The 41282-nt window shown below is 57.8% G+C and carries 40 protein-coding genes and 1 pseudogene; 31 read left to right on the plus strand and 10 right to left on the minus strand.

From position 1 onward, the window contains the following. Positions 1 to 262 precede the first annotated feature (262 nt). The 4 genes from FJ145_22385 to FJ145_22400 all read left to right on the plus strand — a co-directional run bounded on the left by FJ145_22385 (position 263) and on the right by FJ145_22400 (position 4555). Positions 263 to 1378 (plus strand): extracellular solute-binding protein, encoded by a 1116-nt coding sequence (locus FJ145_22385; protein ID MBM4264158.1) that lies wholly within the window; start codon positions 263 to 265, stop codon positions 1376 to 1378. A 9-nt stretch (positions 1379 to 1387) separates the two neighbouring features. Continuing rightward, positions 1388 to 2455, plus strand: a complete 1068-nt coding sequence (locus FJ145_22390) for an alpha-hydroxy-acid oxidizing protein (protein MBM4264159.1) — start codon at positions 1388 to 1390, stop codon at positions 2453 to 2455. 66 nt (positions 2456 to 2521) lie between these two features. After that, entirely contained in the window at positions 2522 to 3250 is a 729-nt protein-coding gene (locus FJ145_22395; GenBank protein ID MBM4264160.1) for a glutathione S-transferase, read from the plus strand. A gap of 126 nt (positions 3251 to 3376) precedes the next feature. Beyond that, positions 3377 to 4555, plus strand: coding sequence for an aromatic ring-hydroxylating dioxygenase subunit alpha (locus FJ145_22400; GenBank protein ID MBM4264161.1), 1179 nt, complete (start codon positions 3377 to 3379; stop codon positions 4553 to 4555). A 2-nt stretch (positions 4556 to 4557) separates the two neighbouring features. On the opposite strand, the gene FJ145_22405 is transcribed toward FJ145_22400, so the two are convergent. The 4 genes from FJ145_22405 to FJ145_22420 form a co-directional block, all read right to left on the minus strand. Continuing rightward, positions 4558 to 5343, minus strand: a complete 786-nt coding sequence (locus FJ145_22405) for a protein-L-isoaspartate(D-aspartate) O-methyltransferase (GenBank protein MBM4264162.1) — start codon at positions 5341 to 5343, stop codon at positions 4558 to 4560. A 264-nt stretch (positions 5344 to 5607) separates the two neighbouring features. Next, positions 5608 to 6483, minus strand: a complete 876-nt coding sequence (locus tag FJ145_22410) for a xanthine dehydrogenase family protein subunit M (protein ID MBM4264163.1) — start codon at positions 6481 to 6483, stop codon at positions 5608 to 5610. 130 nt (positions 6484 to 6613) lie between these two features. After that, positions 6614 to 8926: a xanthine dehydrogenase family protein molybdopterin-binding subunit gene (locus FJ145_22415; GenBank protein MBM4264164.1), complete on the minus strand. Its 2313-nt coding sequence runs from the start codon at positions 8924 to 8926 to the stop codon at positions 6614 to 6616. Positions 8927 to 8985: 59 nt separating this feature from the next. Next, complete coding sequence (locus tag FJ145_22420; GenBank protein MBM4264165.1) at positions 8986 to 9489, minus strand: (2Fe-2S)-binding protein; 504 nt, start codon at positions 9487 to 9489, stop codon at positions 8986 to 8988. 215 nt (positions 9490 to 9704) lie between these two features. On the opposite strand from FJ145_22420, the gene FJ145_22425 reads away from it, so the two are divergent. From FJ145_22425 to FJ145_22460, 8 genes are all read left to right on the plus strand, one after another. After that, a complete protein-coding gene (locus FJ145_22425) occupies positions 9705 to 10307 on the plus strand; it encodes a TetR/AcrR family transcriptional regulator (GenBank protein ID MBM4264166.1) in 603 nt (200 codons plus the stop codon). Between the two features lie 55 nt (positions 10308 to 10362). Further along, on the plus strand, positions 10363 to 11022 hold the full coding sequence (locus FJ145_22430) for a glutathione S-transferase family protein (protein ID MBM4264167.1): 660 nt from the start codon (positions 10363 to 10365) through the stop codon (positions 11020 to 11022). 52 nt (positions 11023 to 11074) lie between these two features. Next, entirely contained in the window at positions 11075 to 11494 is a 420-nt protein-coding gene (locus FJ145_22435) for a GFA family protein (GenBank protein MBM4264168.1), read from the plus strand. 15 nt (positions 11495 to 11509) lie between these two features. Further along, the gene (locus tag FJ145_22440; protein MBM4264169.1) at positions 11510 to 12529 is read left to right on the plus strand and encodes an ABC transporter substrate-binding protein; all 1020 of its coding nucleotides are present in this window, start codon (positions 11510 to 11512) and stop codon (positions 12527 to 12529) included. A gap of 361 nt (positions 12530 to 12890) precedes the next feature. Beyond that, complete coding sequence (locus FJ145_22445; protein MBM4264170.1) at positions 12891 to 13076, plus strand: hypothetical protein; 186 nt, start codon at positions 12891 to 12893, stop codon at positions 13074 to 13076. A gap of 146 nt (positions 13077 to 13222) precedes the next feature. Then, positions 13223 to 14029 (plus strand): methyltransferase, encoded by an 807-nt coding sequence (locus FJ145_22450; protein ID MBM4264171.1) that lies wholly within the window; start codon positions 13223 to 13225, stop codon positions 14027 to 14029. 708 nt (positions 14030 to 14737) lie between these two features. Further along, positions 14738 to 15196 (plus strand): hypothetical protein, encoded by a 459-nt coding sequence (locus FJ145_22455; protein MBM4264172.1) that lies wholly within the window; start codon positions 14738 to 14740, stop codon positions 15194 to 15196. 222 nt (positions 15197 to 15418) lie between these two features. Beyond that, entirely contained in the window at positions 15419 to 15967 is a 549-nt protein-coding gene (locus FJ145_22460) for a hypothetical protein (protein MBM4264173.1), read from the plus strand. A 301-nt stretch (positions 15968 to 16268) separates the two neighbouring features. On the opposite strand, the gene FJ145_22465 is transcribed toward FJ145_22460, so the two are convergent. The 5 genes from FJ145_22465 to FJ145_22485 form a co-directional block, all read right to left on the minus strand. Beyond that, positions 16269 to 17282: an amidohydrolase gene (locus tag FJ145_22465; protein MBM4264174.1), complete on the minus strand. Its 1014-nt coding sequence runs from the start codon at positions 17280 to 17282 to the stop codon at positions 16269 to 16271. Positions 17283 to 17371: 89 nt separating this feature from the next. Continuing rightward, the gene (locus FJ145_22470; protein ID MBM4264175.1) at positions 17372 to 19291 is read right to left on the minus strand and encodes a thiamine pyrophosphate-requiring protein; all 1920 of its coding nucleotides are present in this window, start codon (positions 19289 to 19291) and stop codon (positions 17372 to 17374) included. Then, positions 19105 to 19632: a hypothetical protein gene (locus FJ145_22475; protein MBM4264176.1), complete on the minus strand. Its 528-nt coding sequence runs from the start codon at positions 19630 to 19632 to the stop codon at positions 19105 to 19107. The genes FJ145_22470 and FJ145_22475 overlap by 187 nt, the downstream gene beginning before the upstream one ends. After that, on the minus strand, positions 19629 to 20654 hold the full coding sequence (locus FJ145_22480; protein MBM4264177.1) for a cupin domain-containing protein: 1026 nt from the start codon (positions 20652 to 20654) through the stop codon (positions 19629 to 19631). Before FJ145_22480 ends, FJ145_22475 begins: the two co-directional genes overlap by 4 nt. Further along, on the minus strand, positions 20651 to 20977 hold the full coding sequence (locus tag FJ145_22485; GenBank protein ID MBM4264178.1) for a hypothetical protein: 327 nt from the start codon (positions 20975 to 20977) through the stop codon (positions 20651 to 20653). Before FJ145_22485 ends, FJ145_22480 begins: the two co-directional genes overlap by 4 nt. 84 nt (positions 20978 to 21061) lie before the next feature. Here FJ145_22485 and FJ145_22490 point away from each other — a divergent pair, with 84 nt between their 5' ends. From FJ145_22490 to FJ145_22505, 4 genes and pseudogenes are all read left to right on the plus strand, one after another. Continuing rightward, the gene (locus FJ145_22490) at positions 21062 to 22048 is read left to right on the plus strand and encodes an ABC transporter substrate-binding protein (GenBank protein MBM4264179.1); all 987 of its coding nucleotides are present in this window, start codon (positions 21062 to 21064) and stop codon (positions 22046 to 22048) included. 11 nt (positions 22049 to 22059) lie between these two features. Further along, positions 22060 to 23100, plus strand: a complete 1041-nt coding sequence (locus FJ145_22495) for an LLM class flavin-dependent oxidoreductase (GenBank protein ID MBM4264180.1) — start codon at positions 22060 to 22062, stop codon at positions 23098 to 23100. Between the two features lie 210 nt (positions 23101 to 23310). Beyond that, positions 23311 to 24236: pseudogene (locus FJ145_22500) on the plus strand (DUF4394 domain-containing protein). Positions 24237 to 24502: 266 nt separating this feature from the next. Continuing rightward, positions 24503 to 25609, plus strand: a complete 1107-nt coding sequence (locus tag FJ145_22505) for a hypothetical protein (GenBank protein ID MBM4264181.1) — start codon at positions 24503 to 24505, stop codon at positions 25607 to 25609. A gap of 178 nt (positions 25610 to 25787) precedes the next feature. On the opposite strand, the gene FJ145_22510 is transcribed toward FJ145_22505, so the two are convergent. After that, positions 25788 to 27248 carry a 4-hydroxyphenylacetate 3-hydroxylase gene (locus FJ145_22510; GenBank protein MBM4264182.1) on the minus strand — a complete coding sequence of 487 codons (1461 nt, stop codon included), beginning with the start codon at positions 27246 to 27248 and terminating at the stop codon, positions 25788 to 25790. Positions 27249 to 27384: 136 nt separating this feature from the next. Here FJ145_22510 and FJ145_22515 point away from each other — a divergent pair, with 136 nt between their 5' ends. From FJ145_22515 to FJ145_22585, 15 genes are all read left to right on the plus strand, one after another. Beyond that, positions 27385 to 27918: a hypothetical protein gene (locus tag FJ145_22515; protein ID MBM4264183.1), complete on the plus strand. Its 534-nt coding sequence runs from the start codon at positions 27385 to 27387 to the stop codon at positions 27916 to 27918. 114 nt (positions 27919 to 28032) lie between these two features. After that, positions 28033 to 28944, plus strand: a complete 912-nt coding sequence (locus FJ145_22520; protein ID MBM4264184.1) for a hypothetical protein — start codon at positions 28033 to 28035, stop codon at positions 28942 to 28944. A 170-nt stretch (positions 28945 to 29114) separates the two neighbouring features. Next, positions 29115 to 30512 (plus strand): 3-isopropylmalate dehydratase large subunit, encoded by a 1398-nt coding sequence (leuC, locus tag FJ145_22525; protein MBM4264185.1) that lies wholly within the window; start codon positions 29115 to 29117, stop codon positions 30510 to 30512. A 38-nt stretch (positions 30513 to 30550) separates the two neighbouring features. After that, positions 30551 to 31165: a 3-isopropylmalate dehydratase small subunit gene (gene leuD, locus FJ145_22530; protein ID MBM4264186.1), complete on the plus strand. Its 615-nt coding sequence runs from the start codon at positions 30551 to 30553 to the stop codon at positions 31163 to 31165. A 34-nt stretch (positions 31166 to 31199) separates the two neighbouring features. Next, positions 31200 to 31898, plus strand: a complete 699-nt coding sequence (locus FJ145_22535) for a dienelactone hydrolase family protein (GenBank protein MBM4264187.1) — start codon at positions 31200 to 31202, stop codon at positions 31896 to 31898. A gap of 27 nt (positions 31899 to 31925) precedes the next feature. Beyond that, the gene (locus tag FJ145_22540) at positions 31926 to 32231 is read left to right on the plus strand and encodes a hypothetical protein (GenBank protein ID MBM4264188.1); all 306 of its coding nucleotides are present in this window, start codon (positions 31926 to 31928) and stop codon (positions 32229 to 32231) included. Between the two features lie 52 nt (positions 32232 to 32283). After that, positions 32284 to 32838, plus strand: coding sequence for a methyltransferase domain-containing protein (locus tag FJ145_22545; protein MBM4264189.1), 555 nt, complete (start codon positions 32284 to 32286; stop codon positions 32836 to 32838). 27 nt (positions 32839 to 32865) lie between these two features. Continuing rightward, entirely contained in the window at positions 32866 to 34014 is a 1149-nt protein-coding gene (locus tag FJ145_22550) for an ABC transporter substrate-binding protein (protein MBM4264190.1), read from the plus strand. A gap of 3 nt (positions 34015 to 34017) precedes the next feature. Beyond that, entirely contained in the window at positions 34018 to 34899 is an 882-nt protein-coding gene (locus FJ145_22555) for a branched-chain amino acid ABC transporter permease (GenBank protein MBM4264191.1), read from the plus strand. Between the two features lie 130 nt (positions 34900 to 35029). Continuing rightward, the gene (locus FJ145_22560) at positions 35030 to 35887 is read left to right on the plus strand and encodes a branched-chain amino acid ABC transporter permease (protein MBM4264192.1); all 858 of its coding nucleotides are present in this window, start codon (positions 35030 to 35032) and stop codon (positions 35885 to 35887) included. A 2-nt stretch (positions 35888 to 35889) separates the two neighbouring features. Continuing rightward, positions 35890 to 36672: an ABC transporter ATP-binding protein gene (locus tag FJ145_22565; protein ID MBM4264193.1), complete on the plus strand. Its 783-nt coding sequence runs from the start codon at positions 35890 to 35892 to the stop codon at positions 36670 to 36672. Then, positions 36669 to 37379: an ABC transporter ATP-binding protein gene (locus FJ145_22570; GenBank protein MBM4264194.1), complete on the plus strand. Its 711-nt coding sequence runs from the start codon at positions 36669 to 36671 to the stop codon at positions 37377 to 37379. The genes FJ145_22565 and FJ145_22570 overlap by 4 nt, the downstream gene beginning before the upstream one ends. A 203-nt stretch (positions 37380 to 37582) precedes the next feature. After that, positions 37583 to 37789 (plus strand): helix-turn-helix domain-containing protein, encoded by a 207-nt coding sequence (locus FJ145_22575; protein MBM4264195.1) that lies wholly within the window; start codon positions 37583 to 37585, stop codon positions 37787 to 37789. 12 nt (positions 37790 to 37801) lie between these two features. After that, positions 37802 to 38254 (plus strand): hypothetical protein, encoded by a 453-nt coding sequence (locus tag FJ145_22580; GenBank protein ID MBM4264196.1) that lies wholly within the window; start codon positions 37802 to 37804, stop codon positions 38252 to 38254. Between the two features lie 9 nt (positions 38255 to 38263). Further along, on the plus strand, positions 38264 to 41179 hold the full coding sequence (locus FJ145_22585) for a GAF domain-containing protein (protein ID MBM4264197.1): 2916 nt from the start codon (positions 38264 to 38266) through the stop codon (positions 41177 to 41179). Positions 41180 to 41282 lie beyond the last annotated feature (103 nt).

Consider the following 41282-nt stretch of genomic DNA (forward strand, 5'->3'; position numbering starts at 1 on the left):
GCCGAGCCGGCGGGAGGGCCGCCCAAGACCACGGTGATGGTTTTATCTTGATAAAAGGGTGTTTGAGCTTGGCTCGGGCTTGCGCTCCAGAGCGTGAACACTAACAGAACCAACAGAGTTTTCATGACCCCTCCGACGAAAGTCAGTTTTCATACTCCGGCGCGGCCAAAATGTCCAATGGCGGTTTGCACCATCCTCTTGAAAACTCTGAAGTTTCAGGTCCAATAGCGATCTGAAGCTGTCACTTGGAGAGGAGTGCTGCATGGTTCGTTGGTGGGCGAAATGTTTCTTGTGGATGATGCTTTTGAGCCTGGTGAGCGGGCGCGCCACGGTGTACGGCGCTGAAGCGCAAGAAGAATGGAAGCGCGTCATCGAGGCGGCCAAGAAGGAAGGCAAAGTGGTTGCCGGCGGGCCGCCCACGGCGGTGCTGCGCAAGCAGTTTAAAGACACCTTCGAATCGCGTTTCGGCATTGAGCTCGAGCTCCTTTCCGCGCCCGGTCCGCAGAATGCGCAGCGGGCGATTTCGGAATTTAAAGCCGGTGTGAAATTTTTTGATGTGCTGCATGGCGGCTCGGGCACGCTGCAGCCGCTCAAGAATGAAAACATGCTGGCGCCCTTCATGGAGCAGATTATTCTCTCGGAAGTGAAAGACGCCAAACAATGGTGGGGCGGCCATCTCTGGGAAGACAACGTTAAGAGCCATCGCTTTATTTATTCTTTCTCGGCCGATTTCTCCGTGCCGCCATTTTACAACTCGTCGCTGGTCTCGCCCGGCGACGTAAAATCCTACGACGATCTTTTGCAGCCCAAGTGGAAGGGCAAGATCGGCATGTTTGAGCCGCGCGTGCCGAGCGCTGGCCAGGGGCTGTGGGGGTATCTGATGCGAGCCAAGGGTAAGGAGTATTTGCAGAAACTGGCCGAGCAGAATCTCTACATTCATCGCGACGGCCAGCAGATCGCCGTCGCCCTGGCCAAGGGCAACGTGTGGATCGCCCTGGCGGTGGCGCAACGTTTCGTCGAACCCTTCATCAAGAATGGGTTGCCGATCAAAGTTTTGCCGGCAATGAAGGAAGGACTAGCGGGCAGCAACGGTTTCGGCACGGTGGCAATGATGGCCAATGTGCCGCACCCCAATGCCGCGAAAGTCTATCTCAACTGGCTCCTTAGCAAAGAAGGACAGGAGCTCTACGGCCGGGCGTTGACACAGGGCAGCCGACGTTTTGACGTCGATACCAAATGGCTGGCGCGTCACAACACGCCGGCGGCGAAGGATATCACGACGCCGGAAGAGTTCGAGAAGACCCGCTTCTACGGTGAGGATGTGATCGTCAACTGGCGCGAGCCCGCCGGCGAGTTTGCGCGAAAAATCTTAAAGTGAAGGAAGCTCATGGCAACTGCACCTCTGGTAAATGTCTTTGATTATGAAGCGGCGGCGAAAGAGCGGCTGCCGAAAGAGGAGTACGACTACATCGCCGGTGGCGCGACCGATGAGATCAGCGTCGATCGCAACCGGCGCGGCTACTCGAGCTGGGCGTTTCGCCCGCGCGTCTTGCGCGATGTCAGTAAGCTCGATCTTTCGACCACCGTGCAGGGCACAAAAGTCAAATTGCCGGTGTTGATCGCGCCCTGCGGCGGCCACAAGCGCGCTCACCCCGATGGTGAGCTGGCAACCTATCGCGCCGCCGCGGCGCGTGGCACGATTCTCGCGGTCAGCGCCAATTCCAATACCTCGTTCGAAGACATTGCGAAGGCCGCCAAAGGAAATCTCTGGGTGCAGCTCTATCCGTTTCGCGACAAGGCCATGACGGAAGAATGGTTGCAGCGCGCCGAAGACACAGGGTACAAGGGCATCATTGTCACTTTGGATTCGCAGTGGCCGCCCAAGCGTGAGCGCAACATCCGCAACAACTACCAGCGCACGCGCGGGGTCAACTATCCCAAAACCGGCAAAGACACGCCGCGACCGGCAGGTCGAGCCGGCGAGGGCTCAGATCCGGCGGCGACCTGGCGCGATCTCGAATGGATCAAAAACGCCACGCCTTTGCCGGTGGTGGCCAAAGGTGTGTTGACCGGTGAAGACGTCGAGTTGTGCGTCGACGTCGGTGCCGACGGTGTGATCGTGTCCAACCATGGCGGCCGACATCTCGACAACACGTTGGCGACGGTGGAAGTGTTGCAGGAAGCCGTGGAAGCGGGCCGGGGCCGACTTGAAGTTTATCTCGACGGCGGTATTCGGCGCGGCGCCGACGTGGTCAAGGCGATCGCGCTGGGAGCGCGCGCCGTGTTCATCGGTCGCCCGCTCTTTTGGGGTTTGGCGGTGGATGGTGAAAAAGGCGTGGTGCGCGTGCTCGATCTGCTCAAAGAGGAGATCGAAATCACCATGGCGAAGTGCGGCCGGCCGACGATTGCCAGCATCGATGGCTCGACGATCGTCAAAGTGCCGCCGCTACCCTAAACCGAGTCTATCTCGGATTTATCTCGCGCAGAGGCGCTGAGGACGCACAGGTTCGGAGGGTTTTTGATGAAATACGAACTTTATTACCAGCCTTCGATTCAAGGGCGCGGTGAGTTTGTTCGGCTTGCCTTAGAAGATGCCGGGGCGAATTACGTCGATGTGGCGCGCGACCCCAATTTCGGTCGGCCGGGGATCATGAAGATTCTTGAAGATCCGAAAGTAGAGCACCCGTCCTACGCGCCGCCGTTTCTCAAAGCGGGTAAGCTGATGATCGGGCAGACGGCCAATATCCTGCAATACTTGGGACCGCGCATAGGCCTCGCGCCGAAGAGCGAGGCGGCGCGGCTGTGGGTGCATCAGCTACAACTGACGATCACCGACTGGGTGGCCGAAGTCGGCTTGACCCATCATCCGATCGCCAATGCGCTCTATTACGAAGAGCAAAAGCCCGAGTGCGCGAAGCGGGCTTTCTATTTTCGCACGCAGCGAATTCCCAAATTTCTCGGCTACTACGAAAAGATTCTCAACCACAATTCCAAAGGCGCGGACTTCTTGCTCGGTATGAAAATTTGCTATGCCGATCTCTCGCTGTTTCAGATGGTCGAGGGCTTGCGCTATGCGTTCCCACGCACGATGGCGAGCGAGGAGCCGAAGCATCCACGCGTGGTCCATGTTCATGACAAAGTCAAAGCGCGGCCGCGGCTTGCCAAGTATCTAGCCTCGCCACGACGCTTGGCGTTTAACCAGAACGGGATCTTTCGCCATTATCCAGAGTTGGAAGAGTCGCAGGGTTGAAAAAAGTGGAAACGCGGAAAGTGGAAAACGGAAATCCGGAATCGCTTTGGCCTATAAGATCGCCTTCTTGAGATCCGCAACCTTTCCGTTTCCCGTGTTTCTGTTTTGTCATGATTCGGAGGACTTATGTTGAGTCACGAAGAAAATAAATTTCTATGCCAGGTCGGCCCCGGCACTCCCGGCGGCGAGTTGTTGCGCCGCTATTGGCATGTGGTCGCAGCGTCGGGCGAACTCACCGCGGCCAAGCCTAAGAAGCGCGTCAAGATTCTCGGTGAAGATTTGGTTTTGTACCGCGATCGCAGTGGCAACTATGGGCTGGTTGCCGAGAAGTGCTCGCATCGCGGCGTGTCGCTCTATTATGGCTTCGTTGAAGACGATGGTATTCGCTGCGCCTATCACGGCTGGAAATTCGATGCCTGTGGCAAGTGCCTCGATCAACCGTTTGAAAACCCCGAGGCCGACTTCAAGGGCAAGATTCAGCATCCCGCCTATCCGGTGATACGGCGCAGCGGCCTGTTGTTTGCCTACATGGGGCCGCCGGAAAAAAAGCCGCTGCCACCCAAGTGGGACTTGTTGATGCGCGACGACGCCAAAAAATCGGTCGACGTTTGCGAGACGCTGCGCTGCAATTGGCTGCAGGCGATGGAGAATTCCGTCGACCCGACGCATACCTATTTTCTCCATTCGCACACATTAAAAGTAAAAGGCGATCCCGACCACGTGCCGTTTCACTACCGCATGGTGAGCAAGGTCGATTTCGACTTGGTGGTGCAGCCCACCTGGGCCGGCATTCAGAAGCAGCGCATCTTCGAGGACAGAGACGCGCCGCCGGAGACGCCGCACCCGCTGGTGTTTCCCAACATATTATTTGTCCCCGTGCGCATCGGCTACGCCATGCACTTCCGCACGCCGATCGACGATCACAACACGCAAGTCTTTCAACTGCGTTTCAGCCCGAGCAAAGACGGCAAGCCGGTGGCGCAGCCGGATGATATTCCCATCGAATACGTCGGCACGACCAATGAAGCCGGCGAGTTCCATATGGATAATTTCACGAGCCAGGACCACATGGCGTGGGAAACCCAGGGGCCATTGGCCGATCGTTCGAAGGAGCACCTCGGCGAAGCCGATCGCGGCATCATCATGTTTCGCAAACTGCTGCGCGAACAGATCGAAGCCGTGCAGAAAGGGCAAACCCCTGTGGGCGTAAACTACGATGCTGCCAAAGACGAAACGATTCGCATGATTCCCGAAGGCAGCGCCTACGATGCTTTTTCGTTTAACGCTGCGCGGCAGCAGAGTTAACCCTAATCTTTGCGAGGACTCTTCTCCTCTGTCGGTTTGCCCGTCATCGGCACGAAGCGCACGGGAAGGGTGCGCAGCGTTTCCATTCCCGACACGGTGCGCCGCAGGATGCGCAGTTCTTGGGTGCCAGTGCCAACCGGGATCGCCATCAAGCCGCCAACTTTAAGTTGCTGCACCAAGGCCGGCGGTATCTCGTCCGGCGCAGCGGTCACCATGATGCGATCGAAGGGTGCCTGTTCCGGCCAGCCAAGATAGCCATTGCCGGTGCGCACATGAATATTTTTGTAATGTAGATCCGCTAGCGTCCGCCGCGCCCGCTCGGCCAAGGGCGCGACGATCTCGATGGTGTAAACGTCTTTTGCCAGCGGGCTGAGCACCGCCGCTTGATAGCCGGAACCGGTGCCGATCTCGAGCACGCGGTGAGCCGGTTCCAGCGCCAATTCTTGGGTCATGAACGCAACGATGTAGGGCTGCGAGATAGTCTGACCATGGCCGATCGGCAGCGGGAAGTCGCCATAGGCGAGCTGTCGTTGCGGCTCGGGCACGAAGAGATGGCGCGGCACGGTCAGCATCGCCTTGAGCACACGCGAGTCGCGGATGTCACGGCCGCGCAGCTGTTCATCCACCATCTGTCGCCGCTCTGCGGCCCGTTCGTCGGCACTGGGTTGGGCGTTGCTACTGCTGTAATGGACGCCAACCAACAAACATGCCGCGCACAGCGCTGCCACCGTCGAAGTGTGGCTGAGCCGCGAGAATATAGAGGGACTTTGACGCACGCTGAAAGACATCTGCTAGCCCGGATTATTCATCGCTGCGGCGCGATCGAAGTGAAACTCTTCCGGAGCGAAGGCAACAGATATCCGCTTCGACGCCGCCTTGTAGGGGGGCGACCGGCGGTCGCCCTGCTCTGCGAATCGCAGTGAAAAGGTCGAAGAGATGCCAAGCATCGGCGCATTAAACCGAACGATTTGCGCTGATGCCTGCGCTCCTCCAGAGTTCCACTTCGATCGACACAGTGTCATGGGTTTTCCCGGTCGCATGAATAATTCGGGCTAGCGCGACTTGGCGGCGCGCCGCGCGGCTTCTTGAACGGCGCGCGCTGCGTAGACCTTTGCTAAATGAGCGCGGTAGTCGGCGCTGGCGTGCAGGTCTTCGAGAGGTTCTAGAGCATCGGCGATTGTCGCTGCGGCACTGACGATCAGTTTGTCGGTGAGTTTTTTGCCACGCAACAGGTCGGCGACCGCGGCGGCGCGAAACGGTCTGTCGGCCAAGCCGGTCACGCCAATGCCGATGTCTTCGCAGCTACCTTTGCCATTCACTCGAACCCAGGCGGCGACGCCGACGATGGCGAAGCCGGAGGCCTGCTGGGGCATTTTCAAATAGACGCTGCCGGTGCGGCGCTGGGGCAAGGGAATGCGAATCTCGCTCAGAATTTCCGTCGGCGCGGTGGCGCTGGTCATTGGGCCGATGAAGAAATCATCGGCGTGGACGATGCGCTCGACATTGGCCTCGACCAAGTTGAACTCGGCGCCGAGCGCCAGCATGGCCGCCGGCCAATCGGCGGCAGGGTCGGCATGCACCAGGCTGCCGCCGATGGTGCCGCGGTTGCGCACCTGCACGTCGCCGATGGCGCGCGCGGTCTCGCAGAGCAGCGGGGAAGTCTTCTTGAGCAGTGCGGAGCTTTCGATTTGATAATGGGTTGTCAGAGCGCCGATGACGATCTTGTCCTTTTTTTGGCGGATTCCTCTCAGCTCGGCGATCTTGCCGATATCGATGAGCAGCGTCGGGTTGGCGAGCCGCAGTTTCATCAATGGCAGCAAGCTATGGCCGCCGGCGAGCAGTTTGGCGTCGTCGCCATGCTGCGCGAGGGCGCGCAGCGCCTCGTCGATCGTCCGCGGTGCGATGTGATCGAAAGCGGTCGGGATCATCGGGTCGTCTCACTCGGAGAGCAAACCTCGCGCAAAGCTCGCAAAGGACGCCAAGTTCGGAAAGAAATCGTTTCTTTGCGTCCTTTGCGCCTTTGCGCGAGGCAAATTCTTTGTCCGACCATTTGCGTTATCACTTGCGCACTCTCTTTTTCGCAGCCGTGCTCGCCTGGCAGGCACGCCAGATTTTCTGCGGCGTCAGCGGCATGTCGAGATGGCTGACGCCGAGGGGCGCCAGCGCGTCAATGACCGCGCTGACGACTGCGGGCGTCGAGCCGATGGTGCCGGCTTCGCCGATGCCTTTGATGCCGAGCGGGTTTACCGGCGTCGGTGTTTCGGTGTGCGCGAGCTGAAAGCGCGGCAGATCGGCGGCGCGCGGAACTGCGTAGTCCATCAGGCTGCCGGTGGTGAGTTGGCCGTTGTCGTCGTAGACCACGGCTTCATAGAGCGCCTGTCCGAGCCCTTGGGCAATGCCGCCTTGGACCTGTCCGTCGGCCAGCAGGGGATTGATCACTTTGCCGCAATCGTCCACCGCGAGATATTTTTTGATTTCGATTTGGCCGGTTTCGGGCTCGATCTCGACGACGCAAATGTGAGTGCCGAAGGGAAACGTAAAGTTAGACGGTTCGAAGGTCGAGTCGGCGGAAATTTCGCTGGCGAGATTGGCGGCCGCAGCTTGGCGCGCGATTTGTTGAATCGTCATGCCTTTGCGCGGCACGCCTTTGACGATGAATTTGTCATCGCTGAAGACCACATCCTCGGTTGCGGCTTCCAATAGTTGGGCGGCCAGTTCCTGCGCCTTCTTTTTAACTTCTTCGGCGGCGTGATAAATCGCGATGCCACCGACTGCCGTGGCGCGGCTGCCGAAAGTCCCCATGCCTTTTGCCACGGTGCCGGTGTCGCCGTGCAGCACTTCGACGTCGTCGAAGTCGACGCCCAATTGGTCGGCGACGATCTGGGCAAACGAAGTTTTCTGGCCCTGGCCGTGGGGCGACGCGCCGGAATAGACTTTGACTTTGCCGTCCGCTTTGACATCGACTTTGCCGTACTCCCAAAAGCCCGGGCCCATGGCGCAGATCTCGACGTAGGTGGAAACTCCGATACCAAGGTAGCGGCCTTTGCCGCGGGCGCGCTTTTGCTCCGCGCGCAGTTTGTCGTAACCGACAAGTTTCAACGCTTTGCTCAAGGCAAGCTCATAGTTGCCGCTGTCGTAGACAAGCCCTGTCGCGGTTTTGAAGGGAAACTCGGCGGGTTTGGGAAAGTTTCGCTGGCGCACTTTGACGGGATCGAGCTTTAACTCCCGGGCGACGCGATCCATCAAACGCTCGATGACATAAGTTGCTTCGGGCCGGCCGGCGCCGCGGTAGGCATCGGTTGACATTTTATTAGTGAATGCGGCTCTGACGGCAATGCCGATTGCCGGAATCTTGTAACAGCCCGAGAGCATCAAGCCGGTAAACGGCGGAATCGCCGGCGTGAACAATTGGTGATAGGCGCCAATGTCGGCAATGACGTTGTAACGCAGGGCGAGAACCCTTCCATCTTTCTTCACCGCGGCTTCCACTTCGCCCACTTGGCCTCGGCCGTGGATGGTTGCCTGGATATTTTCGCGCCGCTCTTCGATCCATTTGACCGGTCGTTTCAACTCTAGCGCGAGGAATGCCAGTAAAGGCTCTTCGGCGTAGACGTTGAGCTTGCTGCCGAAGCCGCCACCGACTTCCGGTGCAATGACGCGCACTCGGGTTTCTGGTAGTTTGAGCAGGTTGGCGAGATGGCCTTTCACAAGGTGAGGAATCTGGGTTGACGTCCAGACGCAAAGTCCTTGAGTGTCAGAATAGTTGGCCAACACACCGCGGGTCTCCATGGCGATCGGTGCCAAGCGTTGGTGCACAAGCCGTTGCTTGACGATCTTATCCGCTTGCTTGAACGCCCCGGCGACGTTGCCCCGTTCCTGCTGCCAACGAAAGGCCAAGTTGTCGGGCCACTGCGCGTGAATGACCGGGGAGGCCGCCGTCAAAGCTTTTTCCGGATCGGTAACCGCCGGCAATGGTTCATAGTCGACTTCGATGAGATCGACGCCATCGCGCGCCGTGTAGCGATCTTCAGCGACGACGGCTGCCACCGGTTCGCCGACATAGCAGGTTTTGTCGACTGCCAGCGCGCGATGATCGGGAATGCGCAGCGTCGGGTTGTCGGCGGTGGTGGGCAGCGTGCCGATGCGATTTTTCAGCTCCGCGCCAGTGTAGACAGCAACAACTCCGGCAAGCTGCCGCGCGGCACCGACAGCGATACGATTGATTTTGGCGTGCGCATGGGGACTGCGCAAAATCGCCGCGTGCAGGATGCCCGGCAACTTCACGTCGTCGACGTATTCGCCGACGCCGCGAATCAGGCTGGGATCTTCGCGGCGCTTAACCTTCGCGCCGACTAGTTTGCTAACAGGCATCTCGCTTCGCTTTCGCTACGCTCAAGTTTTGAGTTTAGGGTTTCGAGTCGCCTAACCCCTCACGCCTTACGCCTGACGCTCTTTGTCTTCGGCCTCATTTGTTTAGCCGCTTGCTGCACGGCATCGACGATATGCTGATACCCCGTGCAGCGGCACAGGTTGCCGTCGATGGCGTGGCGGATTTCCGTTTCGGTCGGTTTGGGGTTGCGCTGTAATAGTTGGTGAGCTGACAGAATCATGCCGGGCGTGCAGAAGCCGCATTGCAAACCGTGGCACTCCCAAAAGGCCTCTTGAATCGGATGCAGTTTCACGCCGCGCGCCAGACCTTCGATGGTCAGCACTTCGCCGCCGTCGGCCTGCACCGCGAGCACGGTGCAGGATTTCACGGCGTTGCCGTTGAGCATGACCGTGCAGGCGCCGCAGATGCTCGTGTCGCAGCCGATGTGGGTCCCCGTAAGCCCGGCAACGTCGCGCAGCAGATGGACCAGAAGCAGGCGCGGCTCTACTTCGTAGGATTTTTCGCTGCCGTTGATGGAGAGCGTTATTGGCTTTTTCGTTGCCATCGTCTATCGACGCTATAACGCAACGAACCACCGTGAAGCAAACCCAAATACAAAAAACTCCGAGGGTAGGGCGCGATTGATCGCGCCCGTTGTCCCGGCCGCGGCCGTGCGCAATGAATTGCGCTCCGGCTGCGAAATGCGTTCGGCCGTTGCCCAAAGCGCTTGACAACCGGTAGGCGTTTTCACTATGAATATACCAACTGGTTGGTTAACCTTTGAGACCGAAACTGATCAACCCGCCGACCCGGGAGAAGCTTTTGGAACAGGCCCAGGAGCTCATGCTGGAAAAAGGTTTCGTCGCCACGACGGTGGACGAGATCTGCCAAGCCTCCGGTGTGACCAAGGGAACTTTCTTCCACTATTTCAAGAGCAAAGAGGACTTGGCGAAGGCAGCCCTCGATCGATTCTTTTACCGCCAATTAGAGATGGTCGGGCGGGGCGCGCACCGCAGCGCCGATCCTTTAGAGCGGGTTTGTGCGCTGGTCGATTCGTTCATCGCCTACTCTAAACACCCAGCGACGCGCAAGGGATGCCTGCTCGGTAACTTTTCCCAGGAATTGTCCTCGACCCACCCGGAGCTGCGCCGCCAATGCGAGCAGCGGTTCGCGGAAGCCAGCGCCATCATGAAGCGGGAGCTTGATGCCGCGCGCGTTATGCATCTGCCGCGCGCTCGGCTGGATACCCTTGGGTTGGCCGAGCATTTTATTGCGGTCCTGCAGGGCTCGTTGATCTTGGCTAAAGCGAAGCAGGATGTTCACGTTATCGAGAAAAATCTGCTTCATTTTAAAGGCTATTTGCGCGCCGTGTTTGGCCGTTAGGGCGTTTTTCTTGGCCAATTATTAAACCAACTGGTTGGTTAATTTAGGAGGTTTTATGGCGATTGAACTCTATTGGGGCAGCGGCAGTCCGTTCGCGTGGCGCGTGATGCTGGCTTTGGAAGCGAAAAGATTGCCTTATGAGTCGAAGCTGCTGGAATTCTCCAAAGGCGATCACAAGTCGCCGGAGTTTTTGAAGTTGAACCCGCGCGGCAAAGTGCCGTGCCTGAAAGATGGCGACTTCGTGTTGTACGAATCGCTGGCGATGATGGCTTATCTCGACCGCAAGTACTCCGAGCCGCCCTTGTTCGGCAAATCGCCGGAAGAAACAGGTTTGATTTGGCGCGCGATTTCGGAGTGCGAGTATTTGACCAGCGCGGGCGACAAGGTGATCCGGCCGGTTTTCTTCGGTAAAGGCTTGGACAAGGTCGATGAGATAAAAGAAGCGGCGCAAAAGATTCGCGATGAGCTGAAGCGGCTCGACGAGCAGCTTGTGAGTGCGTCCTGGTTGGTCGGTGAAGACATGTCCGCAGCCGATATCGCGGTATTTCCGCTGGTGCAGCTCTGTCTGCGCGCGGCTGCGAAAGATGCGGCCAAGCCGTTTGACTTGAGAATTGCTCCTTTGGCTGAATATTTTCCCAGTGTCACCAAGTGGGTGCGGCAAATCGAGACGCTGCCCTACTACGAGCGCACCTACCCGCCGCACTGGCGGCAGTAACATTCTTTAAAGCATCGACCCCGGCGAAAATAAACTACGAGGAGGAAAAAACATGGCAACTAACTTCAAAGGAAGCTGTCTTTGCGGCGCAGTGCGCTATGAGTGCAATGCTGAACCGTTGTTTATGGGCAACTGCCATTGCCGCGATTGCCAGAAGGCAACCGGTGCGGCCTACGATCCTTGCATAGGCGTGCCCGCCGCAGCGTTGAAGGTCACAGGCGCTGTAAAGTATCACGACACCAAGGCGGATAGCGGCAACACGCTCAGCCGAGGCTTTTGCCCAGAGTGCGGCAGCCGTTTGTTCGCCAAGACCAGCGCCATGCCAGCCCTCGGCATGATTACGGCTGCCACCCTAGACGATCCCAGCCAGTACAAACCGAGCATGGATATATTTACCTCGAGCGCGCAGCCTTGGGATCATATGAATCCCGCACTGCCGAAATTTCCCAAGATGCCGCCGATGGGTGGGTAGTCGAGGTAGCGATTGATGTCTTGGTTGCCGTGGGTCGTCGGCGGGAGACCTGACATGATCGACTGGGCAAGAATTTGCGCCCGAATGCTTCTCATCGCGATCAGCGTGAGCCTGCTAGTCGCCGGCGCGCACGCCGCGGAGCGCACCAAAATCACTCTTGGCTATTCAACCACCGGACCCACGGCGGTGGGTTTGTGGATGGCTAAGGAGATCGGCGCGTTCGGCAAGTACGGCGTTGAGCCAAACTTGGTTTTCATCTCATCGAGCCCGGTGATGGTGCCGGCGCTGCTCGGCGGCGATGTGCAGTGCGCCATCGCCGGCGCCAACGCGGTCATCGCAGCCGCCGCCGGTGGCGCGCCGATCGTCTCGGTGGCCAGCCTGGCCAATCGACCGTACCTGCGCTTGTGGGCGCAGCCGGAATTTAGCCGCACCGATGAGCTGCGTGGCAAGACGCTCGGGGTGTCGCGCTTCGGCGCCACCACCGACAATCTGACGCGCATTCTTTTGCGCCGCTTAGGTTTGGAGAACGCGGTCAATATTCGCCAGCTAGGCGGCACCCTCGAAGTGGGGCTGGCTTTTCGCCACCGCCAGATCGACGGCGCAGTGCTAGCGACGCTGCGCACCGACGTGCCTTATCGCATTCTAGTCGAGCTGGCTGACTCTGGCATTCAATATTCGATGGGCCAACTGGTGGTTTCACGGGACTTTTTGCGCCGTTCGCCAGAGACCATGGAGAAAGTCCTGCGCGCCTATCTCGAAGGGGTGGTGGTCGTGCGCGATGGCGCGCAAAAAGAGCGCGTCGTCCGTACGATCGCCAGCGTGACGCGGCTCAAAGAGATGAAAGCAGTGGAAGAAATCTACAGCGATGCGGCAAAGTATCTCGACCGCATCCCGCGTGTGGAGCCAGAAGCGGTAGCCGCGACATTGGAACTAATGGGCAGGAAGGGCTTGCCGCTGGAAACCTTCGCGGACAACTCGATCCTCGATCGGCTGGTCAAAGAAGGCTTTGTCGATCAACTCTACAAGAAACGTTGAGTGCTGTTCCTAAAGCAAGAGAGGCCAGGCATTTTGCCTGGCCTCTCTGACTTGGTGGAACCTCGGGCTGTGTCTTTCTCTGTTGTTTATGCGTCCACGTTTTCGATGCTGTATCGGCGCTGTTGTGGTGAACTCTTCCTATTGCAACGGCGAGTCCAATCTCTCTTGGGCGGTCGGACCAGGATCTACCTTGCAGCATTGGGGCTTAGCGCTCGCGGATGCGTTCGAAATTCCTATTGAAGGGGAGGGCTTTCGAGGGACGGAGCAGGGCGCATAAGCCTGAATCCTTGACCCAACGCCGGCCTTGTCCTAGTTTAGCCCAATCCCAGAATCTCGGTCGGAGGATAGGAGGCCTGTCGCTATGTTCGCGCAGATCAAACACGCCGCCATTTACACGCCGAATCCAGCCAACACGATTCCGTTCTACGAGAAAATCCTCGGTATGAAGAAGATCACCACTGGCGCTGCTCAAAACGTTTGCGGGGTTGCCGGATATGGAGATGACCCGCAAGACTTACGAAATAGTGAAAGAGATTTGGCCGGATAACGGTATTCCGTCCGATAAAGGATTGGCGACGGCTCTGAGCATGGCCGATGTGCCGGCCCATGTTCCGGCTGATAAAATCGTCGATTGGTCGGTGGTAAGTGAGGCGGCAGCAGGGCAAAAAAGTCGTCCGTAAGGAGGCTTGAATCATGGACTCCGAAATGGCGGTCAATATCCCATATACCGCTGAAACTGGCGAGCCATTGGTCAACGAGACCTTTGGCCCAAATAATATTCGCCGGCGCAATTCAGGCACCCAAGAGTTGAAACCGATGATGCTCTGCAACGGCCGGCTCTTTGCCGAGCGCTTATCGCTTGAAGAGCAAGGATTTGTTTTCGTTGAGCACAGAACCAAAGTGACGGATTTTTTCGCGCCCGAACAGCTGCAGAAGATTTACTATCCTGAAATCGAAGAACTGATAAAGACCCAGTCCGGTGCTGCGCGCGTGGTGATTTTCGATCATACGCTGCGCTCGGGGAATGAAGCGGAGCGCGAGGAAAAATTGATCCGCGAGCCGGTGCTGTCGGCGCATAACGATTACACCGAGTGGTCGGGGCCGAACCGTGTGCGCGAAGTTCTGCCTGACGAAGCGGACAGGCTGCTGGCGCGCCGCTTTGCGATCATCCAAGTGTGGCGCGCCATCAATCAACCGATTCAGGCTAACCCGTTGGCGCTGGCCGATGCGAAAAGTATCGCGCCGAAAGATTTGGTAGTCGCGGAGCGGCGCTATCCGCACCGGGTGGGGCAGACCTATCGATTGAAGTATCGCCCCGAACATCGCTGGTATTATTTCCCGCAGATGCGGCGCGACGAGGCGGTGGTATTTAAAGTCTTTGATTCAGAAAAGGACGGCCGGGCGCGGTTTACGCCGCACACTTCCTTCGATGATCCGACCACGCCGCCCAACGCGCCGGCGCGACAGAGTATCGAGGTGCGAGCTTTTGCGTTTTTTTGATCTTGGCTGGGGACGACTCTATCGCCCGCTCGCTGCGCTCCATGCGTGTTTGCCGAAAAAGGACACACTCTAATCCAACCAATTGTTCCAATCTCGAAATCATAAGACTGCCTTCTGGAACTAGACTGTCTCGTCTTCCTCTTTGGAATCAACAAGCCCTTAAATACTGAAAATATATTCAGTAAAGGTTCGCTTCGGAAGGGAGCGAACCAAGAAAGCTTTCGAAGTCACGTCGAAGCTATGTCTGTGCAAGCAGCTGTGGTTGATCGCTCCCGAAACCGCGCCAGAACATAGGAGGAAACACCATGGAAACAATCAGCACGGTTCTCGCAGGCTATGGTCCTGGCGCTCGCTTACAACGCGAAGAGGCCCAAGAGCGTGCGACACCTATCGCTGTTCTAAGCAAGAAGTGACCAGGCCCAGGTCATGGGCCCAGCGCTTCAGGTCGCGCCGAAAGCACATCCATGCCATTACGAGCGACGCCGCCGGAGCCGACCAGGCAAAAACCGCAAATTTCACTAATCGCTCCGAGGATTGACACGCTCACCGGTTCAGCGCCATATCTCCGGCAAGAAAAATAGGTGGTTTAAATTTCCTATACATCTATACATATAAGCAAGCGAAAACCGTCCACGGCTACAACCGATAAGTCGGTGTTTTAATCGCTTGACGGACTTTTTTCAGACAAACAATTTAGAGGAAAAAACTATGAAACGAAAAATTACATTATCAATCGCGCTCGTTTTGAGCCTTGTTTTAGTATCGCTGATGAGTTCGGATTCGCCCGTCGGGGCGCAACCGCCGCAAAGATTTAGGGTTGCCACAGGTGTCATCACTCCCGCCGCGGGTCAGACACTCCGCGTTACGGTTGGTCGGGGATTTAGGGTTGACGACGTTAGCGTGCGCTTTATGTGGAGGCAATATATGGCGGCAGGTTGTAGCGGGATGCCTTCAATGTGCCGCCACACCGTTGCCTCGCAAGGCGCTACGCTACCGACAGCACTGGGCGATGACACTCTTTCGTTCGATATGCCGGGAAACGGAAACGGAGTCAATGTAGTAGTCGAGGGCAACAGTCGAAACGTCCAGATCAATGCCATGATTTTCAACAACGCTACGGGGGAAATTACGGCACTGTTGAGCGCCGGTGAAGTGGACACGTGGTGATGTTAATGGCGATGGCGTTTATACCAAAAAGACCAACCATGCTGGCGGACGCGAAAGAACTGCGCGGACATTCGAGATACGGCTTTCGCGCGATAATGTCAAAGCCGCTTGGAGAAATCTCGATTTGACACCCGGAAAGGTTGAAAAACTTTAGCTCGACCCGATAAACCATTTTCAAAAAAAATCGTGTAAAATACCTGAGAAGTTTTTCCGGTAAATTTTATGCGCGATATTCCCGTTGGCAATGGCTCTCTGCTGGTAACATTTAACGAAAAATATCAAATCCGCGACGTCTTCTTTCCGCACGTCGGGCAGGAGAATCATACGGAAGGTTTTCCGTTTCGGTTCGGCGTGTTCGCGGACGGCGAATTTTCGTGGATTTTTGAGGGCGATTGGCAAATTTCGCTTAAATACTTGCCTGAAACACTTGTTACAGATGCCAAATTAACTAATGAAAATTTAGGTTTGGAGATTGTTTCAAACGACACGGTGGCGAGCCACGAAAATATTTTTCTGCGGCGTGTTCGTGTGTCGAATCTGCTCGATAAGACGCGGGATGTTCGGATTTTTCTGCACCACGATTTTCGGATTTCGGAAAACAAAATCGGCGACACGGCGTTTTATGAACCGGAAGCACTCGCGCTTGTCCATTACAAAAAAAACCGCTATTTTTTGATAAATTCGCGCCGCATTTTGACGCATTTTCTACGGGACGCAAGGCTTTCCGCGACCAGGAAGGCACTTGGCGCGACGCGGAAGACGGCGCGTTGAACGGCGGCGCGATAACCGAAGGCTCGGTAGATTCGACCGTTCAGATAAATTTAAACATCGAACCGCAAGGCGTGAAAGAATTTTATTATTGGATTTGCGCGGGCAAATCTTTACAGGAAGTTTCCGAGCTAAACACGCATATCAAAAAGCAAACGCCCGAACGGTTTCTCAAATCCGAGGATTGACACGCTCACCGGTTCAGCGCTATATCTCCGCCAAGAAAAATAGGTGGTTTAAATTTCCTATACATCCTATACATTTTGGACGCCCTTACTCCTTACTGCTCACCCCTCACGAATTCTCAGAGGTTGTACAGCGCTTTAGGATTGTCATAGAGAATCTTGTCGATATGCGTCGCCGGGACATTGCCTTGGCGCCGGATGTTTTTTAGCGCCTCGATTTCGGCGGAGGTATCGTTGTGGCCGTAGTCCGAACCGATGACGATGTTGTCTTCGCCGGCGTATTGCAAAACATAACTGAGATCGTCGTCGGTTTGGCAGGCGACGTAAAGGTGGTTCTCGCGCATGATGTCGCTCGGAGATTTCAGGCCATGCTGTTTGTAGCGGCGTGCCAACTCGTGAATCACGTAGGGCACCCATTGGGCTTTGACTTCGATGAAACCGAATCTCAAGTTGGGAAACATGGCGGGAATACCCTTGTAGACCAGCGTGTGAAAGGCGATTAGCACCGGTAATTTAAACAGCGAAAAGCCGCTCTCGCGCTCGAAATGATTCATCCATTGGAAGTCTCCGGTGGAGGCGTGGATGCAGATCGCAATATTGCGCTCGGCGGCGAGCTGGTAGAGCGGAAAGAAATAGGCGTCGCTGAGCAAGCGATCTTCGACCAAGCCGCGGATAAACAAACCGACCGCGCCGTTGTCTGCGGCGAAGCGAGTCTCGGCCAGTGTGTCTTCCATGTTGAGCACCGGCAGCGTCGCCACCCAGCGCAAGCGCTTTTGGCTCTTGCTGCACAGCTCAGCAATCCAGCGATTGTAGCTGCGGCACAAGGCGACTTCGATTTCCGGTCGATTGGTCAGCGGGGTTAAGAAGACCGTCGGGTAAAGCACCTGGACATCGACGCCCAACTGGTCCATGTGGCGCAGGCGCGCTTCGACCTCGCGCATCTCGCTGGAGGCGGCCGGCAGTTCCGTGCTGACGGGACCGCGTTCAAAGGGCCGGCGATCGATTAACCAAAATTGTTTGCGGCCATCCTGGCTGGCGACCATGACCGGACGAAACTTGTTTTCCGATTCTCGCAAGTAGTCCCAGGTGTGTTCCGATTCAATAACGTGAGCGTCGGCGTCGATGATGGCCATGACCGAATTCCTTGTAATTAGAAACCCGAGCGCTGGGCATGAGTGGGGGTGCTCCCCTCACTCCTCAGCCCCTGTCCTCACGGGATTTTCTAGTGCGTGCCGCAAATCACGTTTAACACGGCTTGGCGCTTATCTTCCTTGACCACTTTCAGTGCGCGCTTGAGCGCGGGCAGCATGTCCGCTGGATTGTCGACCATCTCGCCGTAACCGTCATGGGCCGAGACGATTCTTTCATAGCGCGGCGACGGCGCGAGGGAGGTCAGCGGATAATTGTTCGTGCTGGCGGACCAACCGTCGGGCAAGACCTGTTGGGTCGCCGCTTTGCTGGAATTCCAAATCGCATTGTTGCAGATGATCGTCAACAGCGGCAAGTCGTAGGCGTGGGAAACGAAGTGACAGGCCGTCGGATTGTTGAACATGTACGTCCCGTCGCCGCAGGTCACGATGACAGTTTTCTCGGGCCGTGCGAGCTTCATGCCCAAGCCGCCGCCGATGCCCCAGCCCAGGCCGCCGGCGGGTGAGCCGCCGAAGTAGGTCGCGGGTTTGCTGACGGTCAAATACTCGCTGCCGACGCCGTGGTCGCTGATGACGATGGTGTCATCGTCTCTGAGTTGATCGATGCAATGGGCCATCCATGCGTGGCTTATCGGCGTTGCGCCGCGGTCATGTTCGAGCTTTTGCTTCAGACCTTCGCGGTACTTCTTGTTCTTCGCGCGAATCTGCTCGGCACGCTCGGACAGTGCGCTGCCGCGGCTGGCGCTTTGTAGCTCTTGCGCTAAAAGCTCCAAAGCTAATTTCGGATCGCCACCAATAGAAATGTCTTTGGGGAAGCTCCGTATCGGAATATCGCCGTAATTGGGATCGCGGGCGATTTGTATGACTGTGGCATTTTCCGGCGGCGTGCCTTGACGCGGGTACCACGGCACATCGGACTCAACGACGACTACTACGTCAGCCTCCTTGATGTACGGCATGGAGTTGGTCCCCAAATAGAATTCGTGCGTGTTGGGAAAACTGACGAATGGACTGGCGGGTGTGACCACAGGGGCGACCAGCGCCTCGGCGAACCCAACCAGCGATTTCATCGCGGTCGGGTCGGAGCCTAGGCGGCCGGTGATGATTACGGGACTCTTTGCACTGCGGAGAACTTCCGCGGTGCGTTTGATCGAGGCTGTGCTCGGTGCCAAGGGCTCACTCTGTGCTTTGCGATTGGGGTGAATGACGAGGGAGTCCATCTTTTGCGCCAACACCTCGCGCGGCAGAGTTAAATAAACAGGTCCCTGAGGAGTGCCCGTCGCCATTTCGATGGCGCGATCGACGACGGCTTCCAACTGCTCGCCGTTGCGCAGCTCGTAGTCCCAGCGAGTGAATTCGCGCAGCAAGCTGCCCTGATCGAAAGATTCTTGCCCCCAGTGAATAAAGTTGCTGCGGCTGCCGCGCATGCCGGTTTCGGTGAGCGGCGTGCGCCCGGCGGAGAAAATCATCGGTACGTTGAGCCGTGAGGCGTTCATCACCGCCGCCGACGCATTGCCGGTGCCGACAATGACATGAACCATGACCACTTGGGGCTCGCCGGTGAGCATCGCATAGCCTTGCGCCATGCTGACGGCGACGAACTCATGCGGCACCGTGATCGGCACCGGATGGTTTTTCTTTTCGCTGGCGAATTTCGCCAGGCCATCGATAATCGGCCCGAAGTCCGTGCCGCTGTTGCCGAAAAAATACTTGATGCCACGAGCGCGCAGCAGTTCTAGATAAGCCTGGCCGACGGTTTCGACTGGGAGGGTAACGGTTTTCTTTTCCATAGAATGGACTCCTGATTTTATGCGATTTGTTTTTGTATTAGATCGATCAGCCAACTCACCGGCGTCTGATCTTGCACGCAGCGAAAGCCCTTGACGCCGTTTTTCCAATGGGGCAAATAGCGGTGCGAGCAGTCGCAGGTGTTGGCCGGGCCGCACATAGCTTTGTAGGTTTCGCCGCCGCTGCCGACGTCGGTCGAAGTCCATTCCCAGATGTCGCCGCGCTTCTTGAGCTTGTTCGATTCACAAGTCGACTTCCATTCATCCATTGTCGGCAGACGTTGGCCGATGAATCGACAATAACCAGCCGCCTCGTGAAAGTTGATCAGGACGACGGCGTCGTTCTCTTTGCCGGACGGAATGCGGCCGTTGATCCAGTACTCCGGCGCGGCGGCTCGGGTCGCAACCACAAATTTCAAATATTCCGCGTTGGTCACCTCGGTTGAGTTGAAGGTTGCGGATGCAAGGAGATAAATCGGCAGAACGATTGACCATAGGTGGCCAAAGCATGCTGTTGAAAGTCGACGAACCGAAAACCCAACCTTCATGCGGTTTCCTCGCGATAAAGTCCCAAGGCTCTCAACACCGGTGCATCGCTCATCGAAAACAAGATCGCGTCGTCGGTCGATGAAGAGTTGCTATGCCGGTGCGGGTTCCATACCGGTACGATGAAGGAGTCGCCTTTTTGCCATTCAAAGCGCTGCCCGCCGATCTCGCTTGCGCCGTGGCCGCGAAAAACGTGGTACAGCGTTGTGCTGGTGTGGCGATGGGATTCGGTTTTCTCGTTAGCGGATAAAAGTTGAGCGCTGCATTGAATCGTCGTCATGGTCGGACCATTGGTGAGTGGGTTGCGGTATTCGAGCAAGTAGCCGTCGTAGTTGCTGTGAGCTCCGCGCGCGCGCATGGAGGCGCGCAGGGTTTTTTCTGTGTCCGTCCAGCGATAGTGGAAAAGGTCCTCGACGCGAAGGCCATGGCGCACGGCGCCGTCGAGGGTGGCGTTGACTTCGTCGCTGTCTCTCTCGATGGGTTGACGGCGGGTTGGGTAGCGTTCTTGCATGACCTGGTGCAACGCGGTGATCAGCGGAAAGTCCAAGCCATCGAGCCACACCATCGGTTCCGTTGAGCCATTGGAGTGGTCGTGCCAGCTCATCGCCGGCGTCAGAATCAAATCGCCGGGTTCCATGACGCACTGCTGACCATTGACCGTCGTGTAAGCGCCGTGGCCTTGGAGGACAAACCGCAATGCCGCGGGCGTGTGACGATGGGCACGCGCGTTTTCGCCGGGCTTGACGTACTGAAACGAAACTTGCAGCGTCTGCGAGGCAAAGCCACGGCCCTTATCGAGACCAGGATTGACGAGCCGCACGACGCGCCGCTCGCTCTGCTCCAAGCTGATCACTTCGCCCGCGCGCACCAGGCTGCCGTAAACATCGGCCCACTTCCACAAACACGGCTGCACCGGCGTGATCGGCTCCGATGGCAGACCTTCCATGCCAAGGCTCCAGTAGCCGGAGAGGTTCATGCCGACCATGTCGCGGTCGAGCTGGGCGATGCTATCGGGTTGTTTCATATTTGCACCTTAAGACCAGGTTCGGAGATGCCTCGCGCAAAGGCGCAAAGGGCGCAAAGAAAAAGTTTTTTTTCCGAACTTTGCGTCCTTTGCGCCTTTGCGCGAGAAAATCTGATTCGAGTCTGCTCATCTAGGGAACGTCCGCTGCGGTATTGGCTCTTGTAAACCATATCGACCCACATGGGCTGATGCGACGCCACCAAGCCGTTCTTGTACGCATTGCCGCAGTAGTGCGCCGGTTTGAGCTTGTCCCAGATAATGTAGCGTTTGGCGTCGATGCAGTCTTCGTCAACTGATGCTGCGACGACTTTGCCGCACACCATGGGCGTTGCCTCCAAGTTGGAACCTAGCTGAAACGAATCGACGGCGTCAAACTGCTTTCTTTCCTTCTCCGAACGATTGTTGTTATGATCCGGCCCATGTTTGTTCGCACGCTGTTGCTTCTTATCCTAGTCGTGGTGGCATGCCAACCGGGCTATTCGGCACAGGTTACGCCGGAGACCATTCGCATCGCCATTCCCGGCAAGCTCATCGACTTTGCGCCGTTCTTTGTCGGTGCCAAAACCGGGATCTATCGCAGCGAGGGGCTGGAGCCGCAGTTCATCGTCATGCGCAGCGGCATCGTGATTCCGGCGATGCTCTCGGGTGAAATCGACTACACCACGCTTTACGGCTCGACGATTCGCTCGGCGGTGACCGGTTTGCCGCTGAAAGTCATTGCGACATTGATTACCAAGCAGAGTTTCTTTCTGTTTTCGCAGCCGGATATTCGTCGCGTGCAGGATCTTAAAGGCAAGCGCGTGGCGATCTCCAATTTCGCCAGCTCGACGGACAAGGCAGCGCGCGCCGCACTGAAAACCGGCAGCATCGAAGCGATGCGCGACGTGACGTTGATCGCCATGGGGGACACCAACGTGCGCTTTCAGTCGCTGGTGTCCGGCGCCATTGAAGCGGCGATTCTCACACCGCCTTACACCGTCATGGCGGAACAAAAGAAACTGAATAATCTGGTCTGGTTGGGCGACGTTTTGGGCGATCAGCCGTCCAACGGGCTGAGTACCAGCGTGAAGAAGTTGAAGGAGCAGCCGGATCAGGTCATGCGTTTCTTGCGCGCGTCGCTGCGTAGCATGATCTATACCCGTGAGCACAAGCAGGAAGCGCTGCCGATTTTGCTGAAAGAGTTTCCCGGCCTCGATCGTAACACGTTGGCAGGGACGCTCGACTTTTACCTCAAAGCGATGAGCCCGGATGGGCGTGTCAGCGAGGTGATTTTGCAAGAGTTGATCAACGAGCAGCGCGAGCTGGTCAACGTCAAGAATGAAGTGCCGATCTCGCAGGTGGCCGACTTTGGGCCTTTGCAGCGGGTATTAAAAGAATTGGGCAGCGCGAAATAGGAGGAGTGGTCATGCGCTTTGGAACTTTCAGCTATAACCAGCGCCGCCCGGGCGTCGCAGAGAAACAAGCGTTCGATGAATTGCTCGAGCAGATCGAATTGACCGAGAAGCTTGGGTTTAACGAAGCCTGGTTCGCTGAGCATCATCATTCCGATTACGGCATGCTGGCTTCGCCGAATCTGATGACCGCGGCTTTGGCGCGGCGCACAGAGCGAATGCGCTTCGGCAATCTCATTAGTGTTCTGCCGCTCTACGATCCGATGCGGCTTGCCGAAGAGTGCGCCATGCTCGATGTCATGACCGGTGGGCGATTGAACGTCGGCCTCGGCCGCGGCGTGCCGAAAGACGACATGAAGCATCGGCTCGATCGCGAGAGCGCGCAGGCGCGCTTCGATGAAGGTGTCGAGATTCTCATGAAAGCCTGGACGGGTGAGACGTTTAGTTATCAAGGCAAAGCCTGGGGCTACGAAGAAATTTCTTGCCGCCCATTGCCGATACAAAAACCGCATCCGCCGATCTATTACGGCGCGACGTCGCCGGACAGCCCGGCGATGGTTGCCAAGCGTGGCTGGAATCTCGCGCTGTCGCGCCAGCCGCTGGCGAATTGCGCCACGGCGATCAAGAAATATCGCGACGCGCGCGCGGCTGCGAACTTGGCTGGTCAAGGCGATGCTATCATGGTGCGCGATATCTATGTCGCCGATACCGACGAGCAAGCATGGTGTGAAGCCGTTCCCGAACTGATGCGCTACTGGCAGTTGGCGACGGATAATTATTGGCGGGGCGAGACGCTATCTGAGGCCGATCTTACGCGCTTTACCGAGCGCTACGCCTACTATCCTGGCGGGTTGACGATCAAGCGTTTGGACGAGTGGGGCACGTCGCTGATCGGCAGTCCCGAGACCGTGATCAAGAAGGCCCGCGAGATGCTCGTGACGGCCAGGCCGGATAGCTTGGTGGGCATGTTCCAGTTCGGAGCTTTGAAGCACGAGCAGGTGATGCACTCGATTGAACTGTTCGGCAGGGAAGTTATGCCGGCGCTGGGGAGTTAAAAGTAGTTAAAAAGCAAAAATTCAACATTAAAAAACTCGGATGCAAAGGCAACGCGTTTCTAACCCGCCTTTGACCTTACGCGGACAACGACGTCCGGATGCCGCTTTTTTAGCCCGCCAAAATCCGTTTCCTCAGTCGAACCGTAGATAACGTTAGAAAGCGATGACGCTCACGGTTGCCAACCGTGACTCGTCCTTCAATCAAACCTTATGAAGGAGAACACCGTGAAAATTGCAACGTTTAAGCGTAAAAGAGCTTTGCGGGGGAACATCCTCGGTGCGCTCGCCGCGCTGGGCCTCGGCCTTGCCGCAGGTTGTTCATCGACGCAGACCGGCGAGATGCGCCCAGAGACGGTCTATGCGGTCACGAGTTCCAATCAATTACTAACCTTCAATGCCGGGCGACCGGGAGCGCCATCGGGCGCGAAGAAAGTCTCCAACCTCGCCGCCGGCGAGAACTTGCTCGGAATCGATTTCCGCCCCGCGGATGGCAAGCTCTACGGTCTGGGCAGCTCGGGTCGGCTCTACACGATCGATCCGATGTCGGGTGGCGCGATGCAGGTGGGTTCGGGAACGTTTTCTATTGCTTTGAAGGGCAGCGCCTTCGGTTTCAATTTCAATCCGGTGGCCGACCGTATTCGCGTCGTCAGCGACTCGGGCCAAAATTTGCGCCTGCATCCGGATACGGGCGCGGTGGTCGACGCCGATCCCAATATGGCCGGTGTGCAGCCGGACGCCGATTTGGCCTACGCCAAAAGCGACATGGCTTCAGGTAAAAAACCAACGTTGCGGCTGTGGCGTATTCGAATAGCGTGGCTGGCGCGAAGGTGACGACCAATTTTGCCATCGATAGCACGAGCGGCCACTTGCTGACGCAGGGTAGCAGGGAAAACGTAACGCCGGCAGTGTCACCGAACAGCGGGCAGCTATTTACTGTGGGCTCGTTGGGGGTCAGTGCCTCGGGTTGGGTTTCCTTCGACATCGCGCCGAAAACTGGGATGGCGTTTGCCGCGATTACTCCGCGCGGTTCATCTGCGGCAGGTTTTTACGGGATCGATCTCGAAACCGGTGCCGCCAAGATGATCGGACAGATCGCCGCCGGTGAGGCGATACGCAGCATCGCGGTCATGCCGTAGAGCAGCAGATTGGCCGCAAAAGACGCAAACTGAAAACAGAGCTGTGTCATTCTGAGGAGCGCAGCGACGAAGAATCTGCTGCTGAACCGAAGATGCAGATGCTTCGGCGGACCTTAGCATGACCCGCTGATGGATGGGGTGCCAACAAAGGGCACGCAGTTCGGAGGTAGAAATCCGGGCTGCGTGCCCCGCGTTTTCATTGACAGAAATGCTTGTGATTCGATAGCGTTCAAGGGCGAGCAAATTCACGAACGAGGCTGAATACCATGAACGCTAACGATAATCTTCAGTGGATCGATGTGCGCGACGAGCGGTTTGACTGGTTGAACGTTGCCGATTGGGAAGCCAACGGCAGCGGATTGCAGCCGGTCCGAGTCAAGAAAATTTGGCGCGAAAAGTGGCCGCCGAAGACGGCGCGGCGCGCGACCTCGTCGGCGGGCATGGCGGTGCGCTTTCGCACCGATTCGACGAAGCTCGTCTTTCGCGTTACCTTCATCGATTTTCCCGACAACCAGCCGGCGACCCCAGCCTCCGGCTGGGAACGCTCCCGGCCGAACTTTTTTTCGCTCTATCGCGACGCCAAATACGCCGGCGCTGTCGCCGGATTGGTGCATTTTGAGCGGCAGGACGTAACGATTTTTGATGATCGTGAATTGTCAGGCGAAGCGGAAATTCAGGTGCTATTGCCGTTCTACTATCGCAATGCCGAAACGATTTTGCAGAGCATCGGCATCGATGCCGGCGCCAATCTGGCAGCGCCCCAACCCGACCAGCGGCCGCGAATCTTCTTTCACGGCGACTCGATCACTCAAGGTCACGGTGTGACGAGCCCGCGCGAAACCTATTGCTGGCAGGTTGCCGAGCAACTGAACTGCGTTGGCATCAACCACGGTTTCGGCGGCACGGCCTGGGCGGACAACGTGGTCGCGCAAGAAATCGCCGCGCGCGAGGATTGGGACGTGCTGTCGATCATGCTCGGAACAAATTCCTTCGGCGGCGCGGACGCCTATGGCAAGCCAGAGACCGCGGCTCAGTACGCGCAGAAATATGACGCGTTTCTCGAAACCATTCGCCAGTCACATCCATCCAAGCCGATCCTCTGCACGACGCCGATTTTGAATCGTGCCGACCTCGACCGTGGCGGCAATCAGAATGGCGAGCGGCCGGATCTGTATCGCGAGGGAATTGTCCGAGTCGTCAAGGAACGGCAGAAGTCAGATAAGAATTTGCATCTCGCTGACGGGTTGGCAATGGTTAACGATCCGCTGTTCTTGCTGGTCACCGACCGTGTGCATCCTAACGATGCGGGTATGAATCGCATCGCCAACGGTGTGGCGGCAGCGCTGGGGCCGCTGTTAACGGGTCTGCGTTAGGAGATTCGGATTGTCTCGCGCAAAGGCGCAAAGGTCGCAAAGTTCGGAGGGGAATGGTTCACCACGAAGGCGTGAAGTACACGAAGGTTCGGATAAAAGGCCAAACATTTTCTTACCTTCGTGACCTTCGTGACCTTCGTGACCTTCGTGTGTTCGTGGTGAGTCTTATCCTTTCCGATCAAGCAGAATCCTTGTCGTAGCTCGCGAGGCACCGATCCACCATCGCCTCCACCGTCGCCCAATCGAAATTGCGAAATTCCCGCCCATGAATGGCCGACGGCTCACCGGCGTAGAACATCTCGTATTGCAGATGGCGCGAGCCGAATTCTGAACCGACGGCGTCCCAGACGAGCTTTAGTAATTTTATCCTTTCCGCGCCGTGGGCTTTGGGCCAGCGCACATAACGTTCCATGTCAGCGGCGGAGTCGGCATTGCGCAGCTCGCCGACGGTTGCCGGCAGTTGGATCGGGCTGCCGCCCAGGAGTCCGCGGATTTGGTTCAACAACGGTGGGTAGATCGCCTGCTGGTAAACTTGGCTCGCATAGAGAATGGAGTCCTTCGGCCGCATGACGCCGAATTGATCCGGTTCGGCAGCGGCTTCGGCGCCGAGAATCATGCCTTCAACAATGGAGACACGAGTGGCGAGATCGCCGAGCTGTGACAGGATTTCGGGGCTGGTTGAGCGGCCGCTCAAGTCCATGCAGCGCTTCGCCAAGCCAACTAGAAATTGTAGCTTGGCCCAGGAGCGGATGTGCGACTGCGTATTGCCCAGAACATGCGCCGCCGTGGTGCTGAACTGGCCCGCGGTAAGCTCGATGTTCTTGTAGATGAAAACATCTTCCCAGGGCACAAAGACATCGTCGAAAACCACCAGCGAATCGGTTTCGTCGAAGCGCGACGACAGGGGATAGTCGAACACGCTGCTGACACCGAGAGCATAGGGTCGGCGCGGATAAAGCTTCAGTCCCGGCGCGCTATTGGGCACGACGCAGGAGATGGCGTAATCCTCATCGCCGGGACGCAACGGCAGAATCACCGAGACGAAAATGTAATCCGACATCACCGAGCCGGTGCCGAGCATTTGCGCGCCGCGCAGTACGATGCCGTTGTCGCGCTCCGCCGCGGCGCCGGCATAGAGAAAGGGCTCTGCTTGCTGATGTGCCGGCTTGCTGCGATCGATAGTCGGCTGGACGATGACGTAACTCAGGTAAAGATCTTGGTCGGCGGCTTTGGCGGCAAAGCGCTGCAAGTTGTCGGCGAACTGCTGGCCGCCGCGCGCGTAAAACGGCAGCGAGCCGGCGAAGCCGGCGAAGAACGACGCCACGTGATCGGGCGAACGGCCGAGAAAGCCGTAGCTGGCGTCGGCGAAGAATTTCAGCGCGCGCCGGCGCGCCGCCAGGTCGTCGCGTGTGCGCGGGGTAAGCCATGATTTGTTGATCGGCTTGCCGTCCCGCGGCGAGGGGTACGTCATCAAGTCGCGGTTGTCCGGATCGTTGGCAAGCTCATAAAGCCGCGCCACGGTTTTCACGCCGGCGGCGAACGCCGGATGGGTGGTTACGTCAGCGACGCGCTCGCCGTTTAACAAGACTGTCCGGCCATCGCGCAGGCCGCGGATAAATTCTTCGCCGCTGCGAGTCATGCGGGCTCCTTTATGCTATCGTGCGCATATGCATCTATTCGCCTTGCTAGTTATGCTATTGTTGTCTGCCTGTTCTACCCCCCGGATGACTCCGGGCGCAACGCTTTTGTCCGGGCTTACTACTTATGAGAGTAAGATGGCCGCGGCGGGAAACTCGCCGGGGCAGTGGCCGACACGGCAGCGCGCCGCCGCGGCGCTGAAAACAATCATGATGGCGGGGTTCCAGCGCCACCAGGAGCTGCAGCGCTTGGTCGATCTCGATCTCAGAAAACGTGAGTTTCAAATTACCCTGGAGCAAACCAACGTGTTGCCCGATCGCAAAGCTGAAATGCTCGCGGAGCTGCGCCAAATCGAGATGGAGATCCCCAAGCTAAAAGCGACGATCAAATCGCAGTTGTCGGCGCAAACGGTGACCGAGGAAGAACGCGTCGCCGCTGTGGCGACCGCTGCTACGTTGGGCTGGCTACAACTGCGCATCGAATCATTTCCGACAAGCCGCAGCGGAGCGGGTGGTGCCTCAGCGTTGGTTGAAGTGGAGCAATACACCGTGACAGACCTGGGCCAATTTGCTGCTGTGCGGGCGCCGGATGGCCAGCGTTACCGCTGCGATGTTGTCCATGTCGAGGATGAAGGGTCTTGGTTGCGCTGCGAGCCGTTGAGGACGTCGTAACTCGCGGCTCAGGTTCCGAATCAGGCCGATTGGTTTGACACCCCTGTGGGTTTTCCTTATACCCTACGTTTATTCAATATTTTTCGGCGAGTTCTCTAAGGAGGTGCCGCACCGATGATGCCGACGCATGACAATTTCTATGACGTTTACTCCAAGGCGAGGAAACTCAAGATCAAATGGCCCAATGGCGCGCGGTTGGCGGTGGCGCTGGCGGGCAATTTGGAAGCCTGGACGGAAATTCCCAACCCCAAACACCGGCGCACGCACCATGTGGGCGGCTCGAATCCGATTAAAGAAGACGACGTGGTGTCGCTCTACGACTGCCGCACGGCGAGCGAAAACGATTATGGCGGACGGACGGGCGTCTGGCGCATCCTGCGCATTTTCGACAAGTACGGGGTGAAAGCCTCTTTTAATACCAACGCGCTATGCATTCACCGTTATCCCGAAGCGGTCAAAGCCGTGCATGTGCGTGGGCATGAGATCGTCGGCCACTCCTATGCCGAAGACATTCAACTGACCCAATTGACCGACGAAGGCGAGCGCGACGAGATCCGCACTTGCGCGAAGATGTTTCAGGACTTCACCGGCGTGCGGCCGACGGGTTGGTTGACCTCGGGCATGCGCCACACCGAGCGAACGATCAAGATTCTCGCCGAGGAGGGTTTCGATTGGCATGGCGATGCGGTCAACGACGATAATCCCTACCCTGTGCAGATCGGCAGCAAGACGATGATCGTGGTGCCGTACAAGAACGCCATCAGCGGTTTGAACGACACCGGCATGTACCGCCGCGGTATCATTGCCCGCGATGTGTATCAATCGTTTAAAGACGAGTTCGATATTCTTTACGAAGAATCGGCCGAGGAGCCCAAGATGCTGACGCTGGCGATGCACTGCCAAATGGCGTTTCCGGCAACCGGCAAGGTCTATGACGATTGCATCAAATACGCCAAGTCGTTTTCCGACGTCTGGTTCGCCAAGCGCTGCGAGATCGTCGACTGGGTGAAGAAGAACTGTCTGTAAGACAAGGACCGTTCACCTCGAAGACACGAAGGACACGAAGTTCGGACAAAGTTTATTTCGATTCTTGACTCTTATCTTCGTGCTCTTCGCGCCTTCGTGGTGAAAAGTTTCCAGGCCTTGCAGTCGCACATACCCATCGATATTATTCCCCGCGAAGGAGACATTTTGTAATGGCCGGTAGGACCCTGTACGACAAAATTTGGGAGTCGCACACCGTTGGCATTTTGCCGACGGGGCAGACGCAACTCTTTATTGGACTCCATCTGATTCACGAAATCACCACGGCGCCGGCCTTCGACATGCTGCGCGAAAAGGGCTTGGACGTGGCGTTTCGCGATCGGACCTTTGCCACCGTCGATCACATCGTGCCCACCGATATTCGCAAGCGGCCGTTTCTCGATCAGGAAGCCGAAGAGCTGACGCAGGCTCTGGAGAAAAACGTCCAGCAATTCGGCGTCGAGTTCTTTGGTCTCGACAGCATGAACCAAGGCATCGTCCACGTGATCGGCCCGCAGCTGGGCTTGACGCAGCCGGGTATGACGCTCGCCTGCGGCGACAGCCACACCAGCACCCATGGGGCCTTTGGGACTTTGGCTTTTGGCATCGGCACCAGTCAGGTGCGCGACGTGCTCGCGACTCAGACCTTGGCGATGGACAAGCTCAAAGTCCGGCGTATCAATATTACCGGCGCCCTGGGAACCGGCGTGTACGCCAAGGATGTGATTCTCCATATTATTCGAAAACTCGGCGTCGGCGGCGGCAAGGGCTTCGCCTACGAGTACGGCGGCCCGGTGATTGATCGCATGAACATGGAACAGCGCATGACCGTCTGTAATATGAGCATCGAGGGCGGCGCGCTGGTGGGTTACGTCAATCCCGATCAAACCACTTTCGATTTTATCAAAGGCCGGCCCCACGCGCCCAAAGGCGCGGCGTTCGACAAAGCGGTGGCTTATTGGAAGTCGGTGGCGAGCGATGCGGACGCGAAATTTGACGACGTTGTGAATTACGAAGGCAAAGATATCGAGCCGACGGTGACCTGGGGTATCAATCCAGGGCAGTCGGTCGGCGTTTCTGAAAAGCTGCCCAAGCCGGAGGAAACTACCGATCCCGACGGCGCCAAAAAAGCCTACGAGTTTATGGGCTGGGCTCCTGGGGCTCCGATCGCAGGCACGCCGATTAATGTCGCTTTCATTGGCTCCTGCACAAATGGTCGGCTGGAAGATTTCCGTGCGGCCGCCAGAATCGCCAAGGGGAGAAAGGTCAATCCTTCGGTACGCGCGCTGGCGGTGCCGGGTTCTGCCGAAGTAAAAAAATTGGCCGAGCAAGAAGGGCTGGATAAAGTTCTCAGCGAAGCCGGTTTCCAGTGGCGTGAAGCTGGCTGCTCGATGTGCTTGGCGATGAATCCGGACAAGCTCAACGGCCGGGAAGTGTCAGCCTCCTCTTCGAATCGCAATTTCATCGGCCGCCAGGGCAGCCCGACGGGCCGCACGATGCTGATGAGCCCGGCGATGGTGGTGGCGGCGGCGCTGAATGGCAAAGTGGTTGACGTTCGACAATACGAGTAGAGGCACGGCATGCCGTGCCCCCGGATGTGTGAGGGACCATGGGCGACATTGTAAAGATCATCAAACTCTCTGGAACCGCGCTACCGATGCGCGGCAACGACATCGACACCGATCGGATTATTCCGGCGCGCTATCTAAAAGAGGTGACTTTTGCGCGCATGGGCGACTACCCGTTTTTCGACGAGCGCTTCAGCGCCGAAGGTAAGAAGAAAGACCATCCTTTCAACGATCCGGAATACAGCGGTGCGGCGGTCTTGTTTGTCAATAAAAACTTCGGCTGCGGCTCGTCGCGCGAGCACGCGCCGCAGGCGCTCAACCGCTTTGGCATCAAAGTCATCGTCGGTGAATCGTTTGCGGCGATTTTTGCCGGCAACTGCACGATGATGGGCGTGCCGACGGTGACCGTCAGCGAAAAAGACATTCAGCAGTTGATCAAAAGCGTCGAAGAAAATCCCAAGCTCGAGTACACGATCGACCTGGAGAGTAAGACGCTCACCTACGGTAAGAACAAGATCGCCATCGATCTGCCAGAAACCTCGCGTACGGCGTTGATCACCGGGTCATGGGATTCGACCGCGCTGCTGCGCGCCAATCTTGCCCAGGTCAGACAGACCGCTACCAAACTGCCTTACATCGGCAACTTTGCCAATTAGCATAGTGGGTATCGCGAAATCGCAGGCGTGAACGATGGCTGAACGGATTGTCTCCATGCATGCCGCCCATCGCAGCGGCAAAGAAGTGGTCGATGGCTTTCTATCGCGCCCGACCGCTGGCGGCGAGCATCCGGCGATTGTCCTGGTGCACGGCTACCGCGGCCTGGACGACGGGCAACGCGCGGTGACCCGGAAGTTCGCCCAGGAGGGATTTGTTTGCTTGTCGCCGGATCTGTTTCACGGCAAGACCTACCACACGCTGGAAGAGTGCGCGCTTAAAAAGACCTCTCTAGATATTCCGCGCGCGGTGAACAATATCGTCGACGGTGTCGACTATCTGCGCAAGCTCCCCTGGGTTGGCAAAAAGAAAGTGGCGGTGTTGGGCTTTTGCATGGGCGGCGGCTTGGCGCTCTATGCGTTGGCGCAATCCAAGGCCTTCGCCGCCGGCGTGATTTACTACCAGAGCATGTTTCCCGATCCGGAGGATTTAAAAACCATCACTGCGCCGATGCTCTGCCACTATGGCAGCGCCGATCACGGCACGACCCAGACCGAGATCGACATGTTTCGCGCGACTCTGGATAAATACAAAAAGAGCTACCAGATCGAAATGTACGAAGGAGCGGGACACGCGTTTCTCAATAACCCATCCGGCAAGAGTGTCGCGAATCGTGATGCCGCCGAGAAATCGGTGGCCGCGACCAGCAAATGGCTTAAGAAAGTGTTGGCGTAATCACAGACTGGCAATCAGGAGGAAAAGATGGCCGACAAGTGGGATGAACGTAAGAAAGCGCAAGAAGACGAATACTTTGTCAGGAAGGAAAAGGAGCAGCTCGCCAAGCTGAAAGCCAAGCAGGAGGCCGAGAGCAAGGACGCCGCCAAGCAGGCCAGCTACATGAAATGCCCCAAGTGCGGTGAGTCTTTGAAAGCGCGCCACTTTCAGAAGGTCGAAATCGACCAGTGCGGCGGCTGCGGCGGCATCTGGCTCGATGCCGGCGAGTTGGAGCAGGTGGCGGCCAAAGATGAGGGGAGTTGGCTGGGCAAGTTCTGGCAGAAGAATGGATAGTTGTGATGAAGTTTGAAGCGTGAGACGGCTAGAATAAAGAGGTGCCGTGATGATGAAGACCATTTATCGTGTTGTGTTGGTGATGCTGCTTTTCGCCCAGACGGTCAGCGTATCTTTGGCTCAGGAGGGGAAGATCGTCCCCTACGTGCCGACGCCGCAGGAAGTGGTCGACCGCATGCTCGATTTGGCGCAGGTGAAGAAGGGCGACGTCGTCTACGATCTTGGCTCGGGCGACGGCCGTATCGTCGTTACGGCAGCAAAGAAATACGGCGTCAAGGCGATCGGTTTTGAGATCGATCCCGAGCGCATCCGCGAGTCGAAAGAGAACATCAAGAAGGCCGGTGTCGAGCATTTAGTGGAAATTCGCCAGCAGGATATTCGCACGGTGGACTTGTCACCGGCGTCGGTGCTGACCATGTATCTGCTGCCGGAGGTGAACCTGATGATTCGGCCGAATATCTGGAAGCAGATGAAAGGCGGCTCGCGGATCGTCTCGCATGATTTCGACATGGGCGATTGGAAGCCGCTCAAAACCGAATACGTTAAGGACAGCGGCAGTTGGGACCACACGCTGTATCTGTGGCACGTGGAAGCGGCGAAAAAGTAGTCGACAAGAGGAAGCTTAGGAGACGCGATGAGCGCAAGAACATTTCTCGCTGCGGTGGTGTTGGCATGGGGTGCGTTGGGGGACGTGGCGTCGGCGCAAATCAAGCTCGGCGCGGCGGAGGCGCTGACCGGCAATGCGGCGCAATACGGCCTGCCAATCCGCAAAGGCTTCGAGCTCGCCATGGGCGAGATCAACGCTGCCGGCGGCATCAACGGTCGGAAGCTTGAGCTGATTATTGAAGACGAGCAGGGCAAGAAAGAGGAAGCGATCAACGTTTTCAAAAAGCTGATCTTTCAGGACAAGGTGTTGATGCTGTTCGGCCCGACGTTGTCCAATTCGGCGCAGGCCTCGGATCCGGTTGCGCAAGGCGCCAAAGTCGTCGTCTTCGGCACGTCCAATACGGCCGACGGCATTACTTCCATCGGCAACTACGTCTTTCGCAACTCGGTCACCGAAGCCGATATTCTGCCGGTGACTCTCAAAGTCGCGCTGCAAAAGACCGGCTTGAAGAAAGTCGCCGTCCTTTACGGCAACGACGATGCTTTCACCAAGAGCGGCTATGACAATTTTAAAAGAGCTCTCGAAGGGCTCAAGATTCCGGTGACGACGACGGAGACCTTCGCCAAGGGCGACGTCGACTTCAAGCCACAGCTCACCAAGATCAAGGCGAGTAACCCCGATGCCATCGTGCTGTCAGCGCTGGTGGCCGAAGGTGCGCCGGTGATGGTGCAGGCGCGTCAGCTGGGCATCCATCTGCCGTTCATCGGCGGCAACGGCATGAACTCGCCGAAGATATTTGAACTGGCGAAGGACAGCTCGGATAATCTATGGGTCGGCAGTCCGTGGTCGGTGGAAAATCCCGCGCCGGAAAACAAGAAGTTCATCGCCGCTTATCAGAAGGCGCATAACGCGCTGCCGGATCAATTCGCCGCCCAAGCCTACGACGCCATGCACATCGTCGCCCAGGCACTCAAGAACGTGAAGCTCTCGGGAAAATTGGACGGGGACCGCAAGGCGCTGCGCGATGCCTTGCCCGGCGTCCAGTTCAGCGGCGCCACCGGGCCGTTTAAATTTCGCCAGGTGACGGATAAGGCCGGCAAGCCGGCCGGCTATGACGCCGTGCAGACGGCAATTGTGTCGGTAACCAAAGGCAACCAGTACGTCATTCAGAAATAGCGCATGTTGGCGCAGCAACTCGTCAACGCGCTCTCCCTCGGCGGCGTCTACGCGCTTTTCGCTCTCGGTTTCACGCTCATATTTGGCGTTCTCGACGTGATCAATCTCGCCCACGGGGCGATTTTCATGTTGGGCGCCTACGCGGCATTGCAGGCCGTGCTGCTGCTCAAGTTGCCGCTGCCGGCGGCCATCGTTGTTGCCATCTTAGTCGCCGCGCTGGCCGGCCTGCTGCTCGATCGCTTTATCTTTGCGCCGCTGCGGGCGCGCAACGCGCCCCATCTGGCGCCGATGATCGCCACCATTGGTTTGGCGATCTCGATCAATAGTGCCGTGCAAGGCATTTTCGGCGCGGAGAATCTGCGCTTTCCAGTCGATGCCTTGCCGGCCGAAGCGTTTCAGATGGGCACTATCCGCGTCACGCTGATTGAGCTGCAGATTATCTTTTTGTCGATTCTCCTGATGGTGGCCCTGCTCTGGGGCCTCAAGCGCACGCGCGTCGGCGTGGCGCTGCGCGCCATCGCCGAGTCACCCAAGGCCGCGGCGCTCTTGGGCATCGACGTCGAGAAGCTGTTCGGCGTCACCGCTGTCATCGCGTCGATTCTAGGTGGCGTTGCCGGTGTGCTGATTGCGCTCTATTCCAACGCGCTGTTTCCGACCATGGGCCAGCCGATGTTGCATAAAGGCATAGCGGTGGTGATCCTCGGCGGCATGGGCGACATCCGCGGTGCCATGCTCGGCGGCTTGTTTCTCGGCTTCGCGGAAGTCTTTGCGGTGGCGTACATCGGCTCGACCATGCGCGATGCGGTGGCGTTCGGACTGCTATTCGCCATCTTACTCTTGCGTCCGCAGGGACTCTTCGGGCAAGCCGCGCAGCGGCGAGCGTAGCCGCGCTTTGCGCCGCGGTTCAGAGTTCCGGGTTTCGAGTTGCCGGTTGGGCTCGTTCCGGTTGTATGCAGTTTGGAAGGTGTGAGATTTGAAATCTGAGATAATCTGAGATTCTGAGCGCAGCGAAGACATGGAATGGCTCGATAGTTTCTGGTCGATATACAGCACGCTGGTGCTTTCCATGGGCACCAATATTCTGCTGGCGCTGTCGATCTATTTCACGCTGTCGTGCGGCTTGTTGACCGTGGCCAACGCCGCCTTTATGGGCATTGGCGCCTATGCGGCGGCCCTGCTGACGCTGAACGCTGGCGCGCCTTTTTCTCTCGCTTTGCTCGCCGGCACGCTCTTGCCGGCCGCCGTAGCGTTACTGCTTGGGCCGCCGACGCTGCGGCTTTCCGGGGTTTACCTGGCGATGGCGACACTCGCCTTTGGTGAAGTCGTGCGCATTACCATCCTCAATGCGGAAGGTCTTACCGGCGGCGCGCTGGGGCTCAACGGCATCGAGCAGCTCACTCACGTTGGCCATGTGGCCGGCGCGGTGTTGGTCGCGCTGTTTCTTTCTCTACGCGCGGCCAAGTCGCGGCTCGGACGTGCCTTCGCGGCGATTTGCCAGGACGAAACGGCAACCGAGCTGATGGGCGTCCACGTGCGCGCCTATCAACTGTGCGCTTTCACCTGCGGGGCGGCGCTCGCCGGTTTGGCCGGCGCGCTGAACGCGCACTTTACGTTTTTCATCAGCCCCAACGAATATGGCTTCGAGCGCGGCGTTGAGATTTTAGCCATGGGCGTGCTCGGCGGCACTGGCAGTCCGTGGGGCGCGGTAATTGGCGCCGTCGTCATAACGCTCCTGCCCGAGCTCTTGCGCGGCTTGGGTTACTTCCGCCCGCTGATCAATGGCTTGATCCTGGTGATCATTATTCTCTACTCTCCCAAGGGCTTGTGGGATTTGCTGCGTGGTGCGCGCCGCACTGCCGTAGCCACTCGTTGATTATGCTAACGCTTTCCTCTGTCTCGAAGCATTTCGGCGGGCTGCAGGTGCTGCAGCGGATCGATCTAGAAATTGCCGCGCGCGGCATCTATGGACTCATCGGCCCCAATGGCGCCGGCAAAACCACGGTGTTCAATCTAATCACGGGCCTGTTGCCGCCGAGCGAGGGAACCATCGAATTTTTGGGTCAACGGCTGAACGGTTTGCCGCCGCACCGCATCGCGCGCGCCGGCATTGCGCGCACGTTTCAGAACATTCGCTTGTTCAAAGAGATGTCGCTGGTGGAAAACGTGTTGCTGGCGCTGGCGGAGCAGCATGGCGCGAGCGCGCTGCGGCTCCTGGTGCCGGGAAGGGCGTTTCAGACGATCGAGCGCCGCGAACGCGAATTGGCGCTGGAGCTGCTGGAGCGCATGGGCTTAGGCAACAAAGCCAATCAATTCGCCGGCCAGCTTTCCTATGGCGAGCAGCGCCGCTTGGAGATTGCTCGCGCGCTGGCGACCCGGCCAAAGCTCTTGCTGCTCGACGAACCGGCGGCCGGCATGAACAGCGCGGAGAAACAGCAATTGATGGATGACGTGATTAAACTTGGCAATAGCGGCTTGAGCGTGCTGGTCATCGAGCATGATATGCGTTTCATCATGGGCCTGTGTGAACGGATCACGGTGTTGAATTTCGGTGAAGTGATCGCCGAGGGAACGCCAGGCGAAATCCGCTCCAATCGCGTGGTAGTCGAAGCCTATCTCGGCAACGATGACCACGCGGTGCCGCTCCAGGGGGCCCGGTGAGCGGGCTCCTCGAAGTGAAAGGATTGCAGGTACGCTACGGCGTCATCGAGGCGGTCAAAGGCATTGACCTGAGCCTTGCCGGCGGCAAGATCACCACACTTCTGGGCGCCAACGGCGCCGGCAAATCGACCACGCTACTGGCGCTGTCGGGACTGTTGCCGTCGAGCGGCTCGATCCGCTTCGACGGTGCGGAGTTGCGCGGCGTGCCACCGCATCGAGTGGTCGAACAAGGACTTATCCATGTGCCCGAAGGGCGGCAGATCTTAACGACCCTCAGCGTCAGAGAGAACTTGATGTTGGGCGCATTCCGGCGGCGCGATTTTCACGAAATCAGCGCCGACCTGGAAAAAATGCTGGTGCTGTTCCCGCGCTTAAAAGAGCGCATCGACGGCACCGCCGGCAATCTCTCGGGCGGCGAGCAGCAGATGCTCGCCATCGCGCGCGGCTTGATGGCGCGGCCGCGGCTGCTGCTATTGGATGAACCGTCGATGGGTTTGGCGCCGCTTCTGGTGCAAGAGATATTTCGCTCGCTGCGCGAGTTGAACGACCAAGGGTTGACGATCTTTTTGGTTGAACAGAATGTCCGCCAAGCTCTCAAGGTTGCCCACTATGCCTACGTGATGGAGAACGGTGTCATCGCGCTCTCTGGATCGAGCGCCGAGTTGCTCGACAATCCGAAAATTATCGAAGCCTATCTGGGCGGCTGACCGTCAAAAGTTTGTTTACGATTGACGGTGCGCCGCTCCGTTGAATTGCACTTAGACTCTTTGTTCCTCCAGTAATCCTCTCGCTCTGATTGCAAGTCACTAAAGTTCGTCACGAGGGTGCCGAATTTGGTTATTGATGGCGTGTTTCCCGCGTATCGCGCACGCCGGCGTAAAAAGGCGCAAGATCGGAGAGGAGATTTTTTATGGAAGAGATATTAACCGCCTCGCAGGTAGCTGAGCTGCTGCAGATGCATCCGCGCACAGTCTACAAGCTGGTGAAGCAAGGGTCGTTGCCTGGCCGCAAGTGCGGCGGTGGCTGGCGTTTTCGCCGCAGCGAAATCATGACCATGATCTCGCCCCACGGCGAGGGCAATGGGTCGTCAGCCAACGGCGCCGACAAACAACCATAAGGATAGCCTCCCCTGTTTACGCGGGTTTTTCATAGCGGCGGAACATGGCGGTTCGGCTTCGATGGCCGTCGCGGCCGCGCGTGGGCAAGCGCGCCAGCGGCGGCGTGGTTTTTTTGGGCGCTGTTGTTGTCGCTGCCCGGTCAGCTCCACGCCGAGAAGACCTACAACATCGCATCGCTCGTGGCCACCGCTGCTTCGGCTAGAGCGGCTGAGGGCAGCGGTATTCCAGTGCTGTTTCTGAGCTCGGGCAATCCGCAGGCGTTGGTCAACAGTTTTGCCGGCTCGGGGCGCAATCTGGCCGGCATCAGTTCCGGATCGGTGGCACTCACCGGCAAACGCTTTGAACTGTTGCGGACGCTGTTTCCGAGAGCGAAAAGAGTGGCGATGCCGCTGGATCCGGCCAAAGCCATTGATCTGAAAATTCCCAAAGAGCTGCTTCTCCTCGCCGACAAAATATACGAATAACCGTTGACCATGGAAACTCCGAGCGGCGCGTCCCAGAGGTCGCATCGTGGCCGCATCAGGCGGCGACTCATGGGTTGGGGGTTGGGGCTGTTGGCGCTGGCCTTGGTGCTGAACACGGTCTCGGGGTTCATTTACACGCGCACCCAGCTGTTGCGCGGCAAGGCCGAGCTGCACAGCGAGGTGGCAGCGACGACGGCGCGGCGCATTGCCGACGTCGTGCGCTGGAACTTGCAGCAACTCGACACCCTCAGCACCAACATGGCGACTCATGTCTTGGGTTCCAAGGAGCAGGAAACGCTGGCTCGGCTTTTGTTAAAGCATGATCCAGCCTTCGTTGAAGTCGCGATGGTCGATCGCGAAGGGGAGGAGAAATTCAGACTGTCTTCGACGGATACTTTTTTAGCCGGGGAGCGCCGCAGTCACAAAGCCACGTTGCCTTTCGTGGTAGCGGTCGCCGGCGAAAACTATATCGGTCCGCTGCTTACCTCCGAGCACGCAGTTCCGCACGTGACGATCGCGGTGCCTTTGAGAAACAGCCCTGTGCACGTGGTCGGCGCGCTCGTCGCAAGGGTTGAAGTGCGCATTCTGTGGGAAATGGTCGGTCAGGTCAGCTTTGGCAATGGCGGTTACGCTTATGTGGTCGATGAAGCGGGCGTGCTCATTGCTCACAAAGACGCCGCCCTGGTGCTGCGGCAAACAACGACGCGCAACGCGGCGAAAGTGCGCTGGGCATTTTCCCACGAGGGGGTTGATCCCGCACCGGCCGAGATTGGCTTCGGCATCACCGGCGAGCAAGTTCTCAGCACGTACGCAACGCTGCCCAACTTGGGTTGGTTGGTCATTGTCGAGGAACCCACCCGGTTGGCTTTGGCTGAGCTATGGCGGCTGCAACAGTTTGCCGTGATGCTCCTCGCTCTGGGGCTGGTCTCGGGCGCTGCCATTATTACGATTGTCGGTCGCAAGTTAACGCGACCGATCCTTGAGCTACAGACCGACGTCGGCGTGATTCGAGCGGGGAACCTCAGCCACCGTGCGCGCCCTACGACCGGCGATGAGGTCGAAGACCTGGCCAATGATTTCAATCAAATGGCGGAAGCGCTGCAACAGTCCCACGAAAACCTCGAGCGGCGCGTCAAGCAGCGCACCGATGAGATCGCCGCCCTTTATGAGATAACGCGCACGGTCAATGGCTCGTTGGCGCTGCAACACATTCTCGATACGGTGATAGAAAAAATTGCCAAGATATTTTCCTTTGGCGGCATTCAGGTCTATTTGTTCGATGACCAGCCCGATGTCTTGGAATTTCGCGCACTGCACGAAACCGATCCCAAGTGTCATTGGTCGCCTGGCACCTTTAGACGCGGCACGGGTATCATTGGAACAGTCGCCGAGACCGGTGAGGCGATGGTGTTCGAAGACGTGTGCAGCGATGCACGCTATCAGGCTCTCAGCACGTCGAAGGCGGCGCAAGCCACCGAACGGCGTTTCTTTGCGGTGTTCCCGATCAAAAATAACGTCCAGGTGTTTGGCACGATTCTTTTCAGCGATAGCGCTGCGCGCAAGTTAACCGAAGAGGAAATTCGCCTGATAAACTTCATGTCCGAGCATATCGGCGTGGCGGTCGAGCGTGCGCGGCTCTTTGACGGTGTGGCGCGCCGCTCGCGACATTTGGCGGTGCTGCACACCATCGGTAAGTCGGTCAATCAATCGTTGAACCTAGATTTTATCACCAGCGAGGCGGTCAAGCGCGTCGTCGAAGCCCTCGGATTTGACGCCGCCTGGATCTACCAATTGGATGATGCCGGGGAGGCGGCAACCTTGCGCGCCCATGCGGGGCTACCGGCCACCGTGATCGCAGGCATGACGGTTCGCTCCGCAGACTACGGCACGAGCGCTCTGGTGCGCCAGACCGGTGAGCCGATGATCCTTGAAGACATCGAAAACGACGAGCGCTATCGGTTGATTGCGGGCGGCGCCCGGGCGGTAGCACTGGGCTTTCAATCGGGAGCCGCCTTTCCGATTCGTATCCAAAGCGGCATCATCGGCAGTCTGCACGTGGCCAGCCATAAGCGGCACAAATTCGCCGCCGATGAAATCCAGCTCCTCGGGGCGATCGCCCACGACATCGGCGTCGCTTCGGAAAACGCGCGTCTGTTTGAGCAGGTGAGAAAACAATCGGACGAGTTGCTCGCCGTGAACAAGGAGCTGCAGGACGCCAATCGCGCCAAGTCGGGCGTCATCGCAGCGGTAACACATGATCTGCGCACGCCATTGAATATCATGATCGGCAACGCCGACCTCGGCCACTCGGAATTCTTCGGCACAATCGACGCCGACTACAAACAAGCCTTCGGCAAGATCTCCCACCATGGCCGCATGGTGTTGAAGATGGTCAATGACATGCTGACACTGTCGCGCTTCGAAGCGAAGAAAATGTCGTTGGATCTTGCCCAAGTGGCGGTCGGCGAAATCATCGAGCATGCCAAGAGCCATGTCGAATACGTCAACCGCGATAAACACTTGAACGTGGATTGGGAGATCGATGCCAATCTGCCGGAGCTCGTTACCGATCCGATCAAGCTCGAGGAGATTTTGCAAAACTTGATCGGCAACGCCTTCAAATTTACGCCGCAGGGCGGCATTGCCGTGCGCGTGCGCAATCTCGACGAACGTGTCGAGTTTACGGTGGCCGATACTGGCATCGGCATCGCCGATGAACATCTCGGCAAGATCTTCGACGAGTTCGAGCAGGTGAACAAATCGCGCACCGGCAACCACTCCGGGGCAGGCCTCGGCCTTGCCATCGTCAAGAAATACCTCGACCTGATGCAGGGCGATATCGCGGTCGAGAGCGCGCCCGGCCAGGGCACCAAGTTTACCTTTTCGCTGCCGAACACGGTCACTGTCCCACTCTGGGAGGGTTGAAGCCCTCGCCTTTAGGCGACGGCTTTAGCACGTTTTGGCGGAGCTGTGGTAATGTCTGCGGATGAAAGAATATCGACGCGGAGCGCACACCGTATTCGAAATC

It is taken from the genome of Deltaproteobacteria bacterium (assembly GCA_016874755.1).
Classification (GTDB): domain Bacteria; phylum Desulfobacterota; class Binatia; order UBA9968; family UBA9968; genus DP-20.

What these genes read in the sequence shown, in the direction of transcription:
- FJ145_22465 (MBM4264174.1), bottom strand. Translation starts at nt 17,282, where the DNA reads ATGGCCATCATCGACGCCGACGCTCACGTTATTGAATCGGAACACACC.
- FJ145_22450 (MBM4264171.1), top strand. Translation starts at nt 13,223, where the DNA reads ATGGACTCCGAAATGGCGGTCAATATCCCATATACCGCTGAAACTGGC.
- FJ145_22385 (MBM4264158.1), top strand. Translation starts at nt 263, where the DNA reads ATGGTTCGTTGGTGGGCGAAATGTTTCTTGTGGATGATGCTTTTGAGC.
- FJ145_22470 (MBM4264175.1), bottom strand. Translation starts at nt 19,291, where the DNA reads ATGGACTTCGACCGACGTCGGCAGCGGCGGCGAAACCTACAAAGCTAT.
- FJ145_22505 (MBM4264181.1), top strand. Translation starts at nt 24,503, where the DNA reads ATGAACGCTAACGATAATCTTCAGTGGATCGATGTGCGCGACGAGCGG.
- FJ145_22585 (MBM4264197.1), top strand. Translation starts at nt 38,264, where the DNA reads ATGGAAACTCCGAGCGGCGCGTCCCAGAGGTCGCATCGTGGCCGCATC.
- FJ145_22510 (MBM4264182.1), bottom strand. Translation starts at nt 27,248, where the DNA reads ATGACTCGCAGCGGCGAAGAATTTATCCGCGGCCTGCGCGATGGCCGG.
- FJ145_22460 (MBM4264173.1), top strand. Translation starts at nt 15,419, where the DNA reads ATGCGCGATATTCCCGTTGGCAATGGCTCTCTGCTGGTAACATTTAAC.
- FJ145_22545 (MBM4264189.1), top strand. Translation starts at nt 32,284, where the DNA reads ATGAAGACCATTTATCGTGTTGTGTTGGTGATGCTGCTTTTCGCCCAG.
- FJ145_22550 (MBM4264190.1), top strand. Translation starts at nt 32,866, where the DNA reads ATGAGCGCAAGAACATTTCTCGCTGCGGTGGTGTTGGCATGGGGTGCG.
- FJ145_22495 (MBM4264180.1), top strand. Translation starts at nt 22,060, where the DNA reads ATGCGCTTTGGAACTTTCAGCTATAACCAGCGCCGCCCGGGCGTCGCA.
- FJ145_22395 (MBM4264160.1), top strand. Translation starts at nt 2,522, where the DNA reads ATGAAATACGAACTTTATTACCAGCCTTCGATTCAAGGGCGCGGTGAG.
- FJ145_22410 (MBM4264163.1), bottom strand. Translation starts at nt 6,483, where the DNA reads ATGATCCCGACCGCTTTCGATCACATCGCACCGCGGACGATCGACGAG.
- leuC (MBM4264185.1), top strand. Translation starts at nt 29,115, where the DNA reads ATGGCCGGTAGGACCCTGTACGACAAAATTTGGGAGTCGCACACCGTT.
- FJ145_22390 (MBM4264159.1), top strand. Translation starts at nt 1,388, where the DNA reads ATGGCAACTGCACCTCTGGTAAATGTCTTTGATTATGAAGCGGCGGCG.
- FJ145_22540 (MBM4264188.1), top strand. Translation starts at nt 31,926, where the DNA reads ATGGCCGACAAGTGGGATGAACGTAAGAAAGCGCAAGAAGACGAATAC.
- FJ145_22440 (MBM4264169.1), top strand. Translation starts at nt 11,510, where the DNA reads ATGTCTTGGTTGCCGTGGGTCGTCGGCGGGAGACCTGACATGATCGAC.
- FJ145_22490 (MBM4264179.1), top strand. Translation starts at nt 21,062, where the DNA reads ATGATCCGGCCCATGTTTGTTCGCACGCTGTTGCTTCTTATCCTAGTC.
- FJ145_22445 (MBM4264170.1), top strand. Translation starts at nt 12,891, where the DNA reads ATGTTCGCGCAGATCAAACACGCCGCCATTTACACGCCGAATCCAGCC.
- FJ145_22515 (MBM4264183.1), top strand. Translation starts at nt 27,385, where the DNA reads ATGGCCGCGGCGGGAAACTCGCCGGGGCAGTGGCCGACACGGCAGCGC.
- FJ145_22480 (MBM4264177.1), bottom strand. Translation starts at nt 20,654, where the DNA reads ATGAAACAACCCGATAGCATCGCCCAGCTCGACCGCGACATGGTCGGC.
- FJ145_22400 (MBM4264161.1), top strand. Translation starts at nt 3,377, where the DNA reads ATGTTGAGTCACGAAGAAAATAAATTTCTATGCCAGGTCGGCCCCGGC.
- FJ145_22455 (MBM4264172.1), top strand. Translation starts at nt 14,738, where the DNA reads ATGAAACGAAAAATTACATTATCAATCGCGCTCGTTTTGAGCCTTGTT.
- FJ145_22575 (MBM4264195.1), top strand. Translation starts at nt 37,583, where the DNA reads ATGGAAGAGATATTAACCGCCTCGCAGGTAGCTGAGCTGCTGCAGATG.
- FJ145_22555 (MBM4264191.1), top strand. Translation starts at nt 34,018, where the DNA reads ATGTTGGCGCAGCAACTCGTCAACGCGCTCTCCCTCGGCGGCGTCTAC.
- FJ145_22560 (MBM4264192.1), top strand. Translation starts at nt 35,030, where the DNA reads ATGGAATGGCTCGATAGTTTCTGGTCGATATACAGCACGCTGGTGCTT.
- FJ145_22430 (MBM4264167.1), top strand. Translation starts at nt 10,363, where the DNA reads ATGGCGATTGAACTCTATTGGGGCAGCGGCAGTCCGTTCGCGTGGCGC.
- FJ145_22420 (MBM4264165.1), bottom strand. Translation starts at nt 9,489, where the DNA reads ATGGCAACGAAAAAGCCAATAACGCTCTCCATCAACGGCAGCGAAAAA.
- leuD (MBM4264186.1), top strand. Translation starts at nt 30,551, where the DNA reads ATGGGCGACATTGTAAAGATCATCAAACTCTCTGGAACCGCGCTACCG.
- FJ145_22520 (MBM4264184.1), top strand. Translation starts at nt 28,033, where the DNA reads ATGATGCCGACGCATGACAATTTCTATGACGTTTACTCCAAGGCGAGG.
- FJ145_22565 (MBM4264193.1), top strand. Translation starts at nt 35,890, where the DNA reads ATGCTAACGCTTTCCTCTGTCTCGAAGCATTTCGGCGGGCTGCAGGTG.
- FJ145_22535 (MBM4264187.1), top strand. Translation starts at nt 31,200, where the DNA reads ATGGCTGAACGGATTGTCTCCATGCATGCCGCCCATCGCAGCGGCAAA.
- FJ145_22485 (MBM4264178.1), bottom strand. Translation starts at nt 20,977, where the DNA reads ATGGTGTGCGGCAAAGTCGTCGCAGCATCAGTTGACGAAGACTGCATC.
- FJ145_22415 (MBM4264164.1), bottom strand. Translation starts at nt 8,926, where the DNA reads ATGCCTGTTAGCAAACTAGTCGGCGCGAAGGTTAAGCGCCGCGAAGAT.
- FJ145_22475 (MBM4264176.1), bottom strand. Translation starts at nt 19,632, where the DNA reads ATGAAGGTTGGGTTTTCGGTTCGTCGACTTTCAACAGCATGCTTTGGC.
- FJ145_22435 (MBM4264168.1), top strand. Translation starts at nt 11,075, where the DNA reads ATGGCAACTAACTTCAAAGGAAGCTGTCTTTGCGGCGCAGTGCGCTAT.
- FJ145_22405 (MBM4264162.1), bottom strand. Translation starts at nt 5,343, where the DNA reads ATGTCTTTCAGCGTGCGTCAAAGTCCCTCTATATTCTCGCGGCTCAGC.